We start from the raw sequence: 57,671 nt of genomic DNA, 5'->3' as shown, positions 1-57,671 counted from the left end.
CATACATGAAGCTTTTAGAACTAGGAAGCCAGTGTAGCGAGACCATCAGCCATGAATGCCAGGCCAAAGCACTGACTCGTAAACAGGTTTATTATTTACGGATCATTGATGAAAACAACAATATGACCTTTAGCAAGCTGGCTGATTTTACATCAAATTCTAAGCCAACCATAACGGAAGTGATCAATAAGTTTATTTCCTGGGATTGTGTTTACAAAGAGAAATCAGATAAAGATAAAAGGGTGTGCTACATCCACCTGACACCCAAAGGAAAACGCATTGCTCGGGCAGAGGAACTGACCCAGCTTCGGCTGATCGAACGCATTGAAGCTTGTCTGGATGAGTCAGAAATTAATACACTCATAACCCTGTTGAATAAACTGAATTGACGTTATGGATTTAAATAAAATTGAGGAGGACATTTATGAATTTAGAAATGAAGCATACAGCGATCATTCCAATTACTGAGACGGTTATCTATCCTGGTGTGGCAAGCCGTATTTTTGTAAATGAAGTGATTGGCCAAAATATAAAAAAACTGATCGTTCGCAACGACACCTTGGCTGTCGGCGTAACGACAAAAGATTATCATGCATACGACCTCCTGACGGGTGAATCTTTTTACTCTGTTGGAGTGCTTTTGAACTTTGATAATATTCAACGTGCAGACAACGGATATATTATTGATATTAATACATTAGGAAGGGTGCGCGTCAGCAATATTGCCAACGATGGTGAAGGACTTGTAGGCGATTATTATGAACTCGAGGATATTCATGATTTGGATGAAACCGAGCAGGCAGAAATGATTGACTATATCAAAGGTATCATGGGAGATATTGGACGTAACTTTAAGGGAGCAGATTATTTTGTCAAGCTGCTTGAAGGGTTCCATTCGATTGAAGAGGTAATCGGCTATACTGTTCCCATGATGGGGATTCCAATTTCCAGCAAGCAGGAGCTTTTGGAGATTGATTCAGAAAAAGAACGGGCGCTTAAATTTATTGATTATGTGATCCGCGAGAAGGATTCGGTTCATCTGCAGCTTGAAATCAGCAAGAAGTATTCCAAGCAGAAGGATAAAGCTTACAGAGAAGCCATGCTCAGAGAGCAGCTGAAAAATATTCGCGCTGAGCTGGGCGAGATGGATACTGAAGAGGAAGAGGAAGCAGATTACAGAAAGCGCATCGAAGAATCCGATATGCCGGAAAAAGTCCGCAAGGTAGCGATGAAAGAGCTTAAAAAGCTGGAGGCTGCGGCCCAGGGAAGTGCGGAGGTTAACGTCATTCAGAATTATCTCGATTTATTGCTTGAGCTGCCTTGGCACAGTGAAATTAAGGAAATTGATATTGGTAAAGCCAGAAATGTGCTTGACTCGCACCATTATGGTATCGATGATGTGAAAAAACGTATCATTGAGCATTTAGCTGTTATGAAGCTGAAAGAAGATAAACAGGGCTCCATTCTGCTGTTAGCCGGACCTCCGGGAACAGGTAAAACAAGCCTTGGAAAGAGTATAGCTGAAGCGCTGGATCGTGAGTACGTACGTGTCAGCCTTGGCGGCGTCAGAGATGAATCTGAAATCCGTGGCCATCGCCGCACATATGTTGGCGCCTTACCTGGACGCATTATCAAGGGAATCAATGACGCGGGAACCATGAATCCGGTTTTCATCCTTGATGAAATTGATAAGCTGGGTATTTCAAACCAGGGTGACCCGTCTGCGGCTCTTTTGGAAGTTTTAGATCCAGAACAAAATAATACTTTTGCGGATCATTATCTGGAGGTACCCTATGATTTGTCCGATGTTTTCTTTATTGCGACTGCCAACGATCTGAGCACCATTCCAGCACCGCTTTTAGACAGAGCTGAAATCATTGAACTTTCCAGCTATACAAACCGTGAGAAACTGCATATTGCCAAGGACCATCTGATTCCGAAGGTATTGGACGACCATGGTCTTAGTGCAAGTCAGCTGACCATCAGCGACGAAGCACTGCTTCAGATCATTGAAGACTATACCGCAGAAGCGGGTGTCCGAGGACTGACCAAGCAATTGGCAAAAATTGCCCGTGTGGCAACGGAACGTATCGTTTCCGGAAAATGTGAAGAGCTGGCAGTTACAAAAGACAATCTAAGAGAAATTCTTGGCAATAAAACACGTCGCCATGAAAAAGCGGGTGAAAACAATAAACCTGGCGTGGTAACCGGTATGGCGTGGACTGCTGTTGGCGGAGAAATCCTCTTTACAGAGGCCACTATTATGCCAGGAAACGGAAAACTGACTTTAACCGGCCAGTTGGGCGATGTCATGAAAGAAAGTGCTACCATTGCCATGAGTTTGATTCGTTCCCGTCTCGGCGGTGAAAGCAATGGGTTTAACTATTTCTCCTACGATACACATATCCACGTGCCTTCCGGTGCAACACCCAAGGATGGCCCAAGCGCGGGTGTAACCTTAACCACTGCTCTGGCATCCTTAGTTCTTGGAAAACCGGTAGACAGCAAACTGTCTATGACCGGTGAGATTACCCTGAGCGGCCAGGTACTGCCAGTTGGAGGAATTAAAGAAAAGGTTATCGCAGCTCACCGCAGCGGCATTGAAAAAGTGCTGCTTCCCAGAGAGAATCAGAAAGATGTTGAGGATATTCCAGAAGAAGTGCGAAATGAACTGACTTTTGTTTTCGTCGATACGATTGAGGATGTCCTTAAAGAGGCTCTTGGCGTTGATTTGCCGGAATGCGACCTGAAATTTGATGTTTTATTAAACAAACCGGAAGATAAGGACCACACCCCTTCAATGATTTTATAAAGATTAAAAAGACCAATGCTCAGGCCTTGGTCTTTTTTAATGATAAAAATTTATATGATGTCGACGGGATTTTTTCTTCTAAAAAGTGAATTGAAAGGATAAAATACTAATATTCTATTTGGAAGATTTATGTCCATGGATAAATACCAGGAGGGTAATATGGAAGTTTTTGAATTAAATACAAAAGTCATCAGTGGCGTTGACTGCCTTGAATATTTTAATCAGTACAAGAATCAGGGAATCTTCATTGTCTGCGATAAGTTTCTGGCAGAAAACCAGTCTGTAACCCGGATTTTAAAAGAAATAGACGATTCAAATAAAGTTGTACTGTTCACAGATGTGGTGCCAGACCCACCACTTGAAGAAGTTGCAGCCGGTATGAAGCGGCTCATGGCAAGCAGCTGTGATGTGATCGTCGCCTTCGGCGGCGGATCAGCCATCGATGCCGCTAAAGCGATCCTTTTCTTTACAGCCAGGCAAACGGGGAAGGTTTTTGAGTTTATTGCGATTCCAACCACAAGCGGTACCGGGTCAGACGCAACCGCCGCAACGGTTATCACTGATTTACAGGCAAAGGTCAAGCACCTTTTTGCAGATCCAATGATGCTGCCGGCTGTGGCACTTTTAAATCCGGATTTTACAAGAAGCGTCCCCAAGCCGATCGTGGCCAATACTGGTATTGACGTATTAACACATGCTCTGGAAGCTTATGTAGCCCAGGGAAGAGATAATTTTTCAGATTGTTTCGCTGAAAAGTCTGTTCAGATTATTACACAGTCGCTTCTGATCACATATAACGATCCAGACAATACTTACCACCGTGAACAGATGCAGGTAGCGTCAACCATGGCAGGTATGGCCTTTAATAAAGCGGGACTGGGCATTAATCATGGCATTGCACATAACCTGGGCGGTATGTTTCATATTCCGCATGGACTGGCCAATGCGATTTTACTGCCGCATGTGGTTACTTTTAACAGCCGCGATGAGGGATGTCTGAATCGTTACGCACTGCTCGCTAAGGTTACGGGTATCGCACCTTTTACAGACACGGCCAGAGTTGCTGTGGATAAGCTGATCGCGTACATCCGGGATATTATGGAAAAAATGGAAATGCCTACTTCTCTGATTGCATGGGGAATGGATAGAAATGAGTTTGAAGCTGGAAAACGTCAGCTTGCAGAGAATGCTCTGGTAGATACCTGCACTCAGACAACACCTCTCATGCCAACCGCTGATGAAGTACTGGAAATTCTTAATAATATATCTCAATAAGTTTAAAACAGCGAAAGCAGACTTTGCAGTTCTGTCTTCGCTGTTTTTTGTGTAAAAACAACGCTGAAAAGAGTAGAAATGTAATCCTTGCCAGAATATTGGAGCTATGATATACTAAAAAAGATGAAATACCCTAACAGAGAAGGTTTAGCAGCCTGATTTGAAAGGAAGATGAAATCAAAAAACGCATGTTGTGCATGGGTTTCTTTTAGGTTGCATACTTCCTGCCCCGGCTGGAAGTTTTTTGATTTTTATGGGTATACATTCGAAATAACGTTTAAAGGAGTTTTGAAATGAAGAAAAAAAGATGGCTTGCGTTTGTCGGATGCCTTTTGGCAGTAGTTTTAATGAGTGCTGGCTGCTCAACGAAGCAGGTAGAGGAAGAACCAAAACCAGAGCCACAGACAGTTAAAATTGCTGCGTTGTCTGGCCCAACAGGAATGGGCATGGCCGAAATGATCGCCGAAGGTGTTGAACTGGGAGAGCAGGTAGAGCCTGAATGGACAATCGCCACAGCCCCCGACCAGGTGACAGCGGGAATCATCAATGGTGATTATCAGATCGCGGCAGTGCCAACCAATCTGGCGGCCACCCTGTATAATAAAACAGAGGGTAAAGTTATTTTGGGTGCTGTGAACACATTGGGAACTTTATCAATAGTAGCGGATAAAAGTGAGAATATTAATTCCATGGCGGATCTCAGAGGAAAGACGGTTTACGCTACCGGGCAGGGTTCTACACCGGAATATGTCTTAAACTATCTGTTAGATAAAAATGGCCTGACACCAGGGACTGACGTAACCATTGAATGGTTTGGGGAACACAGTGAAGCGGCCGCGAAGCTTGCGTCTGGAGAAGGCTCCATTGCCATGCTGCCGCAGCCTTTTGCCACAGCGACTCTTGCTAAGAATGAAAACTTGAAGTTGGCTGTCGACATGACGGATGCCTGGGAGAAAGCTACAGACGGAACAAAGCTGGAGATGGGCTGTGTAGTAGTAAACAAGGAATGGGCTGAAAAGAACCCAACGATTGTCAAAAAGTTCATGGAGGCATATAAAACCTCGGTTGAAACGGTCAATGTTGCTGATGAGCGCGCTGCCAATGATGTTGTGGAAGCAAAAATTATGGATAATCAGCAGATGGCTCAGAAAGCTATTCCAAATTGCAGTATTGTTTTTATTACACCGTCTGACGCCAAAGGAGACCTGCAGAAATACTTTGATGTTCTGGTTTCTTTTGAACCAAAATCGGTAGGAGGAAAGGTACCGGGTGAAGATTTCTACGGACTCACATATTAAAAAAATGCCGCCAGGAGTTTTAAAACTTCTGGCAATCCTTTTTTGGATTGGTATTTGGGAGCTTGGAGCCAGTATGGTGGGAAACAGCCTCGTTCTTCCATCGCCGTGGACAACCTTGACCGGTGTGGCTGGAGTCGTTGGTGAAGCCGGATTTTTTGAAGATCTTGGAATGACCTTAATCCGGGTTTTTGGCGGGATTGCTGTCTCTGTGGCGCTTGGGGCAGTGGTCGGAATGCTCAGCGGTCTTAACCGTGTTCTTTATGAACTGATGCTGCCGTTTGTCACAGTTGTGAGGACGCTGCCGGTAGTGTCGGTCAGTATTTTGATTAACCTTTGGATCAAGTCAGGCTGGGTACCGCTGATGGTCACCTTTCTTGTCTGTTTTCCCATTACCTGGACGAATGTGGTGGAGGGCATCCAAAATACCAGCAGAAACCTTCTGGAGATGGCGGCGCTGTACCATGTGCCCTTTAAGCGTGTATTAAAAGATATCTATCTGCCCACATTAAAGCCTTACTTCGCTTCTGCTTTAATGAATGTTATCGGAATGGGGTGGCGATCAACCGTAACCTCTGAGGTCTTAGCCAATGCCCTCCCGTCTGTGGGGATGAATTTATACTATGCTAAAGTATATCTGGAAACAGAGACGCTGTTCTCATGGACGCTGATTGTCGTAATATGCAGTTTTACCCTTGAAAAACTGACTGTTTGGTTTTTGAGAAAAATAAAGGCCGGTGACGATTATGGATATTAAAATAGAAAACCTGACAAAGGCTTATGGAAATGAAGTGATTTATCGTGATTTCAGTATAAAATTTCCAGAAAATAAGATCACCGGAATTATGGGGCCGTCGGGCAGCGGAAAAACCACGCTGCTGAACCTTCTGGCTGGCGTCACAGCTCCAGACAGCGGCATTATTGAAGGTGTAGAGGATGGGAAGGTTTCTTATATTTTTCAGGAGGACCGCCTTTTACCCTGGCGGACGGTTAAACAAAATCTGTGCTTTGTACTGGATAAAGAGCAGGAATCGACCGTGGCACCCATTCTTGAAATGGTGGGCTTGGCAGAGTATGCAGATTATTATCCAAAAGCTCTGAGCGGCGGAATGCGCCAGCGTGTTTCCATAGCCAGGGCTTTTTGTTATCCTTCGAGCCTGTTGTTGATGGATGAGCCCTTCAGCAGTCTGGACTATGAGCTTAAGGACCGTATGGCTGAAGATTTCAAACGCCTTTGGCGGCAAGATCCCAAAACAGTTATCTATGTAAGCCATAACCGGAATGAGCTTACAAAGATCTGCGATGCGATATATTTATTAAAAGAAAAACCTGTTAAGATTGAGAAAATTACATAATATTAAAGGAAAAAGTGTTATAATCAAAAGAAAACAGCATTAACAGGAGGAACCTTATGGATTTTGGCGACTTTAATGTATATCACATTTTTACGATGGGCTTTGCCGGAGCTGAGGAATACCAGGAGCAGTGCGGACAAACAAAGCACCGCCTCTGGAAAATAGAGAATCTTCTGGAATACTTAAAAAAGCTGGGCATTAATACGATCTTGCTTGGGCCTCTGTTCAGTTCAGTATCGCATGGATACGACACAACAGACTATTATACGGTTGACAGGCGTCTGGGCACAAATGAAGATTTAGCGGCGCTTATGAACAAACTCCATGACAGTGGTTTTAAGGTGGTGCTGGACTGTGTTTTTAATCATGTAGGAAGGGATTTTTTTGCCTTTCAGGATATGAAACAGAACCGGGAAAACTCGCGTTATAAAGATTGGTTCCTCGGCGTTAATTTTTGGGGAAATAACAGCTTTAACGATGGCCTTAGCTATGAAAACTGGGCGGGGCATGACAATCTTGTCAAACTGAACCTTTATAATCCAGAGGTAAAGGATTATTTAAAAGAAGTCATGCGTTTTTGGATTGAAACATTTCATATAGACGGCGTCCGGATGGATGCTGCCAACGTTATGAACACTGAGTTTTTAAGAGAGCTTAGTGATTTTTCCAAAAATTTGAAGCAGGACTTCTGGTTTGTCGGTGAGAGTGTCCACGGCGATTATAATGTGCTGGTACAGGAGGGGCATCTTGATTCTGTAACCAATTATGAGGACTACAAAGGGTTGTATTCCAGCCTGAATACCAAAAACTACTTTGAGATTTCCTTTTCCCTGAACCGCCTTTTTGGCGAGTATGGCATTTACAAAAGCTTTTATACTTTCAATTTTGTGGACAACCATGATGTAGACCGGGTGGCCTCAACCCTGACCCGTGAAGCGTGGTTGTATCCGCTTTATCTGATGCTTTATACCATGCCGGGGATTCCTTCGATTTACTATGGCAGCGAACAGGGCGCCAAGGGTGTAAAAGGGAATGGGACAGACGCGCCGCTCAGACCAAATTATGAAAGCATGCATTTTGACGAGCACTGTGATTTATATCAGAAAATCTGCCGTATGGCTGCGGTTAGAAGGGCGTCGAGAGCCATCCGTTATGGCGATTATAAAGAATTATTTGTAAAATCGCAGCAAATGGGATTCATGAGGCGTTTTGAAAATGAACAGGTCTACGCCCTGTTTAACAGCGAGGAGAATTCTGTCAGAGTTGAGCACCATGACTTGAGAGGAAAGTTCAGGGATCTGTACAACGACGAAATTGTGGAGTGTGACGGCAGTGTTGAAATCCCTGGAGATTCCGGACGTGTGCTGGCAGCTGAGAGCTGCGGTCTTGTCGTCGAGGAAATAACAGAACAGCCAAGCAGCAGCCAAGCAGAAGAGCAGTCCGCTGGGGAGATCAAATCCCGAGAGGAGAAATGCGACCAGACTCTTGAAATTCCTATAGGGATGACCATGCAGGATATTATGTCTAAAGCAATAGAGGAGGCTGAAAGGGGCATCGAAGAAGGTGAGGTGCCTGTTGGGGCAGTGATCTTGCACAATGGAGAGATCATAGCAGCGGCCCACAACCAGAAAGAAACGCTGCAGGACCCAACGGCACATGCCGAGATGCTTGTTATTCGTGAGGCTTCAAAAAAACTTGGACGATGGCGTCTGGACGACTGTGAACTTTATGTGACAGCGGAACCGTGCCCCATGTGTATGGGGGCAGTTATTCAAAGCCGAATCAGGAAACTGGTTTACGGGACATGGGAAACGCGGTTTGGCGGTGTCGAGACAACGGCAGAGCTGGGAAAGCATCCAATGCTTTCAAATGCAACGGAAATTTATTCCGGTATCTGTGAGGAGAAATGCCAGGAACTGCTTGAACGTTTTTTTCAAAATAACCGTTAGATAAAACAATGGCACAGCGGAAAGAGGCATAGTAAAATAAAAGTCTTTTCGCTGTGCTTTTAAGATTTAAGCCTCTAAAGTGATAAAATAAAAATAATTCCATTGGGGGTAAGCGGTTTCAGGTTGTTAAAATTAAAACAAGCAAAAATAAGTGTTGACAAAGGTTTTAGAAACAGATATAATCTTTTCAACATCAAAAATATCTAACAGCTATGACCAAGAGAAAGATACCGTAGGTCTTTATTCCAGAGAGTTGGCGAATGGTGTGATGCCAACAATAAAGGGGTATGTAATACTCACTTGCGAGCTGCTGACCTGAAAGTTTACCAAACTAGTAGGGGAAGCCGTTATCCTGTAACAGGAGTGTCAGCGTTAAATGACTAGGGTTAAGAAAGACAGATGTCTGTTCCGACCTGAAGAGGAAATGGCCGTGAGGCTGTTTTAAAGAAGAGTGGTACCGTGGATATGTATATATTATCCGCCTCTTTTTATACAATGACAGAATTGTATACAAAGAGGCGGTTTTTTTATATAAAAAATTATTCTTAAGAGTTTTTTAGGAGGAACTAAAAAAATGGCAACATTATTTTATGACAAAGATTGTAATTTAGGTTTATTAGATGGTAAGAAAGTAGCTGTTATCGGTTATGGCAGCCAGGGACATGCTCACGCTTTAAATATGAAAGAATCCGGAGTGGATGTGCGCATCGGTTTATATGAAGGCAGCAAATCCTGGCCTAAGGCTGAAGCAGCGGGCCTTACAGTCAAAACTGTCGCCGAAGCGGTAAAAGAATCTGATGTCATCATGGTATTGCTTCCAGATGAAAAACAGGCTCAGATTTACGCAACCGAGATTGAACCAAATCTGGAAGACGGCAACTACCTGGCATTTGCTCACGGTTTTAACATCCATTTCAAACAGATTGTTCCACCGGCAGGCGTAAATGTATTTATGATCGCGCCAAAAGCTCCGGGTCATACTGTAAGAAGCCAGTTTGAAAAGGGTGAAGGTGTTCCAATGCTGATTGCCGTTGAGCAGGACCCATCTGGAAATACTCATGATATCGGATTGGCTTACGCAAAAGCCATCGGCGGCGCGAGATCCGGTATTCTTGAAACCAGCTTCCGCGAAGAAACAGAAACAGATTTATTTGGCGAACAGGCTGTTTTATGCGGCGGCGTTACAGCGTTGATGAAGGCAGGCTTTGAAGTATTGGTAGAAGCCGGCTACGAACCGGAAAGCGCATACTTTGAATGTATCAACGAAATGAAACTGATCGTTGACCTGATCTTCAAGGGTGGTTTCTCCTTGATGCGTTATTCCATCTCTGATACTGCTGAATACGGCGACTATGTCACAGGCTCAAAGATCATTACCGAGGACACAAAAGAAGCCATGAGAGAAGTATTAAGAGACATTCAGGAAGGTACTTTTGCTAAAAACTGGTTACTTGAAAACAAATGCGGCAGACCATATTTTAATGCGAAGAGACGGATTGAGTCCGAACAGCAGCTTGAAAAAGTCGGCGCAGAATTGAGAAAGATGATGACCTGGGCTGACTGATTGTCCAGTTAACGCTTATTCACCAAGAAGGCAGAAGGTTATCCTTTTGCCTTCTTTCATAAAATAAACAAATTGCTAAAATCCCTTCGTAACGGAGAGTAGAAAGAGGAACAAGAATGTCCGAAAAAATAATTTTATTCGATTCTACCCTTAGGGATGGAGCCCAGGCAGAAGGAATATCCTTTTCTGTAGAGGATAAAATCCGGGTACTGGAAACGCTGGACCGGGTAGGCATTGATATCATCGAAGCGGGTAACCCGGGATCAAATCCAAAGGATATCGAGTTTTTTGAACGCGTTAAGGATATTGAACTGAAGCATTCAAAGCTGTGCGCATTTGGCAGTACAAGAAGAAGCGGCATTGATGTGGAAGATGATGCAAACCTGCAGGCGATTATCCAGGCGGATACACCGGCGGTTGCTATTTTTGGAAAAGCGTGGCCTTTTCATATCACAGAGATTATTAAAACGACACTGGACGAAAATCTTGCGATGGTTGAGGATACGATGGCTTTTTTAAAAGCGAGTGGAAAGGCTGTAACCTTTGACGCAGAACATTTCTTTGACGGCTACAAGATGGACCCGGCATATGCTGTTGAGGTTCTGAAAGCAGCTGAGCGCGGCGGAGCCGAATGCGTCGCCCTTTGTGATACCAACGGCGGTACTCTCCCCATGGAAATCATGGAGATTGTAAAGCATGTTGCCAGTGAAGTCGGCATTGCCGTCGGCATTCATTGCCATAACGACAGCGGTCTGGGCGTGGCAAATAGTATTATGGCAGTACAGGCCGGGGCAAGACAGGTGCAGGGAACTTTTTTAGGCTATGGAGAACGATGTGGAAACGCCAATCTTTCTTCGATTATTCCCAATCTTCAGCTAAAGCTGGGGTATGACTGCCTGAGCCCAGAGTCAATGGAGAAGCTGACCAGCTCGGCCATCCGTATCGCGGAAATTTCCAATTATGTTTTGTCCGGGCGAGAACCCTTTGTGGGTAAAAGCGCCTTTGCTCATAAGGGCGGCATGCATATTGACGCGGTATTAAAAGCGCCGACTTCCTTTGAGCATATTCCACCAGAGTCTGTAGGGAACCAGCGGCGGATTTTAATGTCAGAGGTTGCCGGGCGCAGTACCATTATCCAGCTGATCAATGAAATTGATCCAAGCCTGACAAAAAAATCAGAAGAAACCACGCGGGTGATGGATAAAATTAAAGAGCTCGAGTATCAGGGCTATCAATTTGAAGGTGCTGAGAGCAGTATCAAGCTTTTGATCCGCAAAGAACTTGGAAAATACCGGCCGTTTTTTCAGATTGAAGATTTTAAAACCATCGGTGAAAAGCCTGTTGAAGGCCGGGCACTCAGCGCTTCTGCCGTTGTAAAGGTCAATGTTGAGGGACAGTCTGAAATCAACGCTGCTGAAGGTGACGGCCCTGTAAATGCTTTGGATAAAGCGCTCAGAAAAGCCCTGGAGGTCTTTTATCCCAAAATTAAGGAGGTTCGCCTCACAGACTTTAAGGTTCGCGTGATTGATAAAGGCGCGACAGCCTCGAAAGTCCGTGTTTTAATCGAAAGCACAGATGGCGAGGATATCTGGACAAACGTCGGCGTTTCCACTGACGTTATTGAAGCCAGCCTTATCGCGTTAATCGATTCGATTGAGTACAAGCTTCTCAACGATATGGAAAGAAAATTGAAAGAGTTTAAATTTATATAAATTAAGAAGGAGAGTGATCATTTTGGGTATGACAATGACTCAGAAAATATTGGCGGCACATGCTGGTCTGGAATCCGTAAAACCGGGTGATTTGATCATGGCAGACCTGGATCTGGTGTTGGGGAATGATATTACCTCACCGGTAGCCATCAATGTTTTTAAAAATATTAATAAGGAAACCGTTTTTGACAAAGACAAGGTTGCGCTGGTCCCAGACCATTTTGCGCCGAACAAGGATATTAAGGCTGCGGAGCAGTGCAAACAGGTGCGCTGTTTTGCCTGTGAGCAGGATGTCACCAACTATTTTGAAATCGGCGAAATGGGTGTAGAGCATGCTCTGCTGCCGGAAAAGGGACTGGTCGTTGCCGGCGATGTCGTGATTGGGGCAGATTCGCACACCTGTACCTATGGTGCGCTTGGGGCTTTCTCAACCGGTGTGGGTTCTACCGACATGGCCGTTGGTATGGCAACCGGTAAAGCCTGGTTTAAGGTACCGTCTGCCATTAAATTCAATCTGACTGGCGCTTTCAAAGAAGGTGTTTCAGGAAAAGACCTGATTCTTCACATTATCGGAATGATTGGTGTGGATGGTGCGCTTTATAAATCAATGGAATTTGCCGGAGAGGGTGTGTCAAGCCTGACGATGGATGATCGCTTCACCATTGCGAATATGGCCATTGAAGCTGGCGGTAAAAATGGTATCTTCCCTGTCGACGATAAGACCATCGAATATATGAAGGAGCATTCTACCAAGGAATACAAGGCCTTTGAAGCAGACGCAGACGCCGAGTATGACGCTGTGTACGATATTAATCTGGCAGATATCAAGTCTACGGTAGCATTCCCGCACTTGCCTGAAAACACTAAAACCGTTGATGAAATTACTGAACCGGTTAAGATTGACCAGGTTGTTATCGGCTCATGCACCAATGGACGTTTCTCAGACTTTAAAAAGGCCGCAGATCTGATGCGCGGTAAGCATGTTGCCAAAGGAATCCGTGTTTTGATTATCCCAGCAACTCAGCAGATTTACCTGGATTGTATGGAAGCGGGATATTTAAAAGACTTTATTGAAGCGGGCGCAACGGTGAGCACACCGACCTGCGGGCCATGCCTGGGCGGACATATGGGGATTCTGGCAGCGGGAGAACGCTGCGTTTCCACAACAAACCGTAACTTTGTCGGACGCATGGGCCATGTGGACTCGGAAGTCTATCTGGCGAGCCCCGAGGTTGCGGCGGCATCTGCTATCCTGGGCCGTATTGCCGGACCAGAAGAATTATAAAAAGGAGGAACGCATCATGAAAGCAAAAGGAAAAGTATTTAGATATGGCAACAATGTTGATACAGACGTTATTATTCCCGCAAGATACCTGAACACCAGCGATCCTCTGGAATTAGCGGAGCATTGTATGGAGGATATTGACAAGGATTTTATAAAACGCGTGGAGGACGGCGATATCATCGTCGCTGATGATAATTTTGGCTGCGGCTCTTCAAGAGAGCATGCGCCCATTGCCATCAAAGCCTCAGGTGTCTCCTGTGTAATCGCCAATAGCTTTGCGCGTATTTTTTATCGCAATTCCATCAATATCGGGCTGCCGATTCTGGAATGTCCGGAAGCGGTGGCAGCGATTGAAGCAGGCGACGAAGTAGAAGTGGATTTTGACTCTGGCGTTATCACTGACGTGACCAAGGGACAGAGCTTCCAGGGACAGGCATTCCCTGAATTTATGCAGAAGCTGATCGCAGCAGGCGGCCTGGTAAATTACGTCAACGAGAATCTCATTTAGCTTCATTATATACAGGCTGGATTTCCAGCCTGTGCTTTGAAAAAAATTGAGTAGGTTACAGAGGAGAAAAATCAATGAATTATAAAATAGCAGTTATTAAAGGGGACGGAATCGGTCCTGAAATCGTAGAAGCCAGCATGAAAGTGCTGGATAAAATTGGTGAAAAGTACAATCATACCTTTGACTATACAGAAGTTCTGGCAGGGGGCGCAGCTATTGATGCCTGCGACACACCGCTTCCGCAGAAAACGGTGGATATCTGTAAAGCCAGTGACGCTGTATTGTTAGGTGCCCTCGGCGGTCCAAAGTGGGATAACCTGCCAGGGGACAAGCGACCAGAGGCCGGCCTCTTAGGCATTCGCAAGGCTCTTGGCCTGTTCGCGAACCTGAGACCAGCCATGCTTTTTGAAGAACTGAGAGACGCTTCGCCGTTAAAATCTGAGATTATCGGCGATGGCCTGGACGTTTTAGTTGTCCGTGAGCTGACTGGCGATGTATATTTTGGAGAAAAGAAAAAAGACGGCGATTTTGGCGCCTCTGACTTAATGAATTACACACGGCCAGAGGTAGAAAGAATTGCCCGGGTAGCCTTTGACAGCGCGAAAAAGCGCGGCGGAAAAGTAACCAGTGTCGACAAGGCAAATGTCCTTGAAACCTCACGCTTCTGGCGTTCAGTGGTTCTTGAAATTGCCAAGGAATATCCAGATGTCGAGCTGGATCACCTGTATGTCGATAATGCGGCCATGCAGCTTGTCATTAATCCGCACCAGTTTGATGTTATTTTGACAGGAAATCTTTTCGGCGACATTTTATCCGATGAGGCCAGCATGCTTACTGGGTCGATTGGGATGCTGCCCTCGGCCAGCCTGGGCGAAGGCAAGTTTGGCATGTATGAACCGATCCATGGCTCAGCGCCAGATATCGCTGGGCAGGATAAGGCCAACCCGATTGCCACAGTGCTGTCTGTTGCAATGATGCTGCGCTATTCCTTAGGCCTTTCGGACGAGGCAGATAATATTGAGGAGGCAGTGAAAAAGACACTTGCCCAGGGTTACCGCACTGGCGATATTGCCGGTGACAATAGCAATGTTGTCGGCTGTGTCGAAATGGGTGAGAGAATTATTTCTAGTTTATAATAATAAGGAGAAAAATTATGCGTAGTGATTCCGTAAAATCAGGAATGCAGAATGTGCCGAAACGGGCGCTTCTGAGAGCGCTTGGCCTGACTGAAGAAGAAATGACAAGACCCTTGATTGGTGTTGTTAACTCTTATAATGAAGTCGTTCCGGGGCATATGAATCTCGATAAAATTACAGAAGCCGTAAAAGCCGGCGTTCGTCTGGCTGGCGGCGTTCCCCTGGAATTTCCAGCAATCGCTGTCTGTGATGGAATAGCAATGGGCCATCAGGGAATGAAATATTCTCTGGTTACCCGAGATCTGATTGCCGACTCTACCGAAGCCATGGCAATGGCCCACGCCTTTGACGCTATGGTAATGATTCCGAACTGCGATAAAAATGTTCCCGGACTTTTAATGGCGGCAGCCCGCCTTAATCTGCCTGCTATTTTCGTCAGCGGCGGCCCAATGCTGGCCGGACGGGTAGGTGATCTGAGAACAAGCTTTTCCAGTATGTCAGAAGCGGTAGGCTCTTATACTGCTGGGAAAATGTCTCAGGAAACACTGGAAGAATATGAATGTAACACCTGCCCGACCTGTGGCTCTTGCTCGGGGATGTACACTGCTAACAGCATGAACTGCCTGACTGAGGTTTTGGGGATGGGTCTGCGGGGTAACGGCACAATCCCGGCCGTTTATTCCGAACGTCTGCGTCTGGCAAAACGCGCGGGTATGCAGATCATGGAACTGCTCGAAAAGGATATTCGTCCAAAGGATATTATGACAGCGGATGCTTTCAGAAACGCATTGACAATGGATATGGCACTGGGCTGCAGCACGAATTCGATGCTGCACCTGCCGGCGATTGCCCATGAATGTGGTGTGGATCTGAATCTGGAAATTGCCAACGAGCTCAGCGAGAAAACACCGAATCTGTGTCATTTGGCGCCTGCGGGCCATACCTATGTGGAAGACCTGAACGCCGCTGGCGGGATTTATGCGGTTATGAGTGAAATTAACAAGCTTGGTCTGTTAAAAACAGATTTAATCACGGCCACAGGAAAAACAGTGGGCGAAAATATCGAAGGGGTTCATAATCTGAATCCTGAGGTTATCCGCCCTGTCGAAAATCCTTACAGCAAAACCGGTGGTATTGCGGTTCTGAAAGGAAGCCTGGCACCAGATACCTGTGTGGTTAAGCAGTCCGCGGTCGTACCGGAAATGCTCAAGCATGAAGGCCCTGCCAGAGTGTTTGAGAGCGAGGAAGCAGCGCAGGAGGCCATTAATAATGATCAGATTAATGCTGGCGATGTGGTGGTTATTCGCTATGAAGGACCAAAAGGTGGCCCGGGCATGCGGGAAATGCTGAATCCAACTTCTGCCATCATGGGAAGAGGGCTTGGCAGCTCTGTTGCGTTGATTACAGATGGCCGTTTCAGCGGCGCCACCAGAGGCGCCTGTGTCGGTCATGTTTCACCAGAAGCGGCGGCCGGCGGCCCAATCGCTTTTGTAGAGGAAGGCGATATCATTTCCATTGATATTCCTAACCGCAGCATTGAGCTGAAGGTCAGTGAGGAAGAACTGGCTAAACGCAGGGAGGGCTGGACGCCAAAAGAACCGGAAATTAAAACGGGTTACCTGGCCCGTTATGCAAAGCTTGTGTCTTCTGCAAATAAGGGAGCTATTTTAGAATAGTCAAGGCTAGCGGCTCTTATAAAATATCGTACTGCCAGATATTATTTTAGGCAGTACGATTGATTTATATTTGCCGTTAACCAGAGAAATAGAGGAGAGAACTATGAAAAAAGCAGAAAAATTATTAGGATCAGAGATTGTCGTACGCTGTCTCGAAGAATTGGGAGTTGAACATGTTTTCTCTTTCCCGGGCGGCGTTGTCATACCACTTTTTGATGCTTTCTACCGGATGGATCATAAAATTGCTCAGATCGAGCCATGTCATGAACAAAATGGTGTTCATGCGGCTGACGGCTATGCCCGTGTCAGCGGCAAGGTGGGTGTTGCGATTACGACATCTGGTCCGGGAGCCACCAATGCCATTACCGGAATTGCCAATGCTTATCTGGACTCTGTGCCTTTGGTTGTTTTTACCGGACAGGTGGCACAATCCTTGTTAGGAAAGGATTCTTTTCAGGAAATTGATATTGTCAGCGTAACGATGCAGATTACAAAGCACAGCTTTCAGGTAAGAGATGTCTCCATGCTGGCGCCATCCATTTACGAGGCATTTAACATTGCATCTACAGGACGGCCGGGTCCTGTCGTCATTGATATCCCAAAAGATATCTTTATGACTGAAACAGAGTATGTTCCTCTGAGCGATGAGCGGAAGCCTGTAAACTATTTTCCAACGCCGAGCCGCGACGCGCTGGTTCGTTCCGCGGAGTTTATTAACCGTGCTGAACGGCCAATGATCTATGCCGGCGGCGGTGTTTTAAAATCTGGCGCAAGCGAAGAGCTGGTCGCTTTTGCGGAAAAAGCTGGGATTCCTGTTGCCAATTCCCTGATGGGCCTGGGCTGTATCCCGAGAGATAATCCGCTTTCACTGGGCTTTGTCGGAATGCATGGTTCTCAGGAGTGCAACTTAGCGGTGATCAATTGTGATACCCTGATCGCCATAGGTGCCCGTTTCAGTGACCGTGTAACCGGTAATATTAATGAATTTATGCGGGATAAAAAAATTATTCACATTGATATTGACCCGACAGAGTTTGAAAAGAATATTCAGGTTAATGTTCATATTCAGGCTAATATCAAGGATGTGCTGCCAGCGCTCTCTAAGCTGGTGGAAGAGAAGAAGCATCCTGAATGGTATAAGCAGATCGCGGAATGGCCGCTGCCTGAACGGCCTAAAAATGAATACAATCCTAAAAATATGCTGGAGCATATCAACGATGTTTTCAAGGACGCTTATGTTGTAACCGAGGTTGGCCAGCATCAGATGTGGGTTGGCCAGTATTGGAAATTTAAATTCCCAGGCCAATATGTTACCTCCGGCGGGCTTGGCACCATGGGCTTTGGCTTAGGCGCCGCGGTGGGTGTTCAGCTTGCTAAACCGGATAAAGATGTTATCCTGGTTGCAGGCGATGGAAGCTTCCGTATGAATTGTCAGGAGCTTATTACGGTGAAGCGTTATAACCTGCCCATCAAGATATTCCTCTTTGATAACCAGACGCTTGGCATGGTGCGTCAATGGCAGAAGCTTTTCAATGAAAAACGTTATGCCCAGACCGATTTAGATCAGGGAACTACGGACTATCTTCAGCTGGCGGCTGCCAGCGGCATCAAGGGCTTTGAGGTTAACAGCCTTGAAGAGCTGGATGATGCGCTTGAAAAGATCAAAGATATGAAGGAGCCGGTGCTTGTTCATTGCAATATTTCCAAGGAAGAGGGTGTATACCCGATGGTTCCGGCTGGAAAACCAATTGATGAAATTTATTATGAATAATCGGAAAAAGCCTCATTCTTTAATGAGGCTCTTTTTTAAATGGAAAAATATGAGAATATTTCGTTGTTTATTTATAAAAAGTAAAAATGGGTATATAATAGAATTGACAAAGACTGTTTTTTAAATTAAAATTATTCTAAAATGTTTTATTATTGAGAGTAGAAAATTAAAAGAAAGTGGTGAATACTTTGAAAAAATGGAGATGTACGGTCTGCGGTTATATTCATGAAGGGGATACACCGCCCGCGGAGTGCCCGATCTGCGGTGTGGGACCGGATAAATTTGAATTAATTGAAGAAGAAAAGCCTAAAAGATGGCGCTGCACAGTCTGTAATTATATTCATGAAGGGGATACACCGCCGGAAAAATGCCCGATCTGTGGCGTGGGACCGGATAAATTTGTGCTGGTAGAGGATGAGCCCGAGGATGGTCTTTCTAAGGAAGAAAAGGATAAGCTGCAAAGCCTGCTGTTTAATGTCAGCTATGGATTATATATCATTTCTTCAAAGGATGGGGACAAAATTAACGGCATGACCTCGAACAGCTTCATTCAGATTACGGACACGCCGCTGCGCGGCAGTGTGTGCCTTAACAAAGGAACCCGCACAGCTGAAATGATCGAAAAATCCGGTGTGTTTGGCGTTTCGGTCCTTGGCCAGAATAACCATGATCTGGTAACGCATTTTGGTTTTCAGAGTGGTCACACCGTAGATAAATTTAAAGATGTTTCTTATATTACAGGTGAAAAAACAGGGTGTCCTGGCCTGCCAAATACCTTATGCTTTATTGAGCTGGAGGTAGAAAAAACGGTTGACCTTGGAACACACAATATGTTTATCGGCAAAGTTGTCGGCGGCGAAGCTTTTCACAAGTCAGAGCCTATGACCTATGCGTATTACCGGGCAACACGGTAAGAAAATTATAAATCTGTCATGATGACGGATTCAATCTGCCAAAGAAGTGGCGCAGTCTCGGCCTGCGCCCTTTATCCAGATAAGAAAAAAGGTCCAAGCGCTGCGGTAAACGGTCGGGAATCACGCCTTTTTACCAGAAATGCCGGACACTGGAGAGATTAAGCGTCTTCTTTATTGAAGAAAATACAGGTGTAAAGGCAGTGCCCGCAGGACATCTTTTTCTTCCTTAGGTAAAAGGCTCCATCTCTTGAGGTTTTTGATATGCTGAATCCGTCATGATGACGGATTTTTTTTATTTTTCATTTGACATTAAACAGTTTTAAATTTATAATTAGTTTCACATGAAACTATTAACTAGCTTTTACTTAAGAAGAAGAGAGGAAAAAGTATGTCGGAAGAAATGATTAAGAAACAGGATAGTTCGTATTTTGCGACTGAGCGAATCGGAAAGCTTATCGCTAAATTTGCAGTGCCCTGCGTTGTGTCAATGCTTGTCAATGCACTCTATAATATTGTTGACCAGATATTTATTGGGCAGGGGGTAGGATACCTTGGAAACGCCGCCACAAATGTGGCTTTTCCGCTGGTAACCATCTCTCTGGCCATTGCGTTGCTTATCGGTGACGGGTGTGCGGCTTATTTCAGTCTGAAGCTGGGCGAAGGGAAAAATGAGGAAGCCGCCAGAGGTGTGGGAAATACGATTACCATGCTGACGATTGCTGGAATTCTTTTTTTTGTTTTTGGGATGCTCTTGTTAAAACCGATGCTGCATCTGTTTGGTGCAACGGAAACTGTTTTTCCTTATGCTGAAGCCTATACCCGCGTTATCGTTATTGGTCTGCCTTTTGTACTGGTGGGCGCGGGGTTAAATTCAGTTGTTCGTGCAGACGGAAGTCCGCGTTTTTCGATGGCTGCTATGATTGTAGGCGCTATTATCAACACTATTCTGGACCCGGTATTTATTTTTATCTTTGGGTGGGGCGTCTCGGGTGCTGCTTTTGCGACAATTCTTGGACAGATTGCCACCTTTGTCATTACGATGTTTTATCTGGTGCGCTTTAAAAATATTACCTTAAAAAAAGAGTATCTGAAGCTAAAGGGAAAAATTTGCAAGATGGTCTGCTCGCTTGGCATTTCAAGCTGTGTAAACCAGCTGGCAGTTACGGTCGTCGTCATTGTGACCAACAATGTGCTGGCATATTACGGCGCAATGTCTCCATATGGCGCGGAGATCCCTTTATCTGCCATTGGTATTGTCATGAAGGTAAACCAGATTCTGATGTCCATCCTTATTGGAATCGGCGTGGGCTCACAGCCAATCATTGGTTATAATTACGGAGCTCAGAATTACGATCGTGTGAAGAAAACCTTTTTTATGTCTGCGGGAATTGCGACGGTGTTTGCCTGTATCGGATTTGTGCTGTTTCAATTTTGTACACAGGGCATCGTCAATATTTTTGGACAGGAGGACGCATTGTACAATGATTTTGCACTCAGGACCTTTCGTGTTTTTCTGTCAGTCTGCTTTTTAAACGGTTTTCAGATGGTAACCTCGATCTTTTTTCAGGCCATCGGTAAACCGTTAAAGGCTACCTTGATTTCGCTGTCAAGGCAGATTCTTTTTCTGATACCGCTGTTTATCATTCTTCCCGCCTTTACGGGTGTCACCGGCGCCCTATATGCAGGGCCGATTGCAGATGCCATGGCATTTTTGTTAGCCTTGATTTTAGTCATGTTTGAAATGAAACACTTGAATTTATTGGCAAAAACAGGTAAACTAGAATTAGAAATCAATGAATAAAGGGGGAAGCTGACATGAGTGAACGTATTATTATAACCATTGCCCGTCAGTTTGGCAGCGGAGGAAGAAACATTGGTAAGAAACTGGCAAAAGCACTGGAGATTCCGTTTTATGATCAGGAGCTTATTGATGAAGGCGCTAAGGAAAGCGGTATTAATCCGGAAATGGTTAAGGATCTGGAAGAAACTCCGACCAACTCCCTGTTGTATTCCATTGCCACCAGTTCATTCTTTGGTGCCGGGCATTTTTCACCAACCGTTGAGCTGCCAATGACCGACCGTTTGTTTTTGGCCCAGTCTGATGTGATTCGTAAATTTGCAGCCGAAGGCTCCTGTGTTATCGTGGGACGCTGCGCAAATTATGTTCTCAGGGATGATGAGGATACTGTGGATGTCTTTATTCATCGCGATTTTGAGGAGCGGGTTAATCAGGTATCTAAAATCTATGATTTAAATCTGAAGAAGGCTGAGGAGACGGTTAAAAAGATTGACAAAAGAAGAAGCAACTACTACAGCTATTATTCTGACAAAAAATGGGGACAGGCAGATAACTATGACCTGTGCCTGAACAGCGGTGCTTTAGGTGAAGACAGCTGTGTGGATATTATTAAGGCTTTTATCGAAAAACGAAATATACGAAAAAAAGCAAGAGGTTAAAAATCTTGCAGCCCATTGGAGATTTCCAATGGGCTTTTTTGTTTTTTGGGTATAAAGGAAATATGGTGTCAAATCAAAAAAGTTTTATGAAAACGTGACATTTTTGAGCCTTAACCTGTTCGTAATACGCTCTTAACATGGGTTCGCTATAATTGAAGAGTCCTGAACAGAAAAACAAGATTTTGATCAGATAAGAAAAACGAAGATTTAAGGCAAAATACCGCGCGTGATAAACCGGAGTGTAAGTGGTGCGATTTAACCTGATTTTAACATTGGCTTAACATTCTCTGCACGAATCCGGCGGCTTTCTTTGATATGATTACCGTAATGTTAAATTTAGGTTAATCATGAAGGAGAATGAATAATGAAAAGATCTTTGTCTTGGATGGCGGCATTGACAGTGCTGGTTCTGCTGTCTTTTTCGCTTTCTGGCTGCGGCAATGAGGTGACGCCCTCTTATTCAAGTGAAATTTCAGGAGAAATAAATGGAGGGGGCTCCACCTCTGTTCAAAAAATTATAGACGCTGAGGGCGCGGAATTTGGAGCGTTGCATCCGGCAGTAAAATTTACCTACAGCGGCACAGGCTCTTCCGATGGCATTAAAAACGCGGCAAATGGCACGTATTCTTTTGGATGCGCGTCCAGAGAGCTCAAGGAGTCTGAAAAGACAGATCTGACTGAATTGATATTTGCCTATGACGGTATTGCGGTAATCGTCAATGACGAGAACCCTGTAAAAGATCTGACAAAAGATCAGATTAAGGCGATTTATACCGGAAAGATTACAAACTGGAAGGACGTCGGCGGTGAAGACCGCCCTATAGCGGTGGTGTCGAGAGAAGACGGCGCCGGAACACGAACCGCGGTGGAAGAGCTTCTGGATTTTACAGAACAGCTGAAGCCCAGCGCTACAGTCAAGGAAGGCAACGGAAATGTTCAGTCCACAGTCTCAGCAAATCCCAATGCCATCGGCTATGTGTCCATTACCTTTGTGGACCGGTCCGTCAAACCGCTCAGGGTAGACGGGGTGGAGGCGACCATGGAAAATGTGCTGAATGAAAGTTATGCCTTGTCACGGCCATTTTTAGCGCTTTATAATGAAAAAAACCTCACACCGCAGACCAGAGCTTTTCTTGATTTTATTATGACAGACGAGGGACAGACGATTGTAGAAAAAAATGGTGGAATCAGCGTAAGATAGGATTCTACTTTTAAAATAAAATTCTTTAAGAAAGTGAGATCATTTACTTGGAAGAAAAGAAACAAACCAAAGTAGGCGAGAAAGTTGTTGAAAAGATTTTTTTACTTTGCGCCCTTGTATCGATCATCAGCGTCGTTACCATTACCATCTATGTGTTTGTCAACGGGCTGGAGCCTTTTGTTAACGGCTCTTATTCCTTCTGGAAGTTCATTTCAGGGACAGAATGGCGGCCGGGATCAGATATGTATGGTATTTTTTACATGATTGTCGGCTCAGTTTACGCGACCCTGGGGGCCATTGCCATTGGCGTTCCCATCGCACTGCTGACAGCTGTGTTTATCTCCGAGCTGGCAGGCACACGGATTGGAAAAATAGTCCGGTTTGCCGTTGAACTGCTGGCCGGTATTCCCTCAGTGCTGTACGGTGTTTTTGGTCTTGGGATCATTGTGCCCTATGTACTTAAAATTTCGCCTATGGCCCAGGGTGAATCCCTTTTAGCGACGATCATTGTCTTGGCAGTCATGATCCTGCCGACAGTGGTCAGTATCTCTGAAACCTCCATATCCGCAGTTCCAGACGCATACCGCGAGGGCTCTCTGGCCCTGGGCGCTTCTAAGATCCAGACCATCTTCAAGGTGATTATCCCAGCGGCCAGATCGGGTATTATCACAGGTATTATTTTGGGGATTGGCCGGGCGATTGGTGAGACCATGGCGGTTATGCTGGTATGCGGTAATCCTATCGCTGGCATTCCCACCAGTATTTTTGACCAGATCCGGCCATTAACCACCAATATCGCCCTTGAAATGGGCTATGCTTCTGGGGTACATCAGCAGCTTCTGTTCTCTACAGGTGTGGTTCTGTTTGTATTTATTATGATCATCAATTTTATCGTTAATAAATTTGTCGAATCAAAAATTGGAGGCTGAGGAGCATGAGCAGAAAAGTAAAAGACAATTGCGTAAAAGGAATTATTTACGCTGCCACAGCCATTACTCTTGGTATTTTATTATTTATCATTGGTTTTATCTTTGTAAAAGGGATTGGCATGGTGGACTGGAACTTTATCACCCGAGATTTTAACGATAAGGTCGGCTATCAGATGGCGGAAAAGAAAGAGGTTCCCCTCTCGATCAATGAGGCGGATCTTTTGTCAAAATCGGATTACTACAAAAAATATGAAACGCCGGATGGCGAGCCGCTTTATATCGAGTCCTTAGGGGCGGCCATTATGAAGGTCGACTATTCAAAGAGAAACGAACAGCACAAGCAGGTGATTTTCAGTTATATCGAAAAAGATTCGAGCTTAAACGCCACGAAGGACACAACCGGCAAAGGCACAGCGGTCAAAACAGACTATGTACTGGAAAGCGTGGATGGCGCTGACGTGGCAGATTTATCGCTGCAGGAAATTGCCCAGCTGGTCGATGATGGCGGCAGTACGCTCAAGCTGAAGGTGGTCAACCCTGGCGGTGGCATTTTCAGCAATATTATCACAACACTGTATATGGTGTTTCTGTCACTGATCATTGCGCTGCCAATCGGTATTTTGGCGGCCATATACATGACTGAATACGCCAAGCCCGGCAGACTGGTCAACGCGATCCGGTTTGCCACAGAGTGTCTCTCAGGTATTCCGTCGATTATTTTTGGTCTCTTTGGGATGGCGTTTTTCGTTGTCGCCCTGAAATTTCAGATATCTTTACTGTCAGGCAGTTTAACAGTGGCGATTATTCTGCTTCCGGTTATTATAAGAAGCACAGAAGAAGCCCTTAAGACTGTTCCGGTCAGTTATCGTGAAGGCTCCCTGGCACTTGGCGCGACGAAGCTTCAGACGGTGTTTAAGGTCGTGCTGCCCTCAGCGGTTCCTGGTATTGTGACCGCGGTGCTCCTGAGTATTGGCCGGGTAATCGGCGAATCGGCAGCGCTGCTGCTGACGGCAGGGACCGTTGCGCAGATCCCAGGAACGCTGTTTTCACCGGGAAGCACACTGACGGTTCAGGCTTACTATGTGGCTAAGGAAGAGGGAAACATTGAGCTGGCCTGTGCCATTGGCATTGTCATTGTATTGATCGTTATTGTATTGAATATTTTATCGAGGCTGGCAGCGGACAAGCTGGATGTTGCCCATAAAAAATAGACGAGGTTAAAATGGATAAGAAGAAAAAATTTGATGTGAAGGATCTGGATTTATATTACGGCGATTTTCAGGCCTTGAAGAAGATCAATATTGATATTTATGAGAATGAAGTAACCGCTTTTATCGGTCCTTCTGGCTGTGGTAAATCTACATTTTTGCGCTGCCTGAACCGTATGAACGATTTAATCGACTCTGTCCGTATTGAAGGGACGCTGAATTTTGACGGCAAAAATATTTATGAAAAAGATACGGATGTCATTCAGCTCAGAACAAAGGTGGGCATGGTTTTTCAAAAGCCTAACCCGTTCCCGATGAGTATTTATGACAATATCGCCTATGGACCAAAATGCCAGGGCTTGAAAGATAAGAAGAAACTTGATAAAATTGTCCATGACAGCCTGGTGGGGGCAGCGCTGTGGGATGAAGTCAGCGACCGTCTGGGCAAATCGGCTCTTGGCCTTTCCGGCGGACAACAGCAGCGTCTCTGCATTGCCCGAACCATCGCCATGCAGCCGGAGGTTATTCTGATGGATGAGCCAACCTCTGCCCTTGATCCCATCGCTACTTCAAAAATTGAGGATCTTATGGAGGAGCTTAAAAAGAATTATACGATTATCATCGTAACACACTCCATGCAGCAGGCAGCCAGAATCTCGGACAGAACGGCATTCTTCCTTATGGGAGAAATCGTTGAGTATAATGAAACTAACACCATTTTTATGAATCCGGGAGATAAACGTACTGAGGATTATATTACCGGACGATTTGGTTGATAAAGGAGCGAATAATGAGAGAAGTTTATAATGAAGAATTAAAAACCATTAAGAATGAAATTCTGCTGATGTCTTCCCAGGCAGAACGGATGCTGTCCGATTCAATTACAGCGCTGGAAGAACAAAATGTAAAGCTGGCCAGGAGTGTCATCAGCCGAGATGATATCGTGGATTTGAAGGAAATTCAGCTTCAGCAGATCGTCAGCGAGGTTATTGCAAGACAGCAGCCGGTTGCGGGAGATTTGAGAAGGCTTTCTTCAACCTATAAGATTATTACAAACCTTGAGAGAATCGCGGATTTAGCGGTTAATATCTGCCAAAAGGTGATCTGTCTGCGCAAGGAGGAATACTACAAAAAGCTCGATAATATTCCACAGATGGCGAAGATGGTGGAAGACCAGCTGAAAATGTGCATACAGGCTTATATTGATGAGGATATCAGTAAAATGGACGATGTGGTCCGATATGAGGATGAAATTGACCGTTTGAATAATACCCTGCACAGTGACTGTATTGCAGAAATCAACAAAAATCCAGAGATGGCGCTCCAGGCCATGAGTTTTTCCTTTATTGGAAGTCATTTGGAGAGAATTGGCGATCACGCCACCAATATTTTTGAAACAGTATATTTCATTGTGACCGGAAATTACATGGATTTTAATGATTTAAACACAATTCCTGAAGACGAGTAAGTCGTAGCTTATATTTTTGACCAGAGTAGCTTTTTACTCTGGTCTTTATCTTTTTATTGCGAAATAATCAATGATTCTTGACGCGGCGAATCGTGCCTGTTATAATGAGACATAGTCTATAGTGATTTTAATTTAATAACGTTTTTAAAACGTAAAAAGGGCAAATCTGTTGAAAGGCAGAGACGCAAAACTAAAGGGCCTAAAACCGGTAACCGGTAATGGCAGCCAGCTGCTACGGAAATCCATCCTCATCGATGGACACTGCCCGGCTGCGCCCTTTCGCAGTCGTTTTTTGTTTGTACGAGCGTAATAAGATGAGCGGCAAAAGACTGGGAGTATTTATATAAGAGAAGGAAAGGAAAAAAACATGAAAAAATGGTTAGCTTGTTTTATGTCAGTTGTTATGCTGTTTGCGAGCTTTCCGGTATCTATTCTGGCGGAGGAAGCGGGACAGGAGCCTTCAGCCCAAATAACAGAGAATAATACCGTGACAGAAAATCAGGAAGTGGACAAAACAGCGGAAAGTGTGGAGGAGGCATCTTCTGAGGCAGTTGAGTCTTCTGAGCCTCAGCCGGAAAAGAAAGAGGCGGGTGCCCTCAATGCAGGAGCGTCTGTTGACCTGGTGGGAAATATCGAGGTGGAAATCCACTTTAGCCAACCAAGAACAAAGCTGTCAGAAACAGCAGTCCTGACTCTGGCAGCCAGCGACGGTACGTCCAAGGAAATCCCTTTAAAGGATGTCGTCAGCGAAAAGGCCACAACGGATTTTGGCAGCAGGAGTATCCAGTATAAGACACTGCTTTTTGACAGAGATTCTAATAAGGTGGACAGCAGCAGCGTTCTTTACAATGAGCAAAAGCCCGATGCAAAGATTTATTTTGCCAATGTCAATTTTTACAGTCTGCCGATTGGAGACTACACTGTCACCGTCTCTGACAAGGGAGTAGTGCCAGCTCAGGCGCAGGTAAGTCTCCAGGGAAGTTCCAAACGTGTCGAATTTATGGGCGGTTCAATTTTAACAGGCGATGTCGACCAAAACGGCAGCATTGACGATGCCGATTACGATGCGGTTATGAAAAGCCTTGGTTCTTCTGAAGCGGACTGTGACCTGAATGGAGATGGAACCGTGGATATTGTTGATCTGGTCTATTTACAGGAAAATATGGGTGTGTCCCATGACTCAGGAAAAGTACAGATCAGTGACACCTCCCCGATTGTAGATCCTGACAACGTGGAAATCAAAACAGGTGAAAAGGATCCTGTGACGATAAAAAGCGGGGATATTGCAAAACTTTTCAGTACGGCCTCCGACCAGGCAGGCGCGGTTCAGTTTGCAAGGGAAGATGGAAGCGCTATTTCGGAGGATACGCCTCTGAGAATTCCGCTTGTAATGAAGGAGCCAGTCATAGCGACAGAGCTTCGCATTGCCCCCAGTGAACTGGGGCTTGAAAATGCGCCAAAGAGGGGAACCATTGAGGTAACCGATGAACTGGACAACATAAAATCTGTGGATTTCGATCTCCAAGGACAGGCGGATTATCTCTTTTTGACAGATGAAGCCTCCCCGTCAACCATTGTTATTGACCTGAAAGGGCAGGTTGCGATTAAAAAGGTTACGATCATTGTAAAAGAAACCAATAAGGCGAGCAGTAATTTGGCGGAAATTTCAAAGGTTGAATTCTTGAATAATACCAAGGATAAAATAGTCGAGCAGGTGACGAGCATCCCGACAAATGTTCAGGTAGCCTCTGGCAATGAAAGTCTGACTGTCAGCTGGGAAGCACAGAGCAATGTAACAGGCTATGAGGTTAAAATGAGTTATACAGACCCCAAAAGCGGTAAGGCAGAGACTGTGCTGACACCTGTGGATGGAACTTACCTGACGATCAGCGATTTGACAAACTTTGTGGAGTATAAAATTTCGGTTCAGTCTGTTAACCGATCAGAGGGCGGAAACTGGGAAAGCGGCTTCAGCGCACCCGTAATAGGAATACCGCTGCCAACCTCAGTGCCTGAACAGCCAGAGGGAATCACCCTAAAAGGCGGATACCGCCAGATTACGGTTAACTGGGAAAAACAAAAAAATTCTACTGGATATAATGTCTACTACCGTGAAAAGGGAAACGGTGAATACACCAAGGCTGGAAATTTAGAAAACACCAGCTATGTGATTGAAAACCTTAAGGATCAGGCTGAATATGAAGTTTACCTGACCGGCTATAACGCCATTGGTGAAGGGGCAAGATCATCTGTATATACCTGCACCACAGAATCCATTGAGCCGCCGGTTACATCAAATTATAAGCTGATCAACCGTGCCGGTGAGGTTAACCAGCCCACCGCCCATATTAAGGACGTCACTTATCCTTATTTAAAGGAAAGTGATTATGAACAGGCCTATGATAAATTTGATATTGTGGACAATGACTATACCTCGTATTGGAATTATGGGGGCTGGAATGCCGGCGGCTGGTCAGGCAAGCTTCAGGCGCCGGTCGTAGAATTTGACCAGTCCTATGAAATGAACGATATTGTGCTGGTGCGCGGCGAAGGTGAGCCAAGCACATATAACGCCTACATGAAAATCCGCTGGTGGGATGAGGCCGGACAGGCACACGATCTGAACATCGGAAAAGACTTTGCGGTTCAGGCGAAAAAGAGCACCAATGGAAAAGAATACTATCGTATCCGCATCAATGAAAAGATTAAACCCGTCAAAATTCAGATGAATCCAGCGCTCTACTGGGCCGGCGCACCCAATGCGCGCTGCCGAATTTCGGAAATAAAATTCTACACTTACGACAGTCTGGCAGATGAAACAAACGCCCTGTTCATGGATGATTTACATGTGGAACTGAGAGACAGCGTAACCATGGAGATTGTGGATAAGCTTATTGAGCGCGCCAATACTCCAGATACTGTGAGCGGAGAGTTTCATCCAGATAAGGATTCCATTCTTTCAGAGCTCATATTGGCAAAAGCGATTCTGAGTGAAACCAATATTGATGATACGGTTCTTGTAGACCAGAATGTATCAAACGCCAAAAATGGCAATTTGGGCTTTGCCATGGCGCTGAATGATTTTCAGCCGCTGGGCCTGGCCGCAAAAGCGGGCGATACCATCAACGTTTATGTGGGAACAGAAGGAAATGTTCTTCCGCAGCTTGTCTATACCCAATACCATCCTGACGTCAAAACAGGCTGGAGCAAAACCGTTAATTTAAAGAAAGGGAAGAACGAAATTACCCTTGAGCAGATTGGCGGTGAAGACAGTGAACGCGGCGGAGCCCTGTATATCCGCTATCCTAATGCCAGCCCATCCGGTAAGGATATCAAGGTGAGAGTGGCAGGAGCGACAAAGATCCCATACTTGAATTTAACGGGAATCACAGATGAGAATGACGCAAAAACGGCGATCCAGTCCTATATTAAAGAACTGAAAGCTTTTGTCGCCAAAGTGCCGGACATGTATGCCGGTGAAGAATCGAAACATCAATGGGATAAAAAATCCAGCATTTACAACAGCACCGATATTATGACGAACCAGATGCTGCTTTCTGTACCGGCGACAGCTGTGCTCGAAGCCCTTAACGGCAGTGAAAGCGAACAGATTGAGCAGCTCTATCAGAACAGTCTGGCCATGGAACAGCTGATGGACATTACCTATAATTCAAAAGGACTGTCCAGAGATGCGGAGAATGCTAAAGATAAATGGCCTGGCTCCAGAATTAATATCCGTTATACCCGTATGTTTACCGGCGCGTTTATGTATGCCACCGGCCAGCATATTGGCATTGAGTATGGCTCAGTCGGCGGTCTGACACATGGACGGCCGCATACGAAACAGGCGGACGGAACCATGGGAGGCGGAAACCTCTATGGCTGGGGAATCGCCCATGAAATTGGACATGTGACCGATGAGGGTGATATGGTCTACGGTGAAACATCCAACAATATCCTCTCTCAGCTTGTAAAAACCTTTGATGAGAAAGCAGAAGCACGGGCCGATTACCCCGCAATATACCAGAAGGTCACTTCTGGCACAAAGGGCTACGCGAGCAATGTATTTACACAGTTGGGTATGTTCTGGCAGCTGCACCTCGCATATGATGATACCTACAACAATCTCGATGATCCCGACAGCTTCTATGGCCGCCTGTATCAAAATTACCGTAGAAATACGATGAAGACAGACAAAGATAACCTGTTAATCCGTATGGCGAGTGATACAGCCAAAAAGGATTTAACCGCTTATTTTGAAAAGTGGGGGCTGACGCCAAATGAAGAAACCATTGAGTATGTGAGCAAGTATCCCAAAGAGGAACGGGCGATCTATTATCTGAACGATGACGCCAGACACAAACGGATTGAAAGGGCGCCGGCAATGGCTAAGAATACAAAGGTTGAGGCGACTCTGAACCATACCGTGGAAAATGGGAAGGACTCAAAGAAGATTACTTTCAATTTGGGTGTAAACAAAAGTTCTGAAGCGATTTTAGGCTATGAAATTATCCGAAATGGGGAGGTGGTTGGCTTTACAACAGGCAATTCCTACACAGACGTGATCTCCTCAATGAACAACCGTGTGCTGAAATACGAGGTGGTGGCTTACGACAATTACCTGAATAAAACCGAAGCTCTGGCGCTCGAGCCGATCAAAATCCAGCATGACGGAAGCATCGCAAAGACAAAATGGACCATGGATACCGATATGACTTCTGAAGGCGATGAATATATCGAGGATTGTACGGGCTCAGGTCTAAGCCATCCGGCGCTGGCCAAGCTCTATGACAATGATTATGGCAGTATCTATGAAGGAACTAAGACCACAAACAATCCGCAGATTACCATCAATTTGCATGAAAATATGCCTGTTGTCGGCTTTAAATACACAGCAGCGGTAAAAGATGGAGCCTTTGTGGAGAATACCATCAAAAATTATACCATCCAGGTAAGTGAGGATGGTGTGAAATGGCAGGATGCCGCAAAGGGCAGCTTCGCAATGACTACAGAAAAGCCTGAAGCGACCGTTTATTTTAATGAAAAGGACCAGGAGGGTGCGAACCAGTTGATCACCTACCGGGCAGAGTATGTGCGGATCATAGCAAATGGTGCGGCAGGCGTAAGCGCGGCAGAGCTTGATATTATTGGACCTCCGGGAGATAATGTGGAGCTTGAGCAGAGTGGCATAGGATTGTTGGAAGAGGATTTTGTCTATGATCCGGACCAGCCGGCCATTAAGGCTGGATCCCTTATTTTTACGGGCAGCTATCGTGGGCATCCGGGCTTTAACGCTGTGCTGCTGAAGGATCAAGACGGCAACAACGTTGTCGGTAAGGATAATGAAGCAGCGAGTATCTTTATGGCCAATATACCGGAAAATGGCAATATCGGTGAAATCAGCCAGGGAACCTGGATTTACTGGATTGATAAGGATCAGCTGGATATGAAGAAGCTTCCGGTGACGGTTAAGGTTGAGCTATACCGAGTCAATAATATGGAAACCAATGAAGGGCAGCGCCTCACCAGTGATACATTTGACGTGAAATTACCCGACAGCCTGCCGAACATCAGGCTGACCGGCGAACAGATACCAGAGGAATAGGAGAGCAGTAATGAAGCAAAATAAAAAACTGAAAAAAATAGGCATTGGCTGTCTTGCGACCCTCATGGCAATCCTTTTTTCAATGCCAGTCCTGGCAGCAGATAACAGCCCTGAGCTGTTGGTCACAAAAGGACAAAATGCGAATCAGGTTAATCTTTCGCTGACAAATCTGGGGGATAAAACCATTAAAGGCTTTTCCCTTGAATTAAAAATTTCCGGTGACGGAGCAGCCTTCACCGGAACAATTCAGGCAGGCAGTGCCCTCAGCACAGAGGACAGCCGTGTGAAAATTATCACAAGAAATGATGGAAAAGAAGCCACGCTGGCCGTTACCCGAAAAGGGCAGCTGCCAGCAGGTAAAATTGACATCGGTACGTTGACGGTTAAGGGAAAAGCAGGTGAAAAATACACCGTTGAAGCCAGCCAGCTTGAAATGGTCGATGTTTCGGATTATCAGAAAAGCAGAGCTGAGATAATCGGACTGGACAAAGATTCCGACGATAATCTGGTCATCGAACATCAGGATACAGCAGATCCTGATCAAAAGCCGGACACCAGACCAGACAGTCCGGAAAACGGCCAGGGCAATGAGAATCCAGACAGCATCGCAGAAAATAATCTTGCGCCGTCGTCCTCTGCACCTTACGGAGCCGGCAACCCGGCAACCGGTGTCATTACAGACCCGGATGCCGCGGCTTTTATAACAGCAGGCATACTCATTGTCATGCTGGCAGGGCTGATGGCCTTTAAACGCAAAAGAATCTTATAAAAAATAAAAACAAAAATCCCGCTGATAGATTCAGCGGGATTTCTGTTTTTTGAGAAATTGATTAATCTTTTCAGGCGTTAAAGCTAGAAAAAGGGAGGACAGTATTAATAAATAATACACAGTATTTTAATAAATATTGGGAACTGTTTAAATTGTTTGGGGAAAGGGGTGTTACACACCACCCCTTTTGGCGTTTTAAAATGGCAGATTTTAATCCCAAACAAGTGTCAAATATTGAGCGATGATTAAATTGTTGGAGATGTAGTTTCTGTGTTCATTGAAGTCCAACCATGTACGGGAAGGAGGAGAAATAAAAAATCCTTCTCCGGATACGAAGAAGGATAAAAAATACTAACACAGTACATGGTAGCTCTCAAACCCTCTAAATCGGAGGCACTTAAGAATAAACTCCTATATAGGTCTTCTGGCTTGGTAATATCATCCGGTTTCCCTTCCCATCCGTCAGGACAGTGGATTGAAACGGGCATTTTACCTTACAGCTGCGATTACAGCAAAGGATTTTCACCTTTTTCCCTTGAACATAGGATCATTCAATATTTAACTAATCATATGATACACCAGATATTGTGGTTTGTCAAGGGTGAAAACGAAAGAAGGCTACAATGTTAAAAAAAGGTCAAAAAAGAACGGGCGATACGGCTCAGGGTATGTCCTTTTCGCCAGATCAGGGCTACCTGCGTATTCAGAACTTTGGCGTCAATATTTTTACAGACAGTATTGGCAGAGTCGATGATCCGGCTGGCGGAGCTGGGGATTACCGCAACGCCGATGCCAGCATTGGCCCACATGAGAGATGTCCGGGCATCATCATTTTTGCAGACCGCCTTTGAGGGCAAGCCTGCCGATTCAAAAGCGCCTTCAATCAGAGACTCAAAGCGGCGATAATAGATCAGCGGCTTTTGAGACAGCGCCTGGAGTGTAATAATATCGGAGGCAATACCCTCAAAAAAAGCAGGAGCGCCGACTGCAACCATGGGCTCAGACTCTAAAAAATGCGTTTCAAATCCTTCTGAATGAAAAGGCGTGCGCACAATGCCGAGCTCGATAATGCCGGCATTTAACAGGTCGATGACCTGAAAGGTAGTGCCTTCGTGAAGCTCGAACCGGATATGCGGGTGAAGAGAATGAAAAGCCGGGAGCGCGTCCGACAAAATGATAGCGCCGGAAGAAGAGATGGTGCCGAGGGTGAGCGTGCCCTCCAGGCCGTCGTGAATATCGCGGAGCTCCTGCACGGTCTGTTCTGCCAGTGTGAGCAGGGTACAGGCCTTTTCATACAACACTCTGCCTGCTTCGTTCAGAGTAATTTTTCGGGCGCCGCGCTCCATCAGCGTGACGCCCAGCTCGGATTCCAGCTGTTTGATCTGCTGGCTGAGCGGAGGTTGAGAGAGATTCAGCTTTTTAGCCGCGGCGGAGATTGTTCCCTCCTCCACCACTGTTTTAAAATAAAGCAGCTGTTTGAGATCCATTGGGATTCCTTTCTATTTGTTTTTTGTATAGAAGATATATAAACTAAATATTATTCATATGGTTATTTTTATGATAACATAGTCCTGATGAGACGTAAAGACAGGAGAAGAGAAATGTTAAAACTAGCGCATTATCTTAAGCATTTTAAAAAAGAGATGATACTCGGACCATTTTTCAAGCTGACTGAGGCGGTTTTTGAGCTGATTGTCCCGCTGGTCATGGCCAGCATTATTGATGTGGGAATAAAAAATGGCGATACCCGGTATGTCTATCATATGGGTGGGCTGATGGTGGCTCTGGGCGCGGCGGGTCTGTGCTTTGCGCTGATTGCCCAATATTTTGCCGCCAGGGCTTCTCAGGGGACAGGCACGCTTATGCGGCGTGATTTTTTTGCGCACATTAACCGGCTTTCCTATGCCGAGATTGATAAAATCGGCACACCTTCACTCATTACCCGGATAACCAATGATATCGACCAGCTGCAGGTGGCAGTGGCCATGACCATCCGGCTTTTGCTTCGGGTGCCTTTTTTAATTATCGGCGCGACGATTATGGCGATGACCATTGATCTGAAGCTGTCAGTTGTTTTTTTGGTAGCGGCGCCGCTCATTGCGCTGACCATCTATTTTGTCATGAGCCGCGCCGTGCCCGTCTACAAAAAAATCCAGTCAAAGATTGATGGGATATCACTCATTACCCGTGAAAATCTGGACGGGGTACGGGTAATCCGGGCATTTTCAAAGCAGGAGAGCGAGACAGCCCGTTTTGCGGCGGCAAATGAGAATCTGATGAAAGCATCGCTGAAGGCCGGGCGTATTTCGTCGCTGCTCAATCCTCTTACCTATGCCATTGTCAATGTCGCCATTCTCTTTATCCTCTGGTTTGGCGGCATCCGTGTCAACGCCGGTGATCTGAGCCAGGGAGAGGTGATTGCCTTTATCAATTATATGACGCAGATTTTGCTGGCGCTGATCGTTGCGGCCAATCTTGTGGTGATCTTTACCAAGGCAGCTGCCAGCGCGGCGAGGATTAACGCGGTTTTTGATACCAGGCCTTCAATCACCCCAGGCAGTGCGCGCTTATCCGAAGTATCCGCCGAAACGGATGATGAAATACAATTTCAGAATGTTTCTTTTTCTTACAATCAAAATAATGAATATGCCCTGAGAAATCTCAGCTTTTCGATTAAAAAGGGCGAGACCATCGGTATTATCGGCGGTACAGGTGCCGGGAAGAGTACACTGGTCAATCTGATTCCCCGATTTTACGATGTAACGGGGGGAAGCGTCCGCGTAGATGGGATCAGGGTACAGGAATACCCTTTGGAGCATCTGCGCTTAAAAACCGGCATGGTTCCTCAAAAACCAGTCCTTTTTACCGGAACGATCCGGGAGAATATGAAATGGGGAAATCCAAGGGCTAATGATGAGGAAATCGGTCGGGCGCTGGAAATTGCCCAGGCGGCTGAAATCATTCAAAAAATGCCAAAGGGGTTAGACACTGAGATATACCAGGGCGGAAAGAACCTGTCAGGAGGCCAGAAGCAGCGCCTGACCATCGCCAGAGCACTGGTGCGCCGTCCTGAAATTCTGATTTTGGATGACAGTGCCAGCGCCCTTGACTTTGCGACAGATGCGGCTCTCAGAAAGGCTATAAACAGGGAAACAGGCAGCATGACGGTGCTTATGGTGTCGCAGCGGGTTACCACTGTAAAAAACGCCGACCGGATCATCGTGCTGGATCAGGGAAGAATGGCGGGATTCGGCAGCCATGAAACGCTTTTTAAGACTTGCGGTGTATACCGCGAAATCTGCCTTTCACAGCTGAGCAGTCAGGAGGCCAGCCAATGAGAAAAGAAAATAAAGTACCGGTTATTCCAAGATTATGGGCTTACGCAAAGCCATATGGCATTTTTCTTTTTCTGGGCCTTGTCTGTGCGGTAATCAGCATCGCGCTGTCCTTATGGATGCCTATCCTGATCGGCCGAGGGGTCGATTATATCGTAGGGCCGGGACAGGTGGATTTTTCAGGCGTTATGCGCTATGTGATCATTCTTGGGGTTAATATCGGCGTCACTGTTGTTTTCCAGTATCTCATGAGCCTATGCACCAACCAGATTACCTATAAAACGATTCAGAATATCCGAAAAGATGCTTTTGAGAAGTTTAACACTGTGCCGCTGAAATATATCGACAGCCATTCTCACGGCGATTTGATGAGCCGTTTTGTCAATGATATCGAGCTGATTTCAAATGGCCTGCTGCAGGGCCTGACCCAGCTCTTTACCGGAGTGGTGACGATTCTGGGAACGCTGGCGTTCATGCTGTCAATCAATATGAGCATCACAGTGGTTGTGGTGCTGGTAACGCCCTTATCCATCTTTGTGGCAGGGATCATCGCGAGGCTTTCATACAGTAAGTTTAAAGAGCAGTCTGTGGTGCGCGGTGACCTGAGCGGTTTTGTGGAAGAGATGGTTGGAAACCAGAAGGTCGTTACAGCTTTCAGCCATGAAGAAAAGGCAGAGCAGGCGTTTGAGGCCATCAACCAGCGTCTTTACCGCTGCGGCGTGCGCGCCCAGTTTTACTCATCGCTGACCAACCCCTCCACACGTTTTGTCAACGCCATGGTTTACGCCGCTGTGGGTATAACAGGGGCTATTTCAGTCATTGGGGGTGGCCTGAGCGTCGGACAGCTGTCAAGCTTTTTATCTTATGCTAACCAGTACACCAAGCCCTTTAACGAGGTGACCGGCGTGCTGACAGAAATCCAGACAGCCTTTGCCTCGGCGCGGAGAGTATTCGCCCTCCTGGATGAACGGCCTGAGCCCAGCGATGCAGAGCTGCCGGCACTGCCACCGGCAGAAGGCGCGGTGTGCGTGGAGCATGTGGACTTTTCATACCAGCCGGATACGCGCCTTATTAAGGATTTGAACATCACTGCTGAGCCAGGGCAGCGGATCGCGCTGGTCGGACCGACAGGCTGCGGAAAAACCACGATTATCAACCTGCTCATGCGCTTCTATGATGTGGACCGCGGCAGTATTGCAGTGGACGGGCACCCGGTAAAAAGCGTTACCCGCAGCAGCCTCAGGGGGCAGTATGGCATGGTGCTTCAGGACACCTGGCTGTTCTCTGGAACGATCCGGGAAAATATAGCCTATGGCAGGCCGGACGCCACTGATGAGGAGATCGTAGAGGCGGCACGAAAAGCCTATGCGGACAGCTTTATCAGGCAGCTTGAAAAAGGGTATGATACCCAGATTGCCGAAGGCGGCGACAATCTTTCCCAGGGACAGCGTCAGCTGCTCTGTATCGCCAGAGTGATGCTGACCAAACCGCCGATGCTGATTCTGGATGAAGCGACCAGCAGCATTGACACACGGACGGAAGTGCGTATCCAGAACGCCTTTAATGACATGATGAAGGGGAGGACCAGCTTTGTGGTTGCCCACCGCCTGTCCACTATCCGCAGCGCCGATACAATTCTGGTTATGAACCAGGGGCGTATTATTGAGCGGGGAAACCATGAGACCCTGATGGCGCAGAACGGTTTTTATACAAAGCTTTATAACAGCCAGTTTGAGGGAAACGAATAGCTGTTTTACTTTACGATTACAAGATATTAAAACAAGTACCGAAACCGACAGGTTTATGATAAAATAATTTGGAACAATTCAAGGAGGCGTTAAATAAATATGAACGAAAAAGCAAAGGTCTATTTTACGAATTTCAGGGCAAATCCAAAAATGAATCTCCTGCAAAAGCTTAAGAAGCTGATCATTGAGGCAGGAATGACCGAAATTGATTTTGAAAATAAATTTACAGCCATTAAAATCCATTTTGGAGAGCCCGGAAATATCGCCTATCTCCGGCCAAATTTTTCCCGTGTGGTGGTGGAGCTGATTAAGGAGCAGGGAGGCAGGCCGTTTCTGACAGACTGCAACACCCTGTATGTAGGCCGCCGGAAGGATGCCCTGGAGCATCTCGACGCTGCCTATGAAAATGGCTATAATCCATTTACTACCGGCTGTCAGCTGATCATTGCCGATGGCCTTAAGGGAACCGATGAGGTGGAGGTGCCAGTGAATGGTGAATACATCAAAGAGGCAAAAATAGGACGTGCCGTTATGGATGCGGACATCTTCATTACACTGAGCCATTTTAAAGGCCATGAGAACACTGGTTTTGGTGGCGCTCTTAAGAACATAGGGATGGGCTGCGGCTCCAGACGCGGAAAAATGGAAATGCACAATGCTGGAAAACCCCATGTCATTGAAAAGAAATGCCGTGACTGTAAAGTCTGTAAGGATATCTGTGCGATGAATGCCATCTCTTATCCGGAAAAAGCCGTGATTGACCATGACAAATGTGTAGGGTGCGGACGCTGTATCGGGATCTGTCCCTTTGACGCCATCGCTACGCCAAATGACGAAAGCTTTGATGTGCTCAACAAGAAGATGGCTGAGTACAGTCTGGCGGTTGTAAAAGGCCGCCCGAATTTTCACATCAGCCTGGTAATGGATGTTTCGCCGTTCTGCGACTGTCATGCCGAAAATGACCTGCCGATTATTCAGGACGTCGGCATGTTTGCTTCTTATGATCCGGTCGCTCTTGACATGGCATGCGCCGATGCCTGCAACAAAGCGCCCATCATCCCCGGCAGCTATCTGGCAGACCAGATCCATAAAAACCATGTCCATGATCCTGAAGACCATGACCGTTTTATCTGCACACACCCGGAAACGGACTGGCGCGTATGTCTGGAGCACGCAGAAAAAATCGGGCTTGGAACCAGACAGTATGAATTAATTGAAGTAAAATAGTGAAAAAGCTGCCTGAATAATCAGGCAGCTTTTTATTTTGGGAGGCATTAATTCTTGTTTTTCATGAATGGATGTCTTTTTTTATTTGGCAAAAACATTTAATTTACAAAAATATATAAAATTTTAAATGGAATGCAAAAAAATATTGCGGTTAATAAAATACAAACTTAATATGTAAAGGTTTTAAAACAAGTTACACAAAAAATTGCGCGCAATTTTTTGTGTAAAAAGAATAATAAAAAATTTGAAATCTATATTTATCATTGTCATAAGAGAATAAAAGATATAAAAAAAAGAGTTTAAGTAAATTTTCGTAAAAAAATAAAAAATATACTTGGCATAAAATTTGCAAATATTAATTACAAGCCATCTTATATGAAAGGGGGAACAATAAGAAGAAGGCTGAAGGCTCGCGGTAACAATGTTTTTATAATAATCCAAGGGGGAAAAAATGAAAAAATTTGATTTTAAACGAGCGATTCAATTTATTTGCCTGTGTGGCGCAAGCATTATCTATTATGTGCCCTATATGAAAGCAAGCTTTTATGACGCGTTAATTCAGGCGTTCAATGTCACAAACGTAGAGCTTGGAATTATGACAAGCGCATACACAACCATGACAATTGCCACATATTTTTTAGGAGGGTTGGTAGCGGATAAATTTTCAGCAAGAAAGCTGCTGGCTTTTTCATATGTGGCTTCAGGGCTGTTGTGCGTAGGGTTTGGCACAATTCCCGATTATCGTGTAGCGGTAGTGCTCTTTGCTATTTTAGGGGTTACCACCACCTTAACCTTCTGGTCGGCTTTGATCAAAGCCATCCGTATTTTTGCCAGACCAGGTGAAGAGGGGAAAGCCCAGGGAGATGTTGAGGGGACCAGAAGTATTCTGGCAGCAGTTCTTGGGACAATAGCCATTTTTATTTTCAGCCAGTTTTCCAATATTGTAACAGGTATGCAGGTGGTTATTTTTATCTTTGGCGGCGCCTGTATATTAATCGGAATTCTCATTTGGATTTTCTTTGAAAGAGATGAACCAGATAAGGACCAAAATCTCGGCATTGGAAAGATCCTTTTAACCTGTCTGAAAAACCCAAATGTCTGGCTGATGTCCTTTATTGTTTTTGGCGCATTTATTTCCTGCACGACAACGCCTTACATGACACCATACGGGACGCAGATGTTTGGCCTGTCAATAACCCTGGGAGCGATTCTGGGCATGTTCAGGGATTATATGCAGCCCATCGGGGCCCTGATCTCAGGGAACGTCAGCAATAAAACCGGGATTTCAAAATTGTTGATTATTGTGACTGCACTGCTGGCAGTCATCAATATTTTCATCGCGATTATTCCACAGCAGGCCTCTCTTGTGATTCTGGTATTTATCGGAACAGCGCTGGGATATATTATCCTTGGGGCAGCCAGAGGCATTTATTTTGCAACCCTGCCAGAAGCGGATATTCCAATGTATATGTCGGGCACGGTCATTGGGATTATCTCGACCATTGGTTTTTTACCGGACAGCTTTATGCCGATCATCATCGGTAACTGGCTGGACACCTACCCGCCGGAGCTGGCATACCGCTTTATTTTTATAGCGGCAGCGGCAGGCGCCATATTTGCATGTATTATCTCCATTATTTTTCATAAACGAAATAAGGAAACCATCGCAAAGCTGGCAGTGATTCAAAAAGAAGGGAAAATTGCGGATGAAAAAAACACAGAGCCTTCTGTGTGAAGTAGGGAGAAGGTAAAATATGAAAGCCTATGAACAGTATATTTCTAAAGCGTCGGTTGAAAAAATACATGAAAATACGTTGAGGATATTATCTGAAATCGGTGTTAATTTTGAAAATGAGCGCGCGCTGGAGGTATTTAAAAAGAACGGTGCAAGAGTAGAGGGCGAGACCGTTTTTATTGATGAGAAAATGCTGGATGCAGCCTTACAAGCAGCGCCTGAAAAATTTATGCTTTATTCCAGTTCTTATAAAAATATGGAAATTGGCGGCGGCAGCATGATGAAAATCGCCCTTGCTTCCAACATTTACATTCAGGATGGGGAAAGAATCCGAAAAACAACGAATGAAGACAATATTAAGCAGTTTAAAATGGGAATCATGAGCCCTGTCATCGACTCCGCCGTACTGAACCAGTTTCCGGATACAAAGCAATTTACAGATGAGGAAAAAATATTTGGCGTTTACGCCATGGACTTAAAATATTCGGGGAAAAGCCATATAAATGCCAATGAAATGACCCTGGGCCTGGACCCAGGAGCTGTTTATGGTTTGACGCGGAAAGGTATCCAGCTGATTAAGGAATTTGAAGGGATCAGGGACCGGTATGTGTGCTACCGAAGCCTGAACGTGCTGTCGCCCTTGACCTATGACAGCGCGCCCATCGAAAAGATTTTTGCGGCCTGCGATGAGAAACAGCCATTGATTTTATCACCCTGCGCAATGCCAGTGCTGACAGGACCGCCCTCGGTAGCGGGCATCCTCTCAATGAACAATGCGGAAATACTGGCAGGGCTGGTGCTCATACAGCTGATACGGCCAGGAACGGGCTTTGTCTATGGGAATACATCTGGCTCTTCAGACTTAAAAACACTTCAGCTGACCATCGGCACACCCGAGACAGCGTTAATCGCCTACGGAACTGCTGCGCTGGCGGACCGCTATGGCCTGCCCTTCAGAACAGGCGGCTCCTTATCAGACGCCAAAGATTTAGACGGACAGGCTGGCGCTGAAACGATGATGCTCCTAAAGGCAACAATCGATGTTCAGCCGGATGTAATCTACCATACCATTGGGACATTGGGCACCTTTAATGTACTGAGCCTTGAAAAATTCATTATGGATGAGGAAATTATCGGCATGCTTGAGCGTGAGCGAAGCGGGATTGACTGTTCGGAAGAGAAATTATGCTTTGACGCCATCCGAAAGGTTGGGCCTCGGGGAACGTTTTTGAAGGGCAGAACACCAAAGATGTACCGAGAAGAGTTTTATAAAACGTCTTTGTTCAATAAAGAGGACCCAAATCAGTGGCAGAATGAAGGGGGCATCAGTATTAAGGAGAAAGCCGGGAACGAGGTTCAAAAGCGTCTGGAGGCCTATGAGGCGCCAGACCGGACAAAAGACCAATGCAGATTATTGGACGCATTTATCCCGAAAGCATACAGGGAAGGGATCTAGCCCGATGAAAGCATATGAAAAGTACATAAAGAAAGAAGAAATTGAAAAGATACATGAAAAAAGCCTGTACATATTAAAAAATACAGGAATCCGGTTTGAGCATCCGGAAGCCCTCGATATTTTCAAAAGAAATGGCGCTGTGGTTGAGAATGATACGGTTTATCTGAATGAAAAAATGGTCCAAAACGCGCTGGCTACAGTGCCGGAGAGCTTTACGCGGTTTTCCTTAAAAGGAAGCTACGAGGTAGGGCGCGGATCCAGAATCATGCGTCCGGCAGATGGGGCGATCTATTTATCGGAGAACGGCCGCATTCGCAAAATGCACAATGACGATATTATCAGGCAGTTTAAATTAGGTGAGACAAGCAGGGTTGTCAACAGTAACGACGTAAACGGTTTTCTGGAAACAGCGCATTTCAGCAAAGAACAAAAGATATTTTCAAATATTGCGATCGCTTTAAAATACAGTCATACAGCGCCTGTGGCGCTTATGCCAAGAACCTTTGCCTTATCTGAGAAGGAAAGCGTGCGGGAAATCTTCGCGGCGGGAATCCGGCTGGTCAAACGTTTTGAAGGCGTGGAGGAGGATGAAAAATATGTGATTTCTTACGGGGTGAACACGCTGTCGCCGCTATGCTATGATCATGACCCCGTTGAGCGCATTTTAGCGCATTGTGATGAAAACCAGCCGTTGTGGATCAGCCCCTGCGGGATGGCGCTTTTGACAGCGCCTCCGTCAATTGCGGGCATGATGGCTATGACAAATGCTGAGACCCTGGCAGGGATTGTCCTCACACAGCTTTGCCGACCGGGTCTGCCGGTTGTTTACGGAAACACCTCGGCAGGTACAAATCTGAGGACTCTGCAGCTGAGCATCGGCGCTCCGGAGTCTGCGCTGATCTGTTACGCGACAGCAGGGCTGGCAGATTTGTATCATATGCCATTCAGAACAGGGGGAGCGCTGAGTGACGCCAAGGATTTTGACATTCAGGCAGGAATCGAGTCGGAGATGCTCACCTTTGCAACGCTGGACTGCGGCGCCGATCTGGTCGCGCACGCCTGTGGAATTATGGGCTCGTTTAATGTTATCAGCTTTGAGAAGTATATTATTGATGAGGAAATAACAGCCATGTGTGACCGTCTTATCAGCGGTATTGACTGTGATGAAAGCCATTTCTGCCTTGATGAAATCGAAAAAACCGGCGCGCGGGGCACTTTTTTAAAAGGCAGAACGCCAAAGATGTATCGGCAGGAGTTCTATCTTCCTCAATTTTTGAATAAAGAAGATCCTAATCAATGGATGAACAGAGGGGCCCCAGGTATTTATGAAATCTGCAGAGAGGAGGTTGAGCGGCGCATTGCCTCCTATCAGGCGCCCGATATTACAAAAGAACAAAATGACTTGCTTACACCCTATATTCCTGTTGAGTATAGAGAAAAAATATAGACAAAATAGTGAGTCTTAATGAAGAACAAAACCATTTTGACATACCAGTATTTTAGGTTAAAATACCATCACCAAAAAACAAGAGGTGCTTTATGAAAAATGGGAAAACAGATCAAAAATTGATGCCGGCGGAATGTCTTGAAAAAATAGAGGATTTCTGTGTGCTGGTTGTCGATAAAAACAAAAAGATTATCGCTTATTCAAAAGGCTGTGAACGCATTGAGGAAATGAAACGAGAGGACGCGATCGGGAAAAACCCCAATGAAATCTATAAGCCGAACGATCCGGATAAGACCATCAGTCTGGAGAATGAGGGCCGGTCTTTACTGTTGAATACCCTGAAGGATGGACGCTGCTATAAAGACACATTTTCCTATTATAAAACACAAAACGGCAAGGAGTGCACAGTGCTCTTCAATTCTTTTCCTGTTTTTGATGAAAATGGGAATATTGAAATGAGCGTGGGCACCTACCGGGAGATATCCGAGTATTTTAACCTGATTGATACAATTAATAAGAAAAACCATGACAACGGGACGCTGGGCGCTGTGAGGCTGAATAATAACACACAGTATACCTTTGAGGATATCATAGGAGAAAGCAATGAAATGAAGCAGTGCGTTGAAAAGGCAAAGTTGGCTGGAAAGACGGACGTGCCGATTATGATATCCGGGGCTACGGGAACGGGAAAAGAGGTCTTTGCCCAGAGCATCCATAATATCAGTGATCGGAAAAAGAACCATTTTGTGGCTGTTAACTGCAGCGCTATTCCAGAAAATCTTCTGGAGAGCACACTTTTTGGCGTGAGGAGCGGTTCCTTTACCGGTGCGAAGGAGCGGAAGGGGCTTTTTGAGGAGGCTGAAGGCGGCACGCTTTTTCTGGATGAGCTGAATTCTATGAACATTACAATCCAGTCCAAATTGCTGAGGGTACTGGAAGAGAAGAGGTTTAGAAGAGTGGGCGGGAACAAAGAGATTGTTGCGGATGTCCGTATCATCGCCGCCATTAACCAGGATCCCCTTGAGGCCATCAAGGAAAACCGGCTGCGCTCAGACCTTTATTACCGGCTCAGCGTATTTAATCTTCAGCTGCCGCCACTGAAAAATCGAAAAGAAGACATTATCGCTCTTTCAAACCATTATATTTCTGAGGTCGCGGCCTTCCTTGGGAAAAAAGTAAACAGCCTGTCAAAAACAAGCAGAAAAATTCTGCTGAAGCATGACTGGCCCGGGAACACAAGGGAGCTGCGGCATGTCATTACACAAAGCCTGTATTTGGCCGGAAACGACTGTTACGCGCTGGAAAGCGCATGTCTGCCAGAATACCTGCTGGACCGCTACAAGGCGATCGAAGAAAAACAGACGGCTTCGCTGAGCTTAGGCGCCAACAAAAATCTCAGGGAGATGGTCGATAATTTTGAAAAAGAAACCATTATTAAGGCATTAAAACAAAATAAAAATAATGTGACTCAGGCGGCAAGGCTTTTGAATATTTCAAGACAGAATTTACAAAATAAAATGAGAAAATATAAAATTTCCGGATAGATATCCAGATTGGAGAATGAAAAATGAAAAGCTATGAACGTTTTATATCCAGAGAAGAAATTGAAAAAATTCATGAATACTCATTAAAAATTTTATCAGAAATCGGTATGCGGTTTGAGCATGAGAAAGCCCTGGAGGTTTTCAGGAGACATGGGGCCCGTGTGGAAGGGCAAACCGTTTTTATTGATGAAAAAATGGTGAATGAAGCTCTCCGCCACGCGCAGCGCTCCTTTACGGTAAAATCCTGTAAAGGGGATCTGGAAATCGGCAGCGGCAAACAATATAATGGCGCCATCGGCGGCAATGTGTATTGTCATTATCCGGATGGGGCCATTCGGAAAATGAGCAATGAGGATACACTTAACCAGTTTAAGCTCGAGGATACCAGCGATATCCTTGATTTTGGAACCATCAATTATTTCCAAGATTACTCCAAGGGCTTTACCTTAGACCAAAAGATATTCAGCAACATTGCCCTGATCTTAAAGTACGGGCATAAGCCGCTGTTTCTGACAACCGCTAACACCTTTGCGCTGTCCGATAAAAAAGCCATCAAAGAAGCCTTTGAAAAAAGCGTACAGCTTTTAAATGATTTTGAAGGAAACGACGCGGTACATAATGTTTATATTTTAAATACTTTATCGCCGCTCACCATGGATCACGATCCGTTAGAACGGGTATTTGTCCTCTGTGAGGCAAATCAGGGCATCATGTTCGCTCCCTGCGCCATGCCGCTCATGACAGCGCCGCCTTCCATTGCTTCGATGGTGGCAATGACAAACGCCGAGGTGCTGGGTGGTTATGTACTGGCGAAATTATTAAATCCGAATGTGCCGGTTGTTTACGGAAACACCTCGGGCGCGACAGATATGCGGACCGTCCAGCTTGCAATCGGAGCGCCCGAATGCGCATTGGTCGTTTACGCGACCGCCGGTTTGGCAGACTACTATGGACTGCCCTTCAGAACCGGCGGCTCGCTCAGCGATGCGAAAGATGCAGATATTCAGGCAGGGGCTGAATCCATGATGATGATTACTGCGACACAGGACGTCAACGCCGATATTGTTTTACATGCCTGCGGCTGCATGGGGTCATTTAATGTAACCGACTTTCGTAAGTTCCTGATCGATGAAGAAATTCAGAGAATGAATCAGCGGTTATTTGCGGGAATTGATTGCAGTGATGAAAAATTCTGCATGGATACTCTTAAAAAGGTTGGCCCGAGGGGCGCCTTCCTGACAGGCCGTACCCCCAAGATGTACCGTGAAGAGGTTTATCTCGCCCGATATTTTAATAAGGATGACCCGAACCAATGGCAGAATAAGGGAAGTATCAGCGTGGCGGATGTCGCTCAGCAGGACGTTGAAAAGCGCCTGGCATCTTACACAGTGCCGGAAATTACAAAAGAGCAGAACGATCTGCTTCAGCCTTATCTGCCCGATGCGTATAAGGAAATAATTTAAGGCGGGATGTAAGGGAACAGCGATGAAATCCTATGAAAAATACATCTCAAAACAAGGGATTGAAAAAATCCATGAGCAGACATTGCGCATTCTCAGCGAGGTTGGGGTAAAGTTTGAAAACCAGGAAGCGCTGGAGGTATTTAAAGCTCACGGCGTCCGGGTGGAAAATGACACGGTATTTATAGATGAAAAAACATTGATGGAGGCCCTGCAGAATATCCCGTCTCAGTTCATTCTTTCTTCCTTTAAGGGCGATTTGGTAATAGGGGGAGATAATACTGTTTTCAGGCCGCTTGGGAGCAACATTTATATTCAGACAGGCAAAGAAATAAGAAAAATGGATAATGCGGATATATTTGACCAGTTTAAGCTGGCGGATACCAGCCCGGTGATCACAGGGTCGCATATTAACCTTTTGACAAAAACCCCAAATTTTACACCCGAACAAAAAACTTTTGCCAATATGGCGCTTCAAATGAAATATGCCAATAAGCCGACGGTGACGCTTTATCCCAACACATTGGCTTCCGGAAAAGAGAGCCACTTAAGGGCATTGTTTAAAGAAACCATACAGATTGTCAACCGTTTTGAGGGCAATGACAAATACCATATTCTGCCAATGCTGAACTCCCTGTCCCCGCTTACCTTCGATAATGCGCCCATCGAGAAATTGTTTGCGACCTGTGAAGCGAACCAGCCCCTGTGGATTGTGCCCTGCGCTATGCCGCTGATGACAGCGCCGCCGTCTGTTGCCTCGATGATGGCCATGACAAACGCCGAGCAGCTGGCCGGGATTATGCTGGCCCAGCTTTTGAGACCAGGTATACCGGTAATCTATGGTAATACCTCAGCATCAACGAATATGCACACCATTCAGCTGAGCATTGGGTCGCCCGAGACGGCGCTGGTCTGCTATGTAACGGCAGGGCTTGCGGATTATTATCACTTACCCTTCAGGACAGGCGGCGGGCTCAGTGACGCAAAAGATTTTGATGCCCAGTCAGGCATTGAGAGCATGATGATGCTTTACGCAAGTCTGGACTGTGGGTCTAATTTTATCGAGCATGCCTGCGGGACACTGGGAACCTTCAATGTCATAAATTTTGAAAAGTTTCTGATGGATGAAGAGATCATACAAATGACCACACATCTGCTGAGGGGAGTAAACTGTTCAGAAGACCGCTTCTGTTTTGAGGAAATCAAGGCGACAGGTGCGAGGGGAACGTTCTTAAAGGGAAGGACGCCCAAAATGTACCGGGAAGAATTCTACCAGTCGCAATACATGAACAAGGAAGACCCAAACCAATGGCAAAACAGCGGCTCAAAATCTTTAAAGGAATCGATGGAGCCAGCTGTAAAAAAGCGGTTGGAGAGCTATCGGCCTCCGGAAATTTCAAAGGACCGTTTATCCGTCATTGAACCGTATATTCCGGAATGCTACAGGCTGGGGATATAAGTTTAAAAAGCAGAGGCAGCTTGTCTCTGCTTTTTTAAAAGGAGAGGAATCGCTATGTATAAAAACAGAAAGATACTGAAAATGGTCAACTGGTATGTGCTGCTGATTTCCGGAGCCGCCCTTATTTTCTTTGTGGCCTTTGCCTGCATTGCGCCAGATGCATTTTCAAGAGCTGCTGACACAGCACTTGCGTTTGTATTGAAATATTTCACATGGTTTATCACGCTTGTTGCGTTTTCGGCCATTATATTTTGCCTGTGGGCTGGTTTTAGCAAATATGGAAAAATCCGGCTGGGAGGCCCGGAGGCAGTGCCCAGGATAAATAAATTTGTCTGGTTTGCAATCGCCTTGACCTCAGGAATAGCAGTGGGGATTAATTACTACGGTGTCTATGAGCCGATACAGTTTATATATAATCCTCCGCCATTTTTAAACGCTGCGCCTTTATCCAGCGCCGCTGTTTTCGGCGCCTTGAAATATACCTTTCTGCACTGGTGTATCCATCCCTACTCAATTTATACAGCGGCAGGCCTGAGCGTTGTATTCTTAATCTATAACAGCAAAAAAGATTATCGGGTTTGTACGGCGCTGTACCCTCTGGCGGGGGATAAAATCTATGGCGCAGCCGGAAATGCCGTCGATGCACTGGTTATTTTCGCGATCATTGCAGGAATCGCGACTTCACTCGGATTCGCCACACTGCAGATCGCCCGGGGATTCGATATTATTATGGGATTTACAAGCAATTTGTACAGCTGGGTTGTGATCATAGCAGTGATCACCCTGTTTTATACGCTGTCCAGCATCTCGGGGCTGCACCGGGGGATTACATACATCAGCAACCTGAATACCGTGCTATACTTTTTCGTTTTGGTGTTTGCCTTTATTGCAGTAGACCCTGTAGGTGTAACGGAATTGACCATTACGGCTGTGGGGCAGTATTTTAATGATTTTATCAACCTGTCCCTGTTTCTTGACCCCATTGAGAAAACAGGGTGGATCGGAGCTAATAATGTATTCTTTAACACCTGGTGGATGGTCTTTGCGCCGCTGATCGGCCTGTTTTTAGTAAAGCTGGCCTATGGGCGCACCATACGGGAATTTGTGGTCATAAATCTCATCGCGCCAGTAGTGTTTTCCTTTGCCTGGTTTGGTATTTTTGGCGGAGGAAGCATTCTTCTTGAAAAATTTTACGGCGCCAACATCGGTGAGCTCATTGAGCAAACCGGATCAGACATGGCCCTGTACGCTTTCTTTAAACAGCTGCCGTGGAGTACCGTCATGAACGTGGCAGCCCTTGTTATCGTGGTATTGTCTTTTGTCACGTTGGCCGAGTCGATGACCATGTCCATATCCGCCATGTCTATGAAACAGTTTAAAGATGTAACAGGAGAGGCGACACCGCCCAGGAGCATCAGTATATTCTGGGGGAGCATAATGGCGGTAACCGTCGCTGTTTTGCTGAGTGTGGGCGGAACAGAGGCTCTGCAGACGGCTTCCATTGTATGCGGCCTGCCCATTGCGCTTTTAATGGTATTGATGATGGCTTCTTATTACCGCGCTATGAAGCACCTGCGTCAATATGATGACTACAGCCGGGGAGATCTGGATATTTATAAAAAAGATAATCCGTAATACCGGATTTTGTGGAAAAGATAAATCTTTCTTTAAAGCTTTCATGCTAAAATAGAATCATCAAAAAAAGGAGACCCCCGGCCACTTTGGCGCTGGCCGGGGATTTGAGAGGAGTAAAAAATTAATTTATATAAAAGGAGACCGGTGTGGTTTCCCTGCCAGAAAGATATATACCCTTGATTTTTTAAAACTAACATATAAGGAGAAAAAGAATGACAATTTTTGATGATTTGGGAAAAACCCTGAATGACGTGGCCGCCGCAACAGCCGATATGCTTGGCGACCTGGCAGAAGCCGCAAAGGTAAAAACCACCATTGTGTCCGAAAAGCACGAGCTGGAGGCGCTTTTTGCCGAGCTGGGTAAAACGGTTTATGAAGCCCGAAAAGAAAATCTGGCTGAAAACAGTGACGATCCTTGTGATGTGCTGTGCCGCAAAATTTTAGAAAAAGAAGAAAAGATTGCAGAGCTTGAGGCCAGAGAAGAAGAAATGAAAGCCAAAGAAGAAGCCAAAGAAGAAGCCAAAGAAGAAACAAAGGAAGAAAACGGGGAAGCAGCCAAAGATACAGATGAAGAAGCCGTTTCTGACGCGGAAATAATCGAGGAAGAAGAAACCAAGGATAAAGACGATTCAAAAGAAGAATAAGAAAAAGCGCAGGCATCAGACCTGCGCTTTTGTTATTTTTTGGTAATAAACCATGCCGGCAGCCAGAAAAACAAGGCAGATAGCAATGTAGAGAATAAACAGCGGGCTTTGCAGACCGCCAGAAAAGATGACCAGCGAGCCGACCGCTGCCAGAACCGGACACAGAATGCCTCTAAAAGCCCCAATCTGCTGTTTTCTCCCAAGTTTAAAGACCTGGTAGTATAAAGGAAGGTAGAGCAGGTAAGAGACCACAATGGCGATTTCTGACACATCGGAGTTGGTCAGCAGTCCAAAGCGCTGTGTGAAATAATGGACGACAAACCAGCAGGTAACAATCAGGTAGGATGCAATGGTCGAGTTGAGCGGAAAATCCGACTTTGGTGTGAGAACCTTGAGCTTATCCGCGCCTGGGATCATTTTCTGAAGCGCCAGGGAGTAGGGCATCTGCGAAATCCCCATGACCAGACCGTTCAGACCGCCAAGCACAGAGATTAAAACAAAGAAGCCGATAAGCTTAGCGCCAAAGGGGCCAAAAACCATGGCCGCCGCCTGGTCCAGGTGGGCGTCGCCCAGCTGCATAATGGCCGGGGCGCCCAGCAGGTTGGTGACACCTACAAAGTAGAGGATGTACATGAGCAGAATAAACAAGGGGCTGATGACCAACGCAATGGGCAGGTTTCGCCGGCTGTTTTTGATCTCATGAGCCACCGAGGTGGAGATGATCCATCCGTCAAAGGAGAAGGCCACCGAGGGGATCGCCATAATCCAGGAAACGTGAAGCATCCCTGTGGCCGGGGCCGGCATGGCGGCCCCGGCGGTTTCCGTATTCCCGTGGAGCAGGCCCGCTGCCGCAATGATCAGAAGTGGAATCAGCTTGATAACCGTCGCAGCGTTCTGAAAAAGCCCGGCAAGCCTGGCCGAGAGCATATTCATGAGGTACAAACCTGTCAGCAGGCCAAAACCCACGAGACACTGAAGCTCCAGAGAGGCATTGATGTTAAAGAAAATACAAAAGTAAATGCCCGAAACCCAGGACAGCACAACGGTGATGGTGGGCAGATAGACAAAGGTTTGAAACCAGCCGTAGGCCGAGCCCGCCATGGGGTTGATAAAAACCCGGGCATAAGTGAGTACCCCGCCGGGCTCGTCGGTCCGGGAGGCCAGCTCCGCCACCGTCAGGCTTCCAAAAATAATGCTGACGGCCGCAAAGCAGAAGATGATTACACCCAGAATGACATTGCCGCCGGTGGCAATTAAAATATTATCGCTTTTAAAAAAAATACCGGAACCGATGACGATTCCGATAATCATGGCAATGGCTGTAAACAGTCCATAACGTTTTTTGATTGTGTCTGTTGTCATGGTAACAGACCTCCTGTCCTATTTAGTCCCGAAGAGGCGGTCTCCCGCATCGCCAAGGCCTGGAACAATATAGGAATGATCGTTCAGCCCTTCGTCGATACAAGCACAGTAAATAGGTACCTCGGGGTGTTTTGCTTGTACAGCCTTTATACCCTCTGGAGAAGCTAAAATAACAACCAACTTAATATTTTTGCAACCCGCGTCCTTCAAGATGTCAATGGTGTGGACAGAGGAGACGCCAGTGGCCAGCATGGGATCGGTGATGATGGCCTCACGCTCAGCGATATCCGTGGGCAGCTTGCGGTAATACTCCACAGCTTCCAGCGTTTCAGGATCGCGGAATAAGCCGATGTGTCCGATTTTGGCATTAGGGATAACATGGGTAAAGCCCTCGACCATGCCCAGACCAGCGCGCAGAATCGGCACGATAACCACATCCTTGTCTGCCAGCACCTGCTTGGTGGTTTTACAGATCGGGGTTTCAATCTCAATATCTTTAAGAGGAAAGCGCCTGGTGACTTCATAGGCCATGAGCGTGGCCAGTTCCTTGACCAGCTCTCTGAAATCCTTAGACGGTGTATCCTTCATACGCAGTAAGGTTAGCTTATGGGTGACCAGAGGATGGTCAATGGTAGTTACTTCATTCATAAAAAAAGCTCCTTTGTCTTGTTTACTAAACACTATAATACATTAAAAAAAGCTGAAAGGCCATTGTTTTTTACTTTTAATTCTTGACACTCTGCCAGAATAAGGTAAAATGGTAAAGAAAAGGACCGATATTATCAAAGCTTGAATAAAAATAGCCAATCAGGATATAAACATAAGAAACGGAAGGAAGTTTGATTATGAAAGAAATAAGATTATATACCTGGCCCCACTGCCCATTTTGCAATAACGCAAAGCGTTTGTTAGACCAAAAGGGCCTGACTTACAAAGATGTTGACATTTATGGCAATAATGAAATGAAACAGGTACTGGCCGAAAAGACCGGACAGCACACGGTTCCCTTTATTTTTGTCGATGAAAAGTTTATCGGCGGCTATACCGAGCTGGCCGAGCTTGATAATCAGGGAGACTTTGATAAAATGCTCGCATAAGCGGGATAAGATAAATAATTAAAAGGAAGAAGAGGAAGTATGGCATTTTCGTTTAAAGTAGTAGAAGAAGTTGGAGTATTATCCGAAGGAGCAAACGGCTGGCAGAAGGAATTAAACCTGGTCAGCTGGAATGACCGCGAACCCAAATACGATATTCGTGAATGGGACGCTAACCATGAAAAAATGCGCAAGGGCGTAACCCTGACCATCGATGAGCTGGTAGAGCTGCGCAGCATTTTGAATGAATTAGAGCTTTAATTTTATTAGAAAAACGAATAAAAAAGAGAAAAAACGGACTCGAGAGGGTCCGTTTTTTACGTTGCTTTTAAGTAGAAAAAGTTCGCAGACTGTTGGTAGTCTGCGAACTTTTTTTGATTTTTCATTTAAGAAAATGATTTGTTTTTCAACTGCGTGATTTATTATAACATTCCCTCATGAAAAATGCACCCCTTTTTTGAATTTTTTAAATAATTTTCTTTAAAATCACTTTTATGTTTTTATTTTAACGATAAATCCTGATTTGCTTAATTTTTCACTTTTTTACAGACTGGTCAAAATCTGGTCAGTTTTCTTCTATATATAATAAGGTAAAATCTGCATTACACGAATTTTAATTTACAAAAGTTATTTTTACAATCTGGTCAATGATCTGGTCAGGATTTCTCATAACGTACACGCTTGCGATCTTTCCGGTATTGTACTCGCAGACTACCAACAGTCCACGAATAAAAGTGAGGTCAGTTATGAGTGCGGGATACGCCATCACAACGTACAAAATACAGCTGAATTACAAGCATTTAAACTGGTTTAAGCAAACCCAGTCTCTCTTTGACTCTGTCCTGGCATTCTACTATGAGTTGCTCGAAAAGCAGCCCGAAGCACTCAGCCTCACCAACCAGAATTTACTGCGCCATTTAGAGCTGCAGACCATAAAACAGCGAGACGGCACCCCGCCCGAAACGCCCCTGCCCTTTGAGAAAATCCCCCTGTACTTTAGACGCGCCGCCATCAACGCGGCCATCAGCATGTATAGAAGCTATGTGGGAAAGCTCAAGGCGTGGCAGGAAGGCACGATAAAAAGCGGAAAGCCCAGCCCGCCAAAGCGTCTACATATGTCCATGCTCTACTACAAAGGCATGTACAAAGACTTTGACGAGAAAAGTATACTGCTTAAGCTCTACACCGGCAAGACCTGGGCCTGGGTCAAGCACCGTTATACCGGCAGGCCCTTTCCAGAAAACGCCGAGCTCATGAGCCCGACCATTGTCGTCAAAAAGAAAAAAGTCATGCTCCACATCCCCGTCAAGGAGATCGTGGAAGACAGCCGGACCGCCAAGGAACGTGTACAGCAAAACGAAAAGTTTGTCGCCGTGGCCTTAACTGGTTCCGACAGCCTTGCAGTTTGTACCACCATCGAAGCAGACGGTCGCGCCGCCGCCCCATATTTCATCAAGGGCGGGAAAGAACTGGCCCACCGTAGGAAGCTGCTTTTAGGGTATACCAAACGCGGTGCTGCAAAAAATGAATCATCTTATGGTCAAACCGTAGGGAACGACGCCCTCGGGGTCTGCCCCCGAGGCTTGTCGTCTTATGGACAAGCCGAAGCGGGTATTGTTCCGCAAGAGCATCGTCCAAATGCGAAATATTATGAAAAAATAACCCGCGTCACCGACCACTACGCCCATGAGGTAAGCCGTAAAATCGTCGATTACGCCATTAAGCAGGGCGCCAAACTCATCGTCCTGCCCGAGCTCAAAGAAAGCTTCGACCAGGCGAAAAAGCCCTACCTGGGCAAAACCCCTTATGACTTTATCGGAAGGCGCATCGCCCGATACGTCCAGTACAAAGCCTGGCAGAAAGGCCTGGTCGCCATGACCAGCAAGCCCTACTACGCCAGCACCCGATGCTACCACTGCGGTGCCCCCATCGCCAAGCATAACACCGAGTATCAGAATCCCAGCCCAAACTTTTACGGTGGAAAGAACTTCATGTGTAAAGAAGGGCACCGGGGGAGTTCAGCGCTGAACAGCGCGAGGAATTTGGGGAAAGGATTTTATGAGCGGTTTTATGCAGGGGCTGCCTGATAAGGAGAATAAGAAAGTAAATTGTAAATTTAATCTTTAAACCCTGTGGAGAAATCCTCAGGTGTGCTTTTCGCCTATAGGGCCAAAAGTACGGGTTTAGCATCACCTGTTTTTATTTCGCGTCGCATTGTATTTGGTTTCTACATATTAGGTAAGAAACCAAGTACAATGCGATGAAAGTAAAGACTAAAGGATCAGGTGATGATCGTGAGTGCTACGAGTTTTAAATTATAGATAATGATGTAATATAGGGAACGCTGCCCTCAGCGTTCCGAAAAGAGGATGCAATATGGAACAAGAAGAAAAGCTGAAAAAACCAGAAGAAATCACAGAGGAAGAAGAACCAGAATACAGCTTTGAAGTAGGAGTGTAAGATGATCTATCAAAAATATATTAAGCGCATACTGGATTTTTCACTGTCCACCGTTGGACTGGTCATCCTTTCACCTGTGTATGGTGTCCTCATCATCGCTATCAAGGCCGATTCCAAAGGCCCGATCCTTTTTAAACAAAGGCGCGTGGGAATCCACAAACAGCTTTTTAATATTTATAAGTTTCGGACTATGTCCATTGACACCCCAAAGGATACCCCCACCCACATGCTCAAAAACCCCGATCAGTACATCACAAAGGTCGGCAAATTTTTAAGAAAGACCAGCCTGGATGAGCTGCCACAGATTTTTAACATCATCAAAGGCGAGATGAGTATCATCGGTCCACGCCCGGCGCTTTGGAATCAGGAAGATTTGATTGCCGAGCGGGACCAGTACGGTGCCAATGACGTGCGGCCTGGTCTCACCGGTCTTGCACAGATCAGCGGCCGGGATGAGCTGAAAATCCCAATCAAAGCCAAGCTGGATGGACAGTATGTAAAAAACATCAGCTTTCCCTTTGACTGTAAAATGTTCTTTAAAACCATCACCTCCGTCTTAAAAAACGAAGGCGTGCAGGAAGGCGGCACTGGCGCCATGGGCATTGAGGAGGATCATAAATAATGAAAGTTGTTGTTTTATCTAGCCATACATCATCACTTTTTTGGTTTCGAATGGATATGATGCGAGAGTTTGTATCAAATGGATATTCAGTTGTTGCTATTGGACCAGATTGTGAACAGGATTGGGTTGCTAAATTTTCTGAATACGGAATTGAATATTGTTCAGTTCCCGTAGAAAGAAATGGATTAAATCCTTATAAAGATTTTAAAACATATAGAGCAATAAAAAAAACAATAAAAAAAATACGTCCCGATAAAATTTTTTTATACCAAGCGAAGACTATTGTATATGGAACATTAGCAGCAAAACAGAATAATATTAAACAAATATATATATTGATTGCTGGTTTAGGATCTATATTTAAAGGAAATGGTGTAATAAATTCTATTATACGTAAAATATTAATCTGTCAGTATAGAAGCGCTTGCAATGCCAGTAAGAAAGTCTTATTTCAAAATAAAGATGATAGAAATTATTTTTTTGAGAAGAAAATTGTTAAGAGAGAAAAAACGGCAGTCATTAATGGTTCGGGGGTAAATTTAGATCATTTCCATGAAGTAAATTTACCAATTAAAACTGTATTTTTATATATTGGCCGTTTAATAAAAGATAAAGGAATTTTAGAATATTTAGAAGCATGTAAGAGTATTAAACAAAAATATCCTGAAGTACGTTGTATGCTGGTGGGACCCTTTGACACAAATCCTTCAGCTTTACAAAAGAGCGAGCTCAACAATTATACACAAAACGGTATTGTTGAGTATTATGGAGAACAAACAGACGTAAGACCGTATATAAAAAGATGTTCTGTCTTTGTTTTACCATCATATCATGAAGGTACCCCTAAAGCAGTCCTTGAGGCAATGGCAATGGGACGTGCAATAATTACGAGTGATGCACCAGGGTGTCGAGAAACTGTAATAGATAACAAAAATGGTTTTTTGGTTCCTGTTAAAAACATCCTAATTCTAATAGAAAAAATGTCATTTTTTGTGGAAAATCCAGAATTAGCAAAAGCCATGGGGAAAGAAAGCTTAAAATATGTAGAGCAAAAATACGATGTAAAAAAAGTTAATAAAAGTATTATGGAAATAATGGAGATGATTTAATGGATCTATATCAAGCACTTAAAAGCAGACAAGAAAAACTATCCCTCATCGGACTCGGCTACGTGGGCATGCCCATTGCGGTCGCCTTCTCAAAGAAAGTCGACGTCATCGGCTTTGACGTTAACGCTGAAAAAGTCCGGCTTTATCAAAAAGGCATTGACCCCACCAAAGAGGTAGGGGATGAAGCCATTAAAAGCTGTACCGTGGATTTTACAAACGACGAGACAAAACTTCGAGAAGCCAGGTTTCACATTGTGGCCGTTCCAACCCCGGTGAGCGAGGATAAAACACCAGATCTGACCCCCGTGGAAGGCGCCAGCCACACCCTGGGGAGAAACCTGACCAAAGGTTCCATCGTGGTCTATGAAAGCACTGTTTATCCCGGCGTTACCGAAGAAGTCTGCATCCCCATCTTAGAAAAAGCATCCGGCTTAAAATGCGGTAA

General features: G+C 45.5%; 43 protein-coding genes, 1 pseudogene and 2 riboswitches (1 of these 46 running past the window's edge). Of the genes and pseudogenes, 41 read left to right on the top strand and 3 right to left on the bottom strand.

What is annotated here, in order from left to right; translation table 11 throughout:
* From BUC22_RS16125 to BUC22_RS16010, 24 genes are all read left to right on the top strand, one after another.
* Positions 1-389: the 3' portion of a MarR family winged helix-turn-helix transcriptional regulator gene (locus BUC22_RS16125; protein ID WP_013381049.1), read on the top strand. 31 nt of this gene lie to the left of the window's left edge; the window shows 389 of its 420 coding nt (coding positions 32-420); its start codon lies off the left edge, out of view; it ends in the stop codon at positions 387-389.
* Between the two features lie 35 nt (positions 390-424).
* Positions 425-2,812 (top strand): endopeptidase La, encoded by a 2,388-nt coding sequence (gene lon, locus BUC22_RS16120; RefSeq protein ID WP_013381048.1) that lies wholly within the window; start codon positions 425-427, stop codon positions 2,810-2,812.
* A 159-nt stretch (positions 2,813-2,971) separates the two neighbouring features.
* Positions 2,972-4,087, top strand: coding sequence for a 1-propanol dehydrogenase PduQ (locus tag BUC22_RS16115; protein ID WP_041689888.1), 1,116 nt, complete (start codon positions 2,972-2,974; stop codon positions 4,085-4,087).
* Positions 4,088-4,380: 293 nt separating this feature from the next.
* The gene (locus BUC22_RS16110; RefSeq protein ID WP_013381046.1) at positions 4,381-5,385 is read left to right on the top strand and encodes an ABC transporter substrate-binding protein; all 1,005 of its coding nucleotides are present in this window, start codon (positions 4,381-4,383) and stop codon (positions 5,383-5,385) included.
* Entirely contained in the window at positions 5,357-6,139 is a 783-nt protein-coding gene (locus BUC22_RS16105) for an ABC transporter permease (RefSeq protein ID WP_013381045.1), read from the top strand. Before BUC22_RS16110 ends, BUC22_RS16105 begins: the two co-directional genes overlap by 29 nt.
* A complete protein-coding gene (locus BUC22_RS16100) occupies positions 6,129-6,737 on the top strand; it encodes an ABC transporter ATP-binding protein (protein ID WP_013381044.1) in 609 nt (202 codons plus the stop codon). The genes BUC22_RS16105 and BUC22_RS16100 overlap by 11 nt, the downstream gene beginning before the upstream one ends.
* A 56-nt stretch (positions 6,738-6,793) precedes the next feature.
* A complete protein-coding gene (locus BUC22_RS16095) occupies positions 6,794-8,686 on the top strand; it encodes an alpha-amylase family glycosyl hydrolase (RefSeq protein ID WP_013381043.1) in 1,893 nt (630 codons plus the stop codon).
* A gap of 574 nt (positions 8,687-9,260) precedes the next feature.
* Positions 9,261-10,250 (top strand): ketol-acid reductoisomerase, encoded by a 990-nt coding sequence (ilvC, locus tag BUC22_RS16090; RefSeq protein ID WP_013381040.1) that lies wholly within the window; start codon positions 9,261-9,263, stop codon positions 10,248-10,250.
* A 116-nt stretch (positions 10,251-10,366) separates the two neighbouring features.
* Entirely contained in the window at positions 10,367-11,962 is a 1,596-nt protein-coding gene (gene cimA / locus BUC22_RS16085) for a citramalate synthase (RefSeq protein WP_013381039.1), read from the top strand.
* Positions 11,963-11,984: 22 nt separating this feature from the next.
* Positions 11,985-13,247, top strand: coding sequence for a 3-isopropylmalate dehydratase large subunit (gene leuC / locus BUC22_RS16080; RefSeq protein ID WP_013381038.1), 1,263 nt, complete (start codon positions 11,985-11,987; stop codon positions 13,245-13,247).
* A 16-nt stretch (positions 13,248-13,263) separates the two neighbouring features.
* The gene (gene leuD / locus BUC22_RS16075; RefSeq protein ID WP_013381037.1) at positions 13,264-13,755 is read left to right on the top strand and encodes a 3-isopropylmalate dehydratase small subunit; all 492 of its coding nucleotides are present in this window, start codon (positions 13,264-13,266) and stop codon (positions 13,753-13,755) included.
* A gap of 74 nt (positions 13,756-13,829) precedes the next feature.
* Positions 13,830-14,891: a 3-isopropylmalate dehydrogenase gene (gene leuB / locus BUC22_RS16070; protein WP_013381036.1), complete on the top strand. Its 1,062-nt coding sequence runs from the start codon at positions 13,830-13,832 to the stop codon at positions 14,889-14,891.
* 17 nt (positions 14,892-14,908) lie between these two features.
* Positions 14,909-16,567, top strand: a complete 1,659-nt coding sequence (gene ilvD, locus BUC22_RS16065) for a dihydroxy-acid dehydratase (RefSeq protein WP_013381035.1) — start codon at positions 14,909-14,911, stop codon at positions 16,565-16,567.
* A gap of 103 nt (positions 16,568-16,670) precedes the next feature.
* Positions 16,671-18,338, top strand: coding sequence for a biosynthetic-type acetolactate synthase large subunit (gene ilvB, locus BUC22_RS16060; protein WP_013381034.1), 1,668 nt, complete (start codon positions 16,671-16,673; stop codon positions 18,336-18,338).
* A gap of 179 nt (positions 18,339-18,517) precedes the next feature.
* Positions 18,518-19,252, top strand: coding sequence for a rubredoxin-like domain-containing protein (locus BUC22_RS16055; RefSeq protein WP_123876074.1), 735 nt, complete (start codon positions 18,518-18,520; stop codon positions 19,250-19,252).
* Between the two features lie 388 nt (positions 19,253-19,640).
* Positions 19,641-21,053: an MATE family efflux transporter gene (locus BUC22_RS16050; protein ID WP_013381030.1), complete on the top strand. Its 1,413-nt coding sequence runs from the start codon at positions 19,641-19,643 to the stop codon at positions 21,051-21,053.
* Positions 21,054-21,067: 14 nt separating this feature from the next.
* Complete coding sequence (locus BUC22_RS16045; protein ID WP_013381029.1) at positions 21,068-21,709, top strand: cytidylate kinase-like family protein; 642 nt, start codon at positions 21,068-21,070, stop codon at positions 21,707-21,709.
* Between the two features lie 364 nt (positions 21,710-22,073).
* Positions 22,074-22,910: a phosphate ABC transporter substrate-binding protein gene (locus tag BUC22_RS16040; protein ID WP_013381028.1), complete on the top strand. Its 837-nt coding sequence runs from the start codon at positions 22,074-22,076 to the stop codon at positions 22,908-22,910.
* A 47-nt stretch (positions 22,911-22,957) separates the two neighbouring features.
* The gene (gene pstC / locus BUC22_RS16035; protein WP_013381027.1) at positions 22,958-23,839 is read left to right on the top strand and encodes a phosphate ABC transporter permease subunit PstC; all 882 of its coding nucleotides are present in this window, start codon (positions 22,958-22,960) and stop codon (positions 23,837-23,839) included.
* 5 nt (positions 23,840-23,844) lie between these two features.
* Positions 23,845-25,050 carry a phosphate ABC transporter permease PstA gene (gene pstA / locus BUC22_RS22565; RefSeq protein WP_013381026.1) on the top strand — a complete coding sequence of 402 codons (1,206 nt, stop codon included), beginning with the start codon at positions 23,845-23,847 and terminating at the stop codon, positions 25,048-25,050.
* Positions 25,051-25,061: 11 nt separating this feature from the next.
* Positions 25,062-25,823 carry a phosphate ABC transporter ATP-binding protein PstB gene (gene pstB / locus BUC22_RS16025; RefSeq protein ID WP_013381025.1) on the top strand — a complete coding sequence of 254 codons (762 nt, stop codon included), beginning with the start codon at positions 25,062-25,064 and terminating at the stop codon, positions 25,821-25,823.
* 14 nt (positions 25,824-25,837) lie between these two features.
* Positions 25,838-26,515, top strand: a complete 678-nt coding sequence (phoU, locus tag BUC22_RS16020) for a phosphate signaling complex protein PhoU (protein WP_013381024.1) — start codon at positions 25,838-25,840, stop codon at positions 26,513-26,515.
* 149 nt (positions 26,516-26,664) lie between these two features.
* A riboswitch (cyclic di-GMP riboswitch) is annotated at positions 26,665-26,752 on the top strand.
* 130 nt (positions 26,753-26,882) lie between these two features.
* Positions 26,883-32,120 (top strand): fibronectin type III domain-containing protein, encoded by a 5,238-nt coding sequence (locus BUC22_RS16015; RefSeq protein WP_013381023.1) that lies wholly within the window; start codon positions 26,883-26,885, stop codon positions 32,118-32,120.
* A gap of 10 nt (positions 32,121-32,130) precedes the next feature.
* Entirely contained in the window at positions 32,131-32,889 is a 759-nt protein-coding gene (locus tag BUC22_RS16010; protein WP_013381022.1) for a hypothetical protein, read from the top strand.
* 397 nt (positions 32,890-33,286) lie between these two features.
* Positions 33,287-33,449, bottom strand: a riboswitch (cobalamin riboswitch).
* A 66-nt stretch (positions 33,450-33,515) separates the two neighbouring features.
* Here BUC22_RS16010 and BUC22_RS16005 read toward each other — a convergent pair.
* Entirely contained in the window at positions 33,516-34,376 is an 861-nt protein-coding gene (locus BUC22_RS16005) for a LysR family transcriptional regulator (RefSeq protein WP_013381021.1), read from the bottom strand.
* A 114-nt stretch (positions 34,377-34,490) separates the two neighbouring features.
* On the opposite strand from BUC22_RS16005, the gene BUC22_RS16000 reads away from it, so the two are divergent.
* The 11 genes from BUC22_RS16000 (at position 34,491) to BUC22_RS15950 (ending at position 50,579) form a co-directional block, all read left to right on the top strand.
* Complete coding sequence (locus BUC22_RS16000) at positions 34,491-36,227, top strand: ABC transporter ATP-binding protein (RefSeq protein ID WP_013381020.1); 1,737 nt, start codon at positions 34,491-34,493, stop codon at positions 36,225-36,227.
* Positions 36,224-37,972, top strand: coding sequence for an ABC transporter ATP-binding protein (locus BUC22_RS15995; RefSeq protein WP_013381019.1), 1,749 nt, complete (start codon positions 36,224-36,226; stop codon positions 37,970-37,972). Before BUC22_RS16000 ends, BUC22_RS15995 begins: the two co-directional genes overlap by 4 nt.
* A gap of 99 nt (positions 37,973-38,071) precedes the next feature.
* Positions 38,072-39,199, top strand: a complete 1,128-nt coding sequence (locus tag BUC22_RS15990; protein WP_013381018.1) for a DUF362 domain-containing protein — start codon at positions 38,072-38,074, stop codon at positions 39,197-39,199.
* A 451-nt stretch (positions 39,200-39,650) separates the two neighbouring features.
* On the top strand, positions 39,651-40,934 hold the full coding sequence (locus BUC22_RS15985) for an MFS transporter (RefSeq protein ID WP_013381017.1): 1,284 nt from the start codon (positions 39,651-39,653) through the stop codon (positions 40,932-40,934).
* Between the two features lie 19 nt (positions 40,935-40,953).
* Complete coding sequence (locus tag BUC22_RS15980) at positions 40,954-42,390, top strand: trimethylamine methyltransferase family protein (RefSeq protein WP_013381016.1); 1,437 nt, start codon at positions 40,954-40,956, stop codon at positions 42,388-42,390.
* A gap of 4 nt (positions 42,391-42,394) precedes the next feature.
* Positions 42,395-43,837, top strand: coding sequence for a trimethylamine methyltransferase family protein (locus BUC22_RS15975; protein WP_013381015.1), 1,443 nt, complete (start codon positions 42,395-42,397; stop codon positions 43,835-43,837).
* 92 nt (positions 43,838-43,929) lie between these two features.
* Complete coding sequence (locus BUC22_RS15970) at positions 43,930-45,381, top strand: sigma-54 interaction domain-containing protein (RefSeq protein ID WP_013381014.1); 1,452 nt, start codon at positions 43,930-43,932, stop codon at positions 45,379-45,381.
* A 23-nt stretch (positions 45,382-45,404) separates the two neighbouring features.
* Positions 45,405-46,844: a trimethylamine methyltransferase family protein gene (locus BUC22_RS15965; protein WP_013381013.1), complete on the top strand. Its 1,440-nt coding sequence runs from the start codon at positions 45,405-45,407 to the stop codon at positions 46,842-46,844.
* Positions 46,845-46,866: 22 nt separating this feature from the next.
* Entirely contained in the window at positions 46,867-48,300 is a 1,434-nt protein-coding gene (locus BUC22_RS15960; RefSeq protein WP_013381012.1) for a trimethylamine methyltransferase family protein, read from the top strand.
* A gap of 54 nt (positions 48,301-48,354) precedes the next feature.
* Positions 48,355-49,935: a BCCT family transporter gene (locus BUC22_RS15955; RefSeq protein WP_013381011.1), complete on the top strand. Its 1,581-nt coding sequence runs from the start codon at positions 48,355-48,357 to the stop codon at positions 49,933-49,935.
* A 212-nt stretch (positions 49,936-50,147) separates the two neighbouring features.
* Positions 50,148-50,579 (top strand): hypothetical protein, encoded by a 432-nt coding sequence (locus BUC22_RS15950; RefSeq protein WP_013381010.1) that lies wholly within the window; start codon positions 50,148-50,150, stop codon positions 50,577-50,579.
* Between the two features lie 15 nt (positions 50,580-50,594).
* Here BUC22_RS15950 and BUC22_RS15945 read toward each other — a convergent pair whose 3' ends face one another.
* Both BUC22_RS15945 and upp read right to left on the bottom strand, forming a co-directional pair.
* On the bottom strand, positions 50,595-51,941 hold the full coding sequence (locus tag BUC22_RS15945; protein ID WP_013381009.1) for an APC family permease: 1,347 nt from the start codon (positions 51,939-51,941) through the stop codon (positions 50,595-50,597).
* 18 nt (positions 51,942-51,959) lie between these two features.
* Positions 51,960-52,589, bottom strand: coding sequence for a uracil phosphoribosyltransferase (gene upp / locus BUC22_RS15940; protein ID WP_013381008.1), 630 nt, complete (start codon positions 52,587-52,589; stop codon positions 51,960-51,962).
* Positions 52,590-52,786: 197 nt separating this feature from the next.
* On the opposite strand from upp, the gene BUC22_RS15935 reads away from it, so the two are divergent.
* From BUC22_RS15935 to BUC22_RS15910, 6 genes and pseudogenes are all read left to right on the top strand, one after another.
* A complete protein-coding gene (locus BUC22_RS15935) occupies positions 52,787-53,038 on the top strand; it encodes a glutaredoxin domain-containing protein (RefSeq protein ID WP_013381006.1) in 252 nt (83 codons plus the stop codon).
* Positions 53,039-53,077: 39 nt separating this feature from the next.
* A complete protein-coding gene (locus BUC22_RS15930; RefSeq protein ID WP_013381005.1) occupies positions 53,078-53,296 on the top strand; it encodes a YdbC family protein in 219 nt (72 codons plus the stop codon).
* 485 nt (positions 53,297-53,781) lie between these two features.
* Positions 53,782-55,122 (top strand): zinc ribbon domain-containing protein, encoded by a 1,341-nt coding sequence (locus BUC22_RS15925; RefSeq protein WP_073383254.1) that lies wholly within the window; start codon positions 53,782-53,784, stop codon positions 55,120-55,122.
* 374 nt (positions 55,123-55,496) lie between these two features.
* Positions 55,497-56,117, top strand: a complete 621-nt coding sequence (locus tag BUC22_RS15920; RefSeq protein ID WP_013381002.1) for a sugar transferase — start codon at positions 55,497-55,499, stop codon at positions 56,115-56,117.
* Positions 56,117-57,226, top strand: a complete 1,110-nt coding sequence (locus BUC22_RS15915; protein ID WP_013381001.1) for a glycosyltransferase family 4 protein — start codon at positions 56,117-56,119, stop codon at positions 57,224-57,226. The genes BUC22_RS15920 and BUC22_RS15915 overlap by 1 nt, the downstream gene beginning before the upstream one ends.
* Positions 57,226-57,671, top strand: a pseudogene (locus BUC22_RS15910) (nucleotide sugar dehydrogenase); the annotation flags it as partial. The gene BUC22_RS15915 and the pseudogene BUC22_RS15910, both read left to right, overlap by 1 nt.

This window comes from Eubacterium callanderi, assembly GCF_900142645.1.
Classification (GTDB): Bacteria; Bacillota; Clostridia; order Eubacteriales; family Eubacteriaceae; genus Eubacterium; species Eubacterium callanderi.
This window is presented reverse-complemented; position numbering and strand designations above follow the sequence as displayed.

Bases quoted from the DNA above. Each gene is read 5' to 3' on its own strand.
- BUC22_RS15915 (WP_013381001.1), top strand. From the start codon at position 56,117: ATGAAAGTTGTTGTTTTATCTAGCCATACATCATCACTTTTTTGGTTT.
- BUC22_RS15990 (WP_013381018.1), top strand. From the start codon at position 38,072: ATGAACGAAAAAGCAAAGGTCTATTTTACGAATTTCAGGGCAAATCCA.
- cimA (WP_013381039.1), top strand. From the start codon at position 10,367: ATGTCCGAAAAAATAATTTTATTCGATTCTACCCTTAGGGATGGAGCC.
- BUC22_RS16050 (WP_013381030.1), top strand. From the start codon at position 19,641: ATGTCGGAAGAAATGATTAAGAAACAGGATAGTTCGTATTTTGCGACT.
- leuB (WP_013381036.1), top strand. From the start codon at position 13,830: ATGAATTATAAAATAGCAGTTATTAAAGGGGACGGAATCGGTCCTGAA.
- pstA (WP_013381026.1), top strand. From the start codon at position 23,845: ATGAGCAGAAAAGTAAAAGACAATTGCGTAAAAGGAATTATTTACGCT.
- BUC22_RS15935 (WP_013381006.1), top strand. From the start codon at position 52,787: ATGAAAGAAATAAGATTATATACCTGGCCCCACTGCCCATTTTGCAAT.
- BUC22_RS15960 (WP_013381012.1), top strand. From the start codon at position 46,867: ATGAAATCCTATGAAAAATACATCTCAAAACAAGGGATTGAAAAAATC.
- BUC22_RS15965 (WP_013381013.1), top strand. From the start codon at position 45,405: ATGAAAAGCTATGAACGTTTTATATCCAGAGAAGAAATTGAAAAAATT.
- BUC22_RS16095 (WP_013381043.1), top strand. From the start codon at position 6,794: ATGGATTTTGGCGACTTTAATGTATATCACATTTTTACGATGGGCTTT.
- BUC22_RS16015 (WP_013381023.1), top strand. From the start codon at position 26,883: ATGAAAAAATGGTTAGCTTGTTTTATGTCAGTTGTTATGCTGTTTGCG.
- BUC22_RS15985 (WP_013381017.1), top strand. From the start codon at position 39,651: ATGAAAAAATTTGATTTTAAACGAGCGATTCAATTTATTTGCCTGTGT.
- ilvD (WP_013381035.1), top strand. From the start codon at position 14,909: ATGCGTAGTGATTCCGTAAAATCAGGAATGCAGAATGTGCCGAAACGG.
- BUC22_RS16115 (WP_041689888.1), top strand. From the start codon at position 2,972: ATGGAAGTTTTTGAATTAAATACAAAAGTCATCAGTGGCGTTGACTGC.
- BUC22_RS15925 (WP_073383254.1), top strand. From the start codon at position 53,782: ATGAGTGCGGGATACGCCATCACAACGTACAAAATACAGCTGAATTAC.
- lon (WP_013381048.1), top strand. From the start codon at position 425: ATGAATTTAGAAATGAAGCATACAGCGATCATTCCAATTACTGAGACG.
- leuD (WP_013381037.1), top strand. From the start codon at position 13,264: ATGAAAGCAAAAGGAAAAGTATTTAGATATGGCAACAATGTTGATACA.
- BUC22_RS16010 (WP_013381022.1), top strand. From the start codon at position 32,131: ATGAAGCAAAATAAAAAACTGAAAAAAATAGGCATTGGCTGTCTTGCG.
- BUC22_RS16005 (WP_013381021.1), bottom strand. From the start codon at position 34,376: ATGGATCTCAAACAGCTGCTTTATTTTAAAACAGTGGTGGAGGAGGGA.
- BUC22_RS15995 (WP_013381019.1), top strand. From the start codon at position 36,224: ATGAGAAAAGAAAATAAAGTACCGGTTATTCCAAGATTATGGGCTTAC.
- BUC22_RS15970 (WP_013381014.1), top strand. From the start codon at position 43,930: ATGAAAAATGGGAAAACAGATCAAAAATTGATGCCGGCGGAATGTCTT.
- ilvC (WP_013381040.1), top strand. From the start codon at position 9,261: ATGGCAACATTATTTTATGACAAAGATTGTAATTTAGGTTTATTAGAT.
- BUC22_RS15980 (WP_013381016.1), top strand. From the start codon at position 40,954: ATGAAAGCCTATGAACAGTATATTTCTAAAGCGTCGGTTGAAAAAATA.
- ilvB (WP_013381034.1), top strand. From the start codon at position 16,671: ATGAAAAAAGCAGAAAAATTATTAGGATCAGAGATTGTCGTACGCTGT.
- BUC22_RS15950 (WP_013381010.1), top strand. From the start codon at position 50,148: ATGACAATTTTTGATGATTTGGGAAAAACCCTGAATGACGTGGCCGCC.
- BUC22_RS16100 (WP_013381044.1), top strand. From the start codon at position 6,129: ATGGATATTAAAATAGAAAACCTGACAAAGGCTTATGGAAATGAAGTG.
- BUC22_RS15975 (WP_013381015.1), top strand. From the start codon at position 42,395: ATGAAAGCATATGAAAAGTACATAAAGAAAGAAGAAATTGAAAAGATA.
- BUC22_RS16000 (WP_013381020.1), top strand. From the start codon at position 34,491: ATGTTAAAACTAGCGCATTATCTTAAGCATTTTAAAAAAGAGATGATA.
- pstB (WP_013381025.1), top strand. From the start codon at position 25,062: ATGGATAAGAAGAAAAAATTTGATGTGAAGGATCTGGATTTATATTAC.
- BUC22_RS15920 (WP_013381002.1), top strand. From the start codon at position 55,497: ATGATCTATCAAAAATATATTAAGCGCATACTGGATTTTTCACTGTCC.
- BUC22_RS16045 (WP_013381029.1), top strand. From the start codon at position 21,068: ATGAGTGAACGTATTATTATAACCATTGCCCGTCAGTTTGGCAGCGGA.
- BUC22_RS16040 (WP_013381028.1), top strand. From the start codon at position 22,074: ATGAAAAGATCTTTGTCTTGGATGGCGGCATTGACAGTGCTGGTTCTG.
- BUC22_RS16110 (WP_013381046.1), top strand. From the start codon at position 4,381: ATGAAGAAAAAAAGATGGCTTGCGTTTGTCGGATGCCTTTTGGCAGTA.
- BUC22_RS15955 (WP_013381011.1), top strand. From the start codon at position 48,355: ATGTATAAAAACAGAAAGATACTGAAAATGGTCAACTGGTATGTGCTG.
- BUC22_RS15945 (WP_013381009.1), bottom strand. From the start codon at position 51,941: ATGACAACAGACACAATCAAAAAACGTTATGGACTGTTTACAGCCATT.
- upp (WP_013381008.1), bottom strand. From the start codon at position 52,589: ATGAATGAAGTAACTACCATTGACCATCCTCTGGTCACCCATAAGCTA.
- phoU (WP_013381024.1), top strand. From the start codon at position 25,838: ATGAGAGAAGTTTATAATGAAGAATTAAAAACCATTAAGAATGAAATT.
- BUC22_RS15930 (WP_013381005.1), top strand. From the start codon at position 53,078: ATGGCATTTTCGTTTAAAGTAGTAGAAGAAGTTGGAGTATTATCCGAA.